Raw genomic sequence first — 57,671 nt, 5'->3', positions numbered from 1 at the left:
CGAGACCCAGATGAATGAGCGCAGCGAACATCACCGTGGAGACTGCCGCTGTCGCGCCCATCGACAGCATGAACAGATTTCCACTTAGGGTCACTAGCGCCATCCCGATAGCGCCAATGCCGACCGCGGCCACCGAGTACATCAGGGACTGCAAGTTTCCGAACTCGGTGAAGTGCGGAACAATAGCCGCAGCGACTACGATAAGAGCAAGGGTTGCGATACGAATCGACGCAGCGTGAATACTCGTCGTGCCAAACAATGCTGCGGCCCAACGTCGTAGCGCAGTCGTTGATACCTGCGCGGTAGGCTCGAGAGCTGTCTTATGCATTACCCACCTCCACAGTCTGGTTTCGGAAAGAGACATGGCCATGAGATGCATCGCCGTCGCCTGCCACGATGTCGTGCAGGAGCGTGTCGCCGTTTATCTCGAACCGCGGCTTATGGCGGACCATCCGGCCTCTGAAGACCGTCATAACCGTATCCGCGAGCTCCAGGATTTCTTCGAGGTCCGTCGAGTAGAAGACAATCGCTAGCCCTTCATCCGCCATCTTGCGCAGCGTCGCGTAGATTTCGCTGCGGGCGCCAATATCGACGCCCCGGGTCGGTTCGTTCAGCAGCAACAGACGAGGAGCCAGTGCCACTGCTTTCGCGAGGGAGACCTTCTGCTGATTGCCGCCGCTAAGCGTGGAAACTTCGTGCGGAAGACGCTTCGGGTCGATAGTGAACATCGAGGCCAGGCGTCGCGCCTCTTCCTGTTCACCGGCGCGTCGCATAATTCCCGCTCGGGTGAACTTCGCCATGACAGACGCGGTGATATTGATGGCAATCGGCGCATCCAGGAAAACGCCTTTGTCAGCGCGGTCTTCCGCCACGTACGCGATACCGGCTCGCAGCGAGTTCCGAATGCTGTCGAGCTTGACGGTTTGACCGTCCATTTTCACAGCACTGGAAATATCACCGCGAAGGCCAGCAAGGGCCTCGACAACGACTTCCGCTCCAGAACCCAACTGGCCGACCACGGCGAGGATTTCGCCCGGCGCGACGTCGACTGAGAGTTCCTTGACCTTGTCCGCGACCGTCAGGTTGGAAATCGAAAGACGCGGCGCCACGTTGGCGCGGTTCTCCGGCGGCATGACCTTGTTATGCACCAGTTCGCGACCAATCATTGCCTTAACTACCTCCGCGGTAGTCATATCCACGGTGCGCTGCGTGAGCACATGCTGTCCATTGCGGAAGACCGTTACTCGGTCCGTGAGCGCAAACACTTCGTCGAGTCGATGGCTGACGAAAATCATCGCGGTTCCTTGGTCACGCAGTTTGCGCGCAACTTCAAAGACTCGGACAATCTCCGCATCCGACAAGGTCGCGGTAGGTTCGTCCAGGAGCAGGACCTTCGCTTGACGCGACATGCCCCGAGCGATTTCGACGAGCTGGCATTCAGCGAGGCTGAGCCGCGAGGCGGGTGCATCGAGCTTGATATGCGACAGTCCGACCGAATCCAGATGCTCACGGACAGAGTCCCGGTATTGGCTGCGACGGTAGATTTCGCTCTGGTCCGCGCCACCGAGAAGGATGTTGTCGAGCACCGACAGCGTCGGGACGATAGCAAGCTCCTGGTGAACGATGGAGATAAGTCTCGGGTCGGTACAATGCCCGAGTTTCAGTTGATGTCCGTCGACGGTAATTTCACCGTCGTCCGGCTGCACCAGACCACCGAGAATTTTGATAAACGTGCTTTTGCCTGCACCGTTCTCGCCACACAGCGCGTGAATCTCACCAGGTGCCAACTCGAGGCTGACACCGGTGAGCGCCTTCACGCCACCATAGTGTTTGGTTAAATTGCGAGCGCAGAGCAGACTCTGAGTGGCGAGCGTCTCGCCGCCTGTTTTAGCGTCTTGCAGCATTGTCTTCCTCCATACGCGGACACTCTTCGGTTATCCGCTGCCTCACGGGTTGATGCCCGTCACCGTCACCTGACTCATCCGCGTGATTGCTCACGCATGGGCGACGCATACATTTCGAATAACGAAGCCTGGCATCGAGGCTGAGGCGGATGCTTGCCACGGTTCGCGACGAACCGCGGGGCGCTGCCGCATCAGTGATGCCGCTGTAGGTCCACGAAGAGAGGAATTCGCAAAGAATCGCTGCGTACGCAGGAATGCATGTCGTCTCCAGCAGAAACTCGCTTCAGCGGCTTCGTTATCGTTGAGACAGAGGTTATTCGTTCGCCAGGAAAAGAAAAATGCGCGGCCGCGAAATGATATTTCCAGTCACCGGAAATATCGGCGTCTGGCTGCAGTCGTAAAAAAACGCGCGGAAGTCAGGACGGATGCCTGCCAAACCGCGCGCTAACCTTGGAGCCTGCTGGTCTGTTACAGATAGACTCGCTGTGCCTCGGCCGAAGACCGGATGGCGGCGTCGACAATCCGTTGAATTTCCCACGCTTCCCGGAAGTCCGGGAAAGTAGGCGTCCCATGTTCGATTGCCGCGATGAACTCCGCCATCTCAATGGTCTTCAAATCGTTGAAACCCAGTTGGTGCCCGTCAGCTACTGTGAAGTTTTCGTAGGGAGGATGAGCCGGTCCGGCTTCAATTCGAGTGAATCCCGATGTCCGAGGGTCGCCGCCGGCCTTGAAATACTTGAGCTCATTGAAGCGCTCCTGGGAAAAGCACAGCGCGCCCTTTGTTCCATAAATCTCGAACTCAAGCTGCATCTTGCGGCCGGTTGCGGTCCAGTTTGCTTCGATTGAGCCAGAACACCCGCGGTCGAAGGTCACCATCAATCTTGCAATGTCATCGACCTTGACCTCCCGGCGCTCGGGCGAACCAGGCGACACAGGACGCGTCTTATTGACGGTCTCGAGTTGTGCGTTCACATGGGTAATCGGACCAAGAAGGAATCGCGCCATTCCGACGATGTGGTTGCCGATTTCAGCCAGCGCGCCAGCCCCGTTTTGAGGGTCGACTCGCCAGTTGTAGGGAATCTCGGGGTCGGCCATGTAGTCTTCCGCATGGATGCCGCGAAAGCTTGTGATTTCACCCAGTTCGCCAGACGCAATCATCTCTCGCGCCAGTTTGAGAATGGGATTCTTGATGTAGTTGTAGCCCACTTGCGTCACGACGTTTGTGGACTCCGCCGCCTTCATCATCTCGCAAGCGTCTGATGCGGACGGTGCAATAGGCTTCTCGCAATGCACATGCTTCCCTGCTGCGATTGCCGCTAATGCCATCTCTCGGTGCAAACTGCACGGCGTCGTGATTGAGACGACTTCAATATCATGGTCGTCAAGCAGCGACCGCCAGTCACCTGTCGCATGCTCGAAGCCAAATTGCTCTGCCGCCTGCCTCGCACCGGCCTCGCTAACATCGGCAACGGCCACCATTCGCGGCATCAACGAGTTAGGGAAAGCATTCGGCACCGCGCGATACGCAAGCGCGTGTGCTTTACCCATGAAGCCAGTTCCAATCACCGCAACGCCAATCTCTCGCCTCATTCTTGTCTCCGGTTCAAAGCGAAAGCGACCCCGCAGGGTCGCAGTCCCATCCGGCCGGCTACACAGTGACTGTGTAGCCGGCGCGCGACTTACTTCTTCTGGGAATAGCAGACGTTGAGGCTGGCTTTGGTAGCCGCCGGGTTCGGCAGGTACTGCACGGCTTGCGGAGCCTTTCCGGAGGCGAGTTCCTTCGCGGCCTTCGCGGCGTAAGCGCCATCGTCGAAGGGAGATTGCTCGACGGTGGCATAAGCCTTCCCAGCCGAGATAGCCTCAACCGCGCCTGAGTCGCACCCGTGTCCGACAATGACGAGCTTCGAGGGGTCGAGTCCGAGTCGCTGAGCGGCAGTCACAACGCCGCGAAGTTGCGAGTCGTTCTCGGTATAGACACCCTTCACGTCCTTGAACTGCGTGAAGAGTGCCGATGCAGCGGCCTCCGCCTTCACGGCATCCCAATCGGCCGGCTGCGAGCCAACTACTTCGATGCCCGGTGCGCTCTTCTTAAGGCCGTCGACGAAGCCCTGATAGCGCTGGACTTGGGGTGGCGTGCCCATCGGCCCATTGATGACGATAACCTTACCCTTATCGCCGTACCCCTTTTCCTTGAAGCCTTGAATCATCGTCTTCGCCGCGACTTCGCCGTTGCTGATGTCATTCGGGCCGGTGAAGACCTTCCAGTACCGCGAGTATTTCTGGTCCGGCATCGAGTTGGAGATGACGAGTGGGATTTTCGCCTGGTCAATCTTGCGAATCGACGGAACCATAGCGCTCGAATCCACCGGCACAAGGACGATGACATCAGGCTTCTGCGCGAGCGTCTGGTCGACCTGCGTTGCCTGCTCGTTCGGGTCGTAGTTGGTGACCTTCACGTCGAGCTTGATGCCTTGTGCCGCAGCTTCCTTTTCGAAGCCTTTGACGTAGAGCGCCCAATATTCAACGCTCTGCGTCGGCATAAGCAGCGCGACGCGCGGCTGGTCTGCGGCTTGGGCACCACTGACGAAAGCGCTGGAGATAGCGCTGAGAGCGAGGCAGGAAATAACGGATTTGTGGATGTTCATGCTGTGTCTCCTGGAGGCCCCTGAGATGATTGAGCCGGGTTGTGGTGTTCTCGAGGAGGCACAGTAAGGCTTGAGATGGGAAAGAAAAATGCGACAGAACGAAATGTTATTTCCACTCACCGGAAAAGTTGGGGCTTCTGGACTGCGATAGACATCCGGTCTTCGAACAATGAAGCTGCGCGTCGCTTTGGCTGACTTCGACACGTTCGCCGACCCGCTCCAAACGGTATTGTAGATTTTTACTCTACGGTAAGGCGATTTCAGGGCTGTTTATTCGCTGTCGTTTCTACGTAATAGTTTGGGACATGGTCTTCATGCGACACCCGCGTCGGGCTGGTCGCCGCTTCCTTAACGAGGGTTTTCATGTCCAAATCTAAAGTCGAACTTGTTGCTGCTTATTTCACTCTGTCGGGTGACGTTTTCCCGTTTGGCCCGACCGAAATCAGCCCCTTCAGCTTCGAGGACCGCGTTGAAGCGGCAGCAAAGGCAGGCTGGGATGGTATCGGCCTGATTCATTCGGACATCTACGCTACGGCCGACAAGATTGGCTTCCCGGAGATGCGCCGAATCCTCGAAGCCAACGGCATGAAGCACGTTGAGTTCGAGTTCCTGGTCGACTGGTATCAAACCGGTGAGCGCCGCCGTACGTCCGACAGCATGCGGTACTACTACCTCAAAGCTGCGGAAGAACTCCGCGCGCGCATCGTGAAAGTCGGCCCGGGCATCGGCGAAGAAACCGCAGACATCCCCCTCATGGTCGAAGAATTCGGCAAGCTGGCAGATGACGCTGAGAAGCGCGGTACGCAAGTCATGCTGGAAATCATGCCCTTCAGCAACGTGCGAACAATCGAAACCGGCAAAGCTATTGTCGAAGGCGCGAACAAGGCCAACGCGGGTCTGCTGCTCGACATCTGGCACCTGAGCCGTGGCAATGTCGACTTCAAGGAAATTGCCACGATTAAGCCGGAATTCATCAAGGGCATCGAACTCGACGACGCGGACCGCTATGCAATCGAGCCGCTGTGGATGGACACCTGCCACAAACGCCGCCTGCCGGGCGAAGGCGTACTCGACGTGCAGGGGTTTATCAAGGCAGTCCAGGCTACAGGCTTCAAAGGTCCGTGGGGTGTTGAAATCCTGTCTGAAGTTGAGCGCAAGCTGCCGCTGGATGAGATGGCGACGCGCGCGTATAACGCGACAATTCGTCAGTTCGAGATTTAACCGACCATAGGATGTCAATAGTGAACGGCTCCGAACATGCAATCGCGGCCGTTTTTTGCGGCTTCACTGCATCGCATTTTCGACGAGATGCCGTACACAGACTCCTTCGTTCGCTAGTCATGCTCTGTGAAGGGCACATAAAGGACACGCCAAATGCTGTCTCTCTACGTACGTTTCAAGCTTTTTCCCTCGACCAAACCGCTATTTGTGCCGCACCTTGCCGAGCTAATGAAGACGATGGCCACGGAACCGACTTTCGTTAGCGCGGTGCTCAGCGAAGACACGGACGCACCAGACGATTTGGTTCTGTTCGAAGTATGGAACGGCACCCCAGAGGAATGGCTCAGCGACCAACCCCAAAAGCCGTATCGGGCCGTCTATGACGACGCCACGAAAGGCTTCGTTGCCGACAAGGAAGTTCGCTTTCTTTTCCCCATAGTCCTTCAAAACTAGCGAAGGCCGAAGTGCGGCCAATGCCAAAAGTAGCGGTCGAGCATGTTGTGTCGCCGAGCCAATCCAACTCGAGAGTGCCTCGGACGAGTTGATGTTCTAGACCGATGGGAGGCAAAAAGTGGTCGCCGCATGTATCGAATTCGGAGGCTGGAATCATCGCGACAAGACAACGACGCCAATCCAGCTGTCGGCCCTCCTCACCATGCCGGCCAATCCCGGCTAGCTTGGGCAATGGACAGCCTCGCTGCAGCGGCCGAAGCGGGCATACTCGACGGGGACCGATACGTAGAGCAACTTTTTGCAAGCAAAGAGGATGTGCGAGCCTTCCGTCTAATTCTGCGTGACGCCGGTGCCGACAAGTGACTGAACGACCGCCATTTCACTGCCTTGAAGAAATTGGGCTGCGCAGAATCGGACGCAGTCACCTACGCCAGCATCGCGAGCTTCTTCGACCCTGCCGAGTAACGACTTAAAAGGGCGGTCGCGCGGCGCAGACGAGCCCGGGCAACGATACTACTCGACCGCGATTATGACGCTGGATGCCTTGACGACGGCGCTCGCGGGCGTGCCAACAGCCAGCATGCTGCCGCAAACCCGAAGACGCCCGGTCTACTTCCGGAAATGTCCAATTCCAGCCTCCTCCGGCCTCTTGGGTACCGCACAAGTGGTCGTCCATGACGTGATGCGTTGGGTGTCGTCGCGGCGCCGGCGCGAACTGAAGTACGTCCAATGTTTTGGTTCTGAGTTCGACGTCCTCTTCTCTGCCATGACGGCGACTGAGGAGCGACGAGAACCATAAGCAGTGTGCAATGCGCATCGTCACACAGTGCCGTGGCGCATGACGGTTACCGCGCCTCTGACGAAAGCAGTCGGTGTCCGACCGACTGCAATTCGTGAGCACAGCACGCGAGCATCTGGGTCAGGTGAGGCAGACGGCCAGAAAAATAGCTCTTTCGGACGGACTGCCGCGACCGGTTTCGATGCTGACGACGCACGTGGGTCTGCTCACGCACCAGCACCGCCGGTTGGGTCCGGACGGAGTGGCGTTGGTAGGAGCGGCGACGGTCCCCACATCTCAACCTTGAAATTGGTCGCGAAGGTCCGTAATTCCTGCTCCAGCGCGCGCCATGGCCCGTCTGCGAACGTCGCCCAGTCGATTGTAGACCTCCAGCAGGTGGTCGTTCGAATCTGCGGGGCGCCGAGCATATTCCGGTTCGCGCGAAGTTCGACCAGACCTGGCTGCTGCACAATCGTTTCCGCCGCCTTCCTGGCCCATTCGGCGTAAGACTCCAGATTCACGCCTGGCTGCAGGTCGTACGTATTCGTCACCTCTATCATGGACGTCTCCTCACCGATGGAGTTGGGTTCCGGCAGGCACATGTCCACTGCCAGTTCGCCGGTATGGCAATGCGCCGCGTGTCTGATACTGCCTTCGTTCGCCCCAGCGGGTCAAGCAGCGTTTCCATGACAAAACATCGAACTTGCTCTCGGAGACAGCCGGAAATGTGACACTTGGCTTCTCGTCGATTGATACGGACACTGAAGCTGCAGTTGCGTAGGAGTGAGCCTTCATGCAGTTGCCCGTTAGCCGCACACGTCGGCGCTCGTGCAATCGAGTCCCCTTCTTATCGTTGCGTGAACCAGCTTACCCTGTGCGCAACCGGGACGGACTCCAACTCTTGGCTCCCGCAGTCCCGCGCGATAACAATGGCGCCAAGCGGCGGCGCATTGTCTCGATTGAGGCGGCGAGGCGCTGAGAACGTCGCCCCCACGCTTTGCAAGAGAACTCGGTCATTGCCTTTCTCTCCTGGAACAATTGCTTTAATGCGCAGCAGTCGCTCCCCAAGCGCACCGGCTATCGGTGCTATAGGCTGCCCGAAAGAGAGCGCTCCAGCGCGGTTCTAGTTAATGAGTGACATCGCGCCGCGGAATCCTGCGCATCCGACGTGCGCCAACATTTCGTCAGTGCTGGCCGGCGTTAAGCAGAATCCAAATCTGCCTCGCAGGCGGCCCGGCAAGAATTCGCGCAAACACCGCGCGGCACTGAACGCAGGTGTAGTGCTCTTCGACTCGCGCGTCTTTCACCGCGCCGGCACCGTTAAGCGTGAGGTCCTGGTGCGGAAGCTCTTCCGCCGGCTTACCGTACAGGTCAGCGCATGGCGCGCAGGGTTGAATCCAAAGGTCCATTCGTCAGTTGCAGATGATTGCGAAGGGTTACGCAGCTAGCCGGTGCTCGTAGTACGGCCGGTCTCTGTCATCAAGTATCGCGTATTGCGTCGCCAAGTCCGACGCATTTGGATTGAGCCAGGCGTCTATGGGTCCCGCTGAATCCGGTGCTCGCACGATGGTTTGCGCCGAGCTTTCGCGGGACACAGACTGGATTGCTGGCAATGGGTGGCGCACTGGGCACAGGAACTGGCGGTGCTGTCATGCCGTGGCGAAGCAGAGCTGCCAAGCGGAGTCCGTTCTCGACGTCGCAGTAATGCGGGCACAAGACGAAGCGCTGTGGAGGCTCGATGACGCCGAATCACTGCTCCTGCGAAGGGTTCTGAAGTTGCAAGATGACCAGCTAGGCGGAGTTTCAACCCGGGTGTTTTTGCAGGCTCAAGCCAAGCTCGCCGCGCTTCTGCGAAGAACGAAACCAGAGTCACCAATCAAGCGAGAAATGACGCAACGTGCCCGGCACAACGGTTGACTGGCCATTCAAAGGTATGAGGTCACCGCGTTGTAGGTCGCTGCGGGGGCGTCATAGAAGACACCGTCGCGCGGGACATGGCATCACGGCAGCGATGCACCGACCTGCTGGACGTTCTTGAAGAGGGTGACCGACTGGGCCATGTGGCGTTGTGAAAAAGGCAGCCTTGGAGAGACCAAAGCTGCCTGCATCAGGTCACAGAATCGCCATCGATTCCGTCATGTTTTGCCGCATGTAGTCAAGGAATCGCTTCTGGAAGAGCATCGTATGCTCGTGCGCGAGCCTCTCCGCGGCATCACCGTCCTTGCGCGCAATGGCATCAATCATCTCGGCGTGGTCGCGTCCCAGTGGCGTCGCCGTTGGCGACGTTACCGTAAAGTCAAAGTGAAGATGCATGAGCCGCTGTCCTTCGCCCAGAAGCCGCTCGTAATATCCGACAAAGTAGGGATTATTTGCAGCATGCGCGATTGCTATGTGCAGACCCTTGTTCGTTTCGGACATCGCGCTAAAGTCGCCACTCTCTACCGCCTGCATGTAAACGTCATCCGCTTTGCGGATGCGCGCGAGGTCAGCTTCCGTTCGATGCAATGCTGCCAGGCGGGTAACTGCACGCTGAATGAGGTCCAGTGCCGACACATACTTCGGAAATTCTTCGATTTCGAACGGCGTAACAAGGGTCGTTCGATTCGGCAGAATCGTCACCAAACCTTCGCTTATCAACCGCGCAAGCGCATCGCGTACAGGCGAGCGTGAAAGGCCGAACTGCGCAGCGAGCGAAACTTCGTCGAGCGGAGCGCCTGGCTTGAGTTGCAGCGTCAGAATCTGCTTTCGCAACTCTTCATAAATGTAGCGTCCGCCGTGCCGGCGCGCATTGACCTCTGTCTCCGCCGTACCTTTGCTCATCGTCTCACCGCCTTCGTAATGGGCCCGGAAAGACGGGCGCGCATTCAAGTTTATCATCGCGCGCACTCCTTCTCAGGGCGTCGGGAAACCCGGGCCCCACGTATCGCTTAGCATAAACCCAGCGGCCAGCGGGTCATCGGGGTCCACCCCAAGTTGTTGAATCCCGTAGACCCATGCTCGCCCCTGAACGCGCGGCAACACTGCGGGTCTTCCGCCGACCTCGGTCTTCCCCAGCAATTCGACGTTGAACTCCCCCCCGATGGTCGAACGTGACTTCAGTCGACTGCCGACACTCACAAGACCTCGGGCGGCCAACGTCGCGAGATTAGCCGAACTTCCAGTTCCGCACGGCGACCTGTCGACGCGACCTGGGGGCAATGTAGTGCAAGTCTGATACAAATCGTCGTTGATGCGGTTGCGGAACATCACATACGCCACTTCGTTAATTTGCGGAAACAGCGGATGTTGAACTTGAACCTGCGCGTTGATTAGCCCCTTCAGCTTGACCCCAATTTCCGCGAGCTGACGCGCGTTTTCTGGAGCGATTTCAAGGCCTATCTGGTCAACGTCGACGAGAGCGTAGTAGACGCCACCGAATGCGACGTCCGCCCTGATGTTCCCAAAATCGGGGGTTTGAACGTTCATGTCCAACTGCTCGACGAACGCCGGAACCATATCAAGAGACACGCCAACACAGCGACCTTCCTTGCAGGTCGCGTGAGCCGTCACGAGCCCCGCAGGCGTGTCCAGCCTGACAAGGGTTTCGGGCTCACTCATCCGCACCATTCCCAGTTCAAGCAAAGCTGTCACCACGCAGATGGCGTTGCTGCCGGACATCGGATGAGCCTTGTCAGCTTGCAGGACGACGAACCCGGCATCCGCGTCGGCACGTGTCGGCGGCAACAGCAGATTGACCGACATCTGCAAGCAACCTCGTGGTTCAAGAGTAACCAGCCTGCGAAGGCTATCGTCGACCTCGTTGATGTAGTTCATCTTGTCGAGCATGGTCTCACCGGGAATGTCAAGGACCCCTCCGGTGATGACCTTGCCGATTTCGCCTTCACAATGAACATCAACCAGCTGTAGCGTTCTATTCCAGCGCATGACCCACCTACCTTACTTGATGTACCACGCCCAAGGTTTGTCGCTGTCGTATCGGGTAATCTGCTTCGTCTCGAGATAGTTGTTGAGACCCCATTCCCCGAGTTCGCGCCCGATGCCGCTCTGCTTGTAACCGCCCCAAGGTGCTTCGGTGAAAGTGGGCTGCGAACAGTTAATCCAGACGATACCAGCCCGTAGAGCCCGCGCGACGCGGTCGCACCGTGCAAGGTCCTTTGACATGACTGCGGCGGCAAGACCGAAGCGCGAATCGTTTGCGGAGCGGAGTGCTTCAGCTTCGTCATCAAATGGCCGGATGCACACGACGGGGCCGAAAATCTCTTCCTGCCAAATCCAGCTGCTTTCGGGAACGTCTGCAAACACGACGGGTTCCATGAAGTAGCCTGTCTTGAGACGCGCAGGGCGGTCGCCGCCCGTCACAAGACGTGCACCTTCGTCCTTCCCACGCGCGACTGCTTCCTGAACCTTCTGGTACTGTCCACTGCTAACGATTGGGCCCAGCAGGACGCCGTCCTCCAGACCGTTGCCGATACGGATTTTGCGGGCTTCGTCCTTGAGTCGCTCAAGTAGACGCTCATAGATGCCGCGTTGAACCAGAACCCGGGACGTCGCCGAACACACCTGCCCCTGATTCCAGAAAATACCGAACATAATCCACTCAACGGCTGCCTCGATGTCGCTGTCATCAAAGACAATGAACGGTGATTTTCCGCCTAGCTCGAGACTGACGTTTTTGATGTCGCGCGCCGCAGTCTGCATGATGCGGCTGCCCGTTGGGACGCTTCCGGTGAACGCCAGTTTATCGATGCCCGGATGCTCGCTCAGCGGGGCGCCAGCGTCGTTGCCGAAACCAGTAACGATGTTCAGTACGCCAGCAGGCAGTTCCGCTGCAGCGGCAATCTCGCCAAGTTCAATTGCTGTCAGGGGCGTCAACTCCGAGGGTTTCAGAACCATCGTGCAACCCGCAGCAAGCGCTGGCGCGACCTTCCATGCCGCCATCAACATCGGGAAGTTCCACGGGATAATCGCGCCGGCCACACCGATTGGCTCTTTCCTTGCGATGGAACTGAAGCGGTCGTCCGGCAACGTGACGGGATGCTCTGTCTTCTCGTCGAGTTGCTCTGCAAGCCCGGCATAGAATTCGAAGCAACCTGCTGCGTCGCCCAAGTCCCATAGTGCTTCGGGCAAAGGCTTGCCATTGTCGCGCACTTCAAGTTCAGCCAATTCAGGGAGTCGAGCGCGGATGCCACTCGCGATTCTGCGCAATGCCGCACCCCGTTCGGCACCACTCATTCGTGGCCACGGGCCGTTGTCGAAGGCGTCCCGCGCTGCTTTTACCGCAAGGTCCACATCTTCAGCAGTCGCCGCCGCGACTTTCGCGATTACCGTTTCGGTGAATGGGTCGACAGTATCGAAGGTCCCACCCTTGACCGGAGATACCCAACGGCCATTGATAAAAAGCTGGTCATACGATTTCATGAGCGTCCTCTTTCAGGCAAAGCGGTAAGCGCTAAAGGGCGCCAGATTCTGTTTCGTTGCGCGGCCAGCCACCATGTCGCCAATCAACTTTCCGGTGGTCGCACCAAGCGTGAGACCGAGCTGCCCGTGACCGAAAGCCATAAAGACATTCTGCAGCCTGTGTGAGCGGTCGATGACCGGCTTGGTGTCTGGCAAGAACGGCCGATAGCCAACGCCAAATTCGATGCCGTCGGTCCGAAGCTCAGGCAGAATCCGTTTGGCCTTTTCCAGGATGATTTCTGCGCGCTTGAAGTTGGGCTTCGCATCGCGCCCCGCAAATTCGATGGTGCCGCCTATCTGCAATCCGCGCGTCATGGGCGTGAAGCAGAAGCCGCCATCGGCATAAATGATTGAATGCCGGATTTCCACTCCCGGATTACGCAGCAGCGCCTGATAGCCCGCGACGCCTTCGAGCGGCACATTCACACCCAGTTGGCCGAAGAACCTCCGCGACCCCGTGCCCGCGGCGACGACTACGTGACAGGCCGCAATTCGCTCACCGTTCTCCAAAGTGACTCCGGTTGCGCGGCCGGACGATTCATCAATACGCGCGGCAGTCGAACGTACCCGACGGCCGCCTCTGGAGACGAAGCTCCCGGTCAAGGCCGCGATGAAGCCTTCGGTGTCGCTTATGAAGCGCCAGTCAGGAAACAGCAGACCGTGAGAGAAACGTCCGGCCAGTGCAGGCTCCAGGTCGGCAATCTCCGTGGCGTTGAGCCTCTGATACGAGAAGCCAAGTGACTGGCGCAGCTCGAGATGTGCCTTGTCGCGCTCTATTGCGTTCGGATTGTCGAATAGCTCGAGCACGGGCCGTTGGCCAAGGAGTGCTTTGTCTTCGCATATCTCGAGCAACGGCGCGTAGTCTGTGTACACGTCATGCGTGAGTGTCGCCATCGATTGCGCAATGTCGACAATCTTTGAATGGCGCGCCGATGCCATGAAGCGGAGGAACCACGGCAAAATCCCCGGCAACGCTCCAGGGCGCAACGCCAATGGACCCTTCTGGTCCATGAGCCAACCCGGAACTTTCATGAGGATGCCCGGCTTCGACAGCGGAATGACTTCGCTCACCGCCATCTGTCCACAACTCCATTTTGCCGTGCTGTTTCCCGGTGCCTCAGGGTCTACGAGCGTGACCTCGTAGCCGCCGCGTTGCAGATACAACGCGCAACAGACGCCCACAATGCCGCCGCCGATTACCACAGCTGCTTCGTGCGGAGCTGATTGAGGCGCCCCGGAAATTTGTTCACGAGGAACCGCGTTCACTTTACGAACTCCTGCAAACTGAATCCCTGTGCATATGGCTGTGAGTCATCAACGTAATGTTCACCGCGCCCTGTAATCCACGCACGCCCCTCAACGCTCGGGTACACAGCTTCCAGCCCGCTTTCAAGCCTGGTCGTCGCCTCGACGCGACCAATGAAACGACTGCAGATAAGGCTTTCATGCGTGAACGACTCGCCCTCGGCCAGAAGGCCGCGAGCGTATCGTTGCGCAACACGGGCAGAGCTTCCCGTTCCGCAGGGTGAACGGTCGATGAGGCTTTCACCAGCGATGACAACCGAGCGTCCGTCCGCGTCTTCAGCGACAGGCCGCCCAGTCCACATGCAATGCCTCACGCCGCGGATTTGAGGGTAGTCCGGGTGAATTACGTCAATCGCTTCGTTGACAAGCCGCTGCATGTCCCGTCCCCACTCAAGCAGGACCTCTGGAGCAAAGTGTTCGCAGCCCGGATAGTTCTCCTGGACTTCGACAATGGGATAGAAGTTTCCGCCGTAGGCGATGTCGACCGAGAGCTTGCCAAGTTGAGGCAACGTGATTTCGACGTCACGATGCAGAAGGAAGCTTGGGACATTTGTAAAGCGAACTGAGGCGACACGCTCGCCATCCATTTCGTAGCGTGCGGTCACCTGACCAGCCGGCACATCCACAACTACCGTGCCAGGTTGCTTCGGCACAATTAGACCCGCCTCAAGAGCGAACGAAATTGAGCCAATCGTCGCGTGGCCGCACATGGGCAGGCATCCCGACGTCTCGATGAAGAGCAGGCTGAAATCCGCGTTCGCGCTCAGCGGCAGGTAGAAAATCGTCCCGGACATGTGAGAATGACCACGCGGTTCCAGCATCAGCGCGCGTCGAACCCCGTCGTAATGCTCAACGAAATACTTGCGTCGGTCATTCATTGTCGCCCCCTGGAGCTCGGGGCCGCCTTTGATGACCATACGGACGGGCATACCCTCAGTATGACCTTCGATGCAAGTAAAGCTATGTCTGGACATTTTCTTTGTCTCTATGCGGTTCCACCGCCCCGGCAAGGGCGGTGGGTTACGTAATCAACCCTGCGTTGCTTCGAAGACCTTGCGGAATTCCGCCTTCTCTTCGTCGGTCAGCGGCTTCAGCGGCATGCGTGCATTGCCAACCTTGAATCCAGCCAGCTCGCAACCGTACTTCACCTTCTGCACGAACTTGCCTGCTTCCATAGTCGCCATTACCGGGAAGAGCGAGCGCATCACGGCCTGAGCGCCGAAAATGTCGCCGGCGGCGAACTTGTTGTAGATATCGACCGTTTGCTTGGCGAAGCAGTTAGCCGGTCCACAAATCCAGCTTGTTGCGCCCCAGAGCAAGAAGTCAAGCGCCTGGTCGTCCGAACCGCAGGACAGTTGGTAGTCGTCCTTGTACTTCGACCCAATCTCGATGGCGCGCAGCAGATTGCCGCTGCTTTCCTTGATGCCGATAACTCGCGGATTGTTACGGAAGGCCTCGAGCACCTCATAGCCGACTTCAACGTTCGTGCGGACGGGATAGTTGTAAACAATGAGGTTGATATCCGGTGCAGCTTCGAGGATAGCCTCATAGTGGCCGATGAGTTCTTCCTGTGACGGCAGCGCATAGTACGGCGGGGCGATGAGCAGGTTGGTGTAGCCCGCGTCGCGCGTTTGTCTGACCTGCTCGATGACTTCACGCGTGGACGAACCATTCGCGCCCGCAATCAGGATTCCGCGGTCACCGACGACTTCACGTACGGTTTTCAGAATCGCACGGCGCTCCTCATTGTTCAGCGCATAGTATTCACCCGTCGAGCCCAACGGTACGAAGCCCTTGACGCCTGCTTTCAGTTGATATTCGATGATGGAAGCCAGCGTGTCGTGGTCGACGGCCCCTTTGGTGTCGAACGGCGTAACGAGAGCGGGCAAAATTCCCTTCATTTCCATGTGTGTTCTCCAAACTAACGGGTGACTGGGTGGGTTAATAGGCATAGCGCCTCAACATCCGCGTCTCGACCACGCCGACCAGACGCGTCAGCGGGAACGCGACGAGGAAGTAAATCATCGCGACGGTAGTCAGGAACTCGACCGGACGTGCCGTGCTGTTCGAGATGTTCTGGCCAACAAACATCAGGTCCGCGACACCAACCGACGAGATGAGCGCACTCTCCTTGAACAGGCTGACGATGTTCGACAACAATGGAGGAACTGCGCGCAGCAATGCCTGCGGGAAAATCACGTAAAGAATCTTGGCCTGCGGCGAAAGGCTCAACGCGGTGCACGCGTCGTGCTGCTCGGCCGAAATGGATTTCAATGCCCCGCGGAAGGTTTCGCTGGTGATAGCCGCCATGTACAGCGTCAGTGAAATAACCACCGACAGGTAAGGTGGAATCGGAATCCGGAAGACAACCGGAAAGCAGAAGTAGACCCAGAATAGCTGGATAAGCAACGGTGTTCCGCGGAAGAATTCGACGTAGAGCGTCGTCGTCGCTTTCAACCACCGCGACGGGGACATCCGCAGCAGGCTCAGAACAAATCCCGCAAGGCTTCCGATGACGGCGCAACTGCTCGTAAATGCAACCGTAAGTCCCAAGCCTTTGAGCAAGACCAGCCAATAGGGCAATACAGCCGAAAAATCGAGATGCATGGTCTTCTCCTCAACGCTGAACAGCCAGGTCCTGACGACGCTCGATTACATGCACGAGTTTCGCAATCGGTAGCGAGAGCGCGAAGTAAATGAGCGCGACCACCGTATATGTTTCGAGAGGACGATACGCTTCAGTCGCGAGGCTCTTTCCGACATACATCAGGTCCGCCACCGCGACGATGGCAACGAGCGCACTTTGTTGCAGGCTTCCGATGCCGTTGGTCATCAGGACCGGCATCGCGGTACGAAGCGCCTGAGGGAGCACGACGTAGACGGTGCGCTGCCACGGCTTTAAGCCAAGAGCCACGCAGGCGTCGAGGTGTTCCTTCGGGACCGCCTGGACGCCAGCCCGATAAGCTTCGGCGTTAAATGCTGTCAGATTCAAGCCGAGTGCCATGACGCCCATCACGATGGGGTCGATAAATACATCAACCATCATCGGAATGCAGTAGAAAAACCAGACGATTTGCAGCAGAGCGGGCGTACAACGGAAAAACTCGATGAACAGCTGCGCCGGCCACCGAACGACGACCCAACGGCTCATGGCCAGAAGGCAAAGCAGAAAACCAAGCACAAGGCCCGTGACGTTGGAGGCCACTGCAAGCTCAATAGTGACCTTCAGGCCTGAAAGCAGTGCCCCGAAGCTTCCTTCGAGGAAGCTGAAGTCGAAGTGGTAGTTCATGGTCAGCCTCAATCGAGATGCAGAACTTTCTCGAGAAACTCGCGGGTGCGGGCTTCCTTCGGGCACTTGAACATTTCCGCGGGTGCGCCCTGTTCGACGATTTTTCCGCTGGCGCAGAAGACAACTCGGGTCGCAATATCGCGCGCGAAATGCATGTCGTGGGTCACGATAATCATCGCCATCTTCTGTTCGGCCAGCTTCAGCATCACGTTCTGCACTTCGATGACCATCTCAGGGTCAAGCGCCGAAGTGACTTCGTCGAACAGCATCAGCTTCGGCTCGAGCATGAGGGCACGCGCAATGGCAACCCGTTGCTTCTGACCACCGGAAAGCTGGCTGGGATATGCGTGTAGCTTGCTCTCGAGACCAAGGCGCGCGAGGTACACGCGCGCCCGTTCCGTCGCCTCTGCTTTTGAAATACCGCCGACCTTGACCGGAGCAAGAATCAGATTGCCCAGCACGGAAAGGTGGGGGAAAAGCGTGTAGTGCTGGAACACCATGCCAATCTGCTTTTGCAACTTGGTGTCGATGCGTTTCGACCGGGCCGAATCCGCGCCGTGGATGTACGGCCTTCCCTGGAATCCAATCTGTCCGCCCTGAATCCCTTCCAGGCCCATCATGACGCGCAGAAGCGAGCTCTTGCCGCTGCCGCTAGGACCGATGATGACGAGCCGGTCGTCGGCGCGCATATCCAGACTCATGTGGTCCATGACCACCAGATTTTCGCCGTAGGACTTATAGACGTCCCGGAACTGCACAAAGTCGCCGGTAGTCGAGGACGAGAAGTCAAAAACTGCCGGCGAAGTGTGGGGTTGGGCAATCATGGTTTGGGGTGACAACATGAAATCTCTCCAGCGGGGCGCGCCCTCAGGCACGTGATGTGTGAATCGAATCTGGCTTTCCTCGATTGGGCCGAACCGCATCCGGAATCAGCCAGGACATCTTTGCTATCGAGAGCCAGCCTGGTTACGAGCCCTCCATCGTTGCTGCCGCCGGCTCGACAACACACAATTTTGTGTGCTCCACTGTGTGCAGCGATGTATGCATGGTAGACGACCGAAAACCAGCGCGTCAACGGCTGATTTGCCATTTCGGGGAAATCACCAAGGATTCGGAGGCGCGCCGCTTTTCAGGCGCTGGATAGGGCTGCGGAACGGAACAGGAGGGTTTCTGGGCGACAAGAAGCTTCCAGCCCGAGCTTCCTGCCGCGAGCCAATGCAGTGGCGGGCTAGAACTTGTGACGAATAGCGGCACGCAGGACAAATTGATTCGACGTAGACGAGACGGCGTCGGCGCCTGGCACGTATGCGACATCAAGGACGGTCCCTGTCTTGTCGCCGCTTGCGTGCTGGTAGCCACCCTGCACGTAGACATCGGTTCGTTTGGACAGGTTGTAGTCAGCCATCAACCCCGCCGACTGGAAGATGGGATGAAGTTTCCCGCTGGTCGCATTGAAGCTCGTTCGCGTGTACGTGTAGGCCGCACCAACGTAGAACGCAGGCGTGAACTGGTACTTGCCGTTCACTTCAAAGTTGTTGAATCGAAGTGATGAGAGCGTTGCTCCGCCAACCGGCGTTATTGCGCCTACATATCCCGAACTGAGTGGTTGGTCGACATTGGTGTTCGTGTAGGCAAAGCCCAAGGTCGCGCTGCCGAATGTGTAGTTGATTCCGGCGCCGAACACTCTGAGCCGTTTCGCAACGAAGTTTTCATCCCCACCGTTGTTGATTGCACCGCCGGCCGTGGCTGACGGGTTGTTGGCCTGAAGGTAGGCCGCCGCTACGAGCAACCCACCTGTCGCGTATTGCGCGCCGACGCTGTACTGCCGGTTGTTTGCGAAATTGGTGTCGTTGCTGAAACTGTATGTGCCGCCGAACTGAAGACCGGCAAAGCTCGGGCTGGTGTACTTGACCGTGTTGTTGACGCGGAAAGTGTTGTCCGTGTTGTCGTTATCGTATGGGTGCGAGAAAAGATAGCCGCCCCAGTTCCCATTCGCCGTGGTCTGGGCGAGATAGTCGACCAGCGAGTCATACTGCCGCCCCAGCGTCACCGTACCGAACTGGTCGTTGGCGAGGCCTACGTACGCCTGGCGTCCAAAGCCAAGGCCACCTTGCGCCAGCTTTCCATTGTTCACGTCGAAGCCGCTTTCAATCTGGAAAACAGCCTTGAGGCCGCCGCCCAGGTCCTCTGTACCTTTCAGGCCCCAGCGGCTGCCTTGCGCATAGCCGCTCTGAAGTTCATAGACTTTGCTGCCCTTCACATTGTTGGTGTAGTCAAACCCTTCGTCGATGAGACCATAGAGCGTGACCGTGCTTTGCGCGAACGCTGGAACGCTGGCCGCTGCAATGACTGCAACCAAAATTGACTTCTTCATTAGTTATCCAAACCTTATTGTCGATTGAAACGATTGCTTTATCTATTTCTGATTGTGTTACAGCAAGGACGCGTCCCGGCATGAGCCAGCGCGAACGCGTCCGGAAGCAAACGAAGGCGCGAGGGTGACGAAGCCTTCGCAGCGCGTCGTATTACTTGTTAGTGACAAGCATGGCCTGGACCGAGGTCTTGATGAGCCGGTTGACTGCCCCGGATTTCACTTGCTCGTTCACATACTTGTTGAGCACGGCGATATCGGCTGCAGACGTCTCTTTTCTGACGCCGAACGCGACTTCCTGCTGCGCGAGGGGTGGATTGGGCTGGATGGCGACTGCCCAATCCAGGTGCGCTTCTGTGAGCAACATGTTGGTGATATTGGCGTCAGCGAGGAGGTCGGCGCGCTTGGACATGAGAGCCAAACGCGTTTCATCGTTACCGGGTAAACGCATAATTTGAGCCTGCTTGATAACGCCGGAAATCGCCTTGTCTTGCGCGGTCCCTGACATGACGGCGATGGTCACGCCCGTTTTGTCGATTTCGTCGATGGTATGCGCGCCCTTCGGAATCTTGGGATTGTTCTTGTTGTAGACCAGCGAGACGTTGTAGTCAGTGGCCGGCGCCGAGAAGGAAATCGCCTTTTCACGTTCCGGGGTGTCGTTAAGTGCGAGCGACAGGTCCCATTTGTCGGACTGAAGGCCGGCGACGATATTGTCCCAGGTGGTATCGACGAATTCGACCTTCACCTTCAGCACGTTCTGTCCAAACTCACGGCAGAGCTCTGAGAAGAAGCCGCTGTATTCACCCGTCTTCGGGTCACGCATCACGTACGGGGGTGCTACCGCTGCCCCACAACGGAGAACTCCAGCCTTTTTCACATTTTGCCAGGCGCTGGTGTCATCAGCGCGGGACGGCGCGCTGATGACACAGCTCGCGGCAGCCAAACATACAAGAGCCTGACGGGTAAAGCGAGACAGCCGAACCATGATGACCTCTTAAATAAGGGTAATCCCGTAGACAAAAACATACTTCCGCCACACAAGTCTGTGTGTTTAATTGTGTGCAGCGTTGTATGCATAGTAGGAAGACAAAATTCAAGCTGTCAACTAGGCGATTGCCCTAGCGCCGAAACAGGCACGCTGCATGGGTTGAAAGTCGAGCGGCCAACGCGTCCTGTCGCAGGCAGGACCTGATGAAGGCACATGCTGGACGAGTTGAAGGCGCTCCCGAGATATCGGGTTTCGTAACATCGGATGCGTACCCGCGAGCTGCCGGTAGCTTCTATTTACTTCGCTGGCGACCAGACCTCGAATTCGCGCATGCATTGAACGCACCTATGTGCCTTCGCAAGCCGGTCAGCCATCCAATGCCCGAGATTGCGGCGTTTGTCGTCGACATGAAATCTGCGTTTGTCGAGCCGGAAATCGATGAAGCCATTCGGCGCGACCGAGCCGGGGAGCCGACGTTCTTTGCGTGCGAAAATGGCGGCTCCGTGGGTACCGCTAGTCCGGTGGGAACGGATGTCTGGCGTGTTGACGGCGCCGTGCGCGACCGCCACTACTGTGACGGTTGCGACGGGTCGTGCGTCGGAGGGGATGTTCCTGCAGCGACAGATTCAATCGCATCGGCAAGGAGAAACGATAGTGAAACTGGTTGGATGCGGGTTGCTTTTACTGGCGTGTACTTCGTCCGCGTTTGCAGGTGCGCACTACATTGAAATCTGGAATCCGCCCGAAGCTCGCGGTGGATTGCATCAGGGAGCAGGCGCGCCGAAGTCGCTTACGCACAAGCGGCGTGTGCCCCATCTGGTAAAAACACAGGCGCATCGCACGCCGACCACTGCCACGAAGCTGGCCGTGAAACAGGGAGCTGTCGGCGCAGGTCCGCGACGCGTTACTCCGGACGTGTCGGAAATTCCCCGTCTGATAACGCCCGAGGGGAACGTGCTGCGCGTTGACGCGCAAGACTCGGATGTTGAGGTCGTGCGCTGATGGAATCGGGAAGCTACAAGGGATACCGCATCTTCGGTCACGCGATTCTTCAGCAAGAGGACATCCTTTCGCCTGAGCGATACGCAGGCAGCGGGACCATCACCCGCGACACAAAGATGGTTGAAGCCTCCGGGGTACTCGGTGTTTTTGACACCGAGGAAGAAGCGCAGCTTGCGGGGTTGGGCTGGGCGCGTGCCTGGGTCGACACCCACGGATAGTGCCTTGCGGCCGTCAATCCATGGCGATTCATGCGAGTCGCACCTTTCCGCGCTAACACATTGACGAGAGCTCTTTCTAGCTTCCGGTCGCCTTCGGCACCGTAGCCCTTTCATTGAGCTATACCGTGGTCTAACGACACCGACCACATTCGACGAACATGATTGATTTCACGGACGAACAGATAGCTGCCAGAGAGCTCCGCAACGCCGCTTACCATGAAGCAGGTCACAAGATGCTTTATGAGCGCTTCGGCGGCGCTGGCGACGCGGTCGTGTGGAAAAATGAGAGTGGGAATCCGGAGGAAACAGCGTGGCGCGGCCAGTTCCGTCCCCGCACCTGCCCTGAGGTGATGCGCAAGACGGCGTTGAACCATGGGTTTGCCGCTCCCGAGCTACCTGCGAACTGGAAGATACTCGTCGGCATGGCTGGCCTGTTGGCCGAGGACATCCTGAGCGGCGAGACGGATGATGCCGGCGCTATGGCTGATACCCTTTTCTTCAGAATTTCCAACGGAGACGCCTCGGCCTCCGACCTCGCGCAAATGAGCATCACGGACATCGATAACTGCGGACTGAGCTATGAGGTGGTCGAGGAAGCCGTGCGGCTTCTGCGCGAAGGATGGCCGGTCGTGCAGCAAGAGGCCGAGTATTTAATTCAGTCCGCCGCAGACTAGCCCCGGCTCGCTACGAAATGATGAGGGACCTTCGCGGGCGGCCAGTGAGCCCCCTGCCAATGCCGAAGGAGCGAGCGACCGTCGGACATCACGAGCGCGATGCGAGAACACTGACTAGCTGTTCAGTCTGCATTGAATCCATACTCCCCAATGAGCGGGTGCAATTCTGTTGCGCTGGAGATTGAAGCCAGTCACCAGAATGAAGTTGTGGCGGCGCTCTCCATCCATTCAGGTGTCCGGTGTTCGTGGCTGCTCGGCCAACAAAGCTGGCGATTCGCGGTGCAGATTGGCCTGTCGCCGCGCCAGGTCGTTAATCACTTGATGGCACCGATGGTCGGTCATCTTCTTCCACGCCCGAGTTTTATCGAGCGTGCGAAAAAACACCTGACGCACAATTTGGTCTTGCCATCGAAGGCACACACGTCGATGCACGGCGACTTGACTGCCATGGTCAGGCGGCCGCTTGTGAAGGTTGCACTTCAACGGTGACATGCGACGCCCTCTGAGCCGACGCCAGTCTCCCGTCGTTGCTACCTTGCAGGATGGTATGCGGGCAGGACAGCTGCATTCTGAGCCATCTTAAACGAGAGATATCTGAAATGCAGTTCCATGCCTTTCTCGATATCGCCTCGATGCCTACACTGGCTTCCATACCCGCTGCGTGACGCGCAGGCAAGACAGCCAAGCCCCACCGCGAGTTGACAGTGGCATATGCCCCAACTGGGATACGTCCAGATACGTAACCGCTTTACACTTCGGAGACAGCATGAAAAGCATCGACCTCAAGGGACTGGTTCCCGCTCCCGTTACCCCATTCACCCGCGATGGCGCTGTGGACCATGCGGCCATCCAGCGACTGGGGTCGTGGCTCGGGAGCATCGAAGGCGTCAAAGGCTTGACCGTTCTGGGTCACGCTGGCGAGGGTACGTTCATGACGCCGGACGAACAGCAGAAGGTCATCGAGAGCTTCGTCAAGTCGGTCGGCAACAAGATTCCGGTCATCGCCGGCATCACCCTGGAGGGGACACAGGTCGCAGCCCTGGAAGCGAAGCGCGCAGTCGAGGCCGGCGCGTCGGCGGGCTTGGTGTATCCGTCGCATGGTTGGCTGCGCTTTGGCTATCAGAAGGGCGCACCGCAAGACCGTTATCGCGCCATCCACGAAGAAAGCGGCTTGCCGCTGATTCTGTTCCAGTACCCGGACGTGACGAAGGCGACGTACAACCTCGAAACCCAGCTTGAGATTGCTGCTCAGCCGGGAGTGTTCGCGATGAAGAACGGCGTGCGTAACATGCGTCGCTGGGACACGGAAATCCCCGTCATCCGCCGCGAACGTCCGGAACTGCAAATCCTGACTTGCCACGACGAATATCTGCTGCACACGATGTTCGACGTCGACGGCGCGCTGGTCGGCTACGGTGGCCTCGCACCGGAACTGCTCATCGACCTCATCAAGGCCGGCAAGGCGAAGGACTACAAGGCGGCGCGCGCCATCCACGACCGTCTGCTGCCCGTCACGCGCTCGGTGTACCACCGCGGCTCGCACATGGAAGGTACGGTCGCGCTCAAGCACGGTCTGGTCGCACGCGGCATTCTCGAGCACGCAACGGTTCGCTCGCCGCTGCTGCCGCTGCAGGAAGGTGCTGATGTCGAAATCGCGCAGGCACTGCGCTCGGCTGGTCTCGTCGACTAACTGGCGATTTCGAGTCATCACGTGCGAAAGTACATGAGCGGCTAGTAGTAGGGGCTGAGTCCAAGGAGGGCTCAGCCCGCCGGGCGAGGAGGAACGTTCGCCCGTTCTCTCATATGACAGCATTTGAACAACACTCATATGAAGGGGCCGGTCGCGACGGACACTACCCGACTGTAGCACCGAGGGAGCCGTGACAAACAATATATAAGTGGGCCGGAGTAGAGCCTGCGGTCGATGGATTGGATGGAGACAAAATGGGCAAGATACTGGCGGGCGCCGTGGTCGGCTCTGACCATATGGCAAGTCATAAGTCTGAACCTGTAGCACGCGCTGCACATCTGCTTTTCCGCATCGAGAACGTTCCATTTAGCCGGTGGCACACCAAGGCCCGAATCATTATGGGTAGTGCCACATTCTTCGATGCGTTCGACGCACTCTCGCTCGCCTTCGCCTTGCCGGTGTTGGTCGGGCTGTGGCACCTCTCGCCGATGCAAATTGGCGTGCTTATCGCTGCCGGGTATCTGGGGCAGTTTGTCGGAGCGCTGACTTTTGGCTGGATAGCTGAGCGCTTCGGCCGAGTGCTCAGTGCGACCACGACTGTTGGAATCATGTCGGTCATGGGTATTGCATGTGCGTTCACGGGGAATTTGCAGCTCCTCTTTCTCGCACGCTTCCTTCAGGGTATCGGCGTTGGCGGCGAGGTACCTGTCGCGGCCGCCTATATCAGCGAACTGAGCCAAGCGCATGGCCGGGGGCGTTTCTTCCTTCTCTACGAACTGATTTTTCCCTTGGGGCTGCTCGGCGCGGCGCAGGTCGGGGCGTTCGTCGTCCCGCGTTTCGGCTGGGAATGCATGTTCCTCGTCGGCGCGATTCCCGGCCTCCTCGTCACGCTATTCATCGCTCGTTTGCCAGAGTCACCTCGCTGGCTTATCTCGAAGGGGCGATACGATGAAGCGGAGAGTGTCATCGAGAAGATTGAGGCTAGCACGACGCGTCGCAACCTGGATGTCGAGGGAAACTGGGTTGAGGTAGAACGGCGGCTCTCTAAGATTCGCGATGCAAGCCAGACGAGAAAAAGGGCATCGTGGAGGGAGTTGTTCTCGGACGTGTACCGAGGTCGCACGTTGATTGTGTGGGTGTTGTGGGCCAGTTCTTACTTCGTGGCTAATGGCATCAACAATTGGCTGCCGAGTCTGTACCGCACCGTGTATCACCTGCCTCTGCAAGAATCTCTGCACATGGCGTCACTGTCGAATGTTCTGAGTGCATGCGCAGTGTTGCTCTGTGCTTTCCTGGTTGACCGAACTGGCCGTCGCCGGTGGGCGATGGCCACCTTCCTGGTCAGCGGGGTGCTGCTTCTGATACTCGGTGCGGTCGCGAAGGGCGGTCCCTGGTCGGTCATGTTGCTGGGCTCATCGGCCTACGCGGTGATGGGCACCACGACGGTTATGCTCTACCTGTACACGCCTGAAATCTATCCGACCCGGATGCGTGCAATTGGCACTGGACTCGCAACGTCCTGGCTGAGGGTTGCTTCTGCTGCGGCGCCTGCCCTCGTCGGAGTCGTTCTGTCGGGTCACGGGATTTCCGCAGTGTTCCTGATGTTCGCCGCTACGACCATTGTTGGGCTCCTGGCGTCTCGGGCAATGATTGAGACGACCGACCGCTCGCTCGAAGAAATCTCGCCCTGACGGCAGCTTACGGTGTCTTGGGCACCGAAGGGAATTTGCCTCGCAACAGCAGTTCTTGAGTCATCGCCGCGCGTTGTTGGGACGCGCGGCGATGTTCTTTTGGGGCTCGACGAACTTGGGTGGTTAGATGAGACCTGTGTGTTGCAAGTGCGGCGGAAGTCGGAGGCGACAAAAGCAAAACCACCGGCACGAATCTCGCAATTCGCACCGGCACTGAGAAGGGCTATCGGATGGTGTTTTAGAAGGTGTGTCTCATGCCTACGCCGTACGTGCTTCCGGAGGGCTTCCCGCTCAGCTTGTCGTAGGAATAGACGGCGTAGACGTCGGTCCGCTTCGACAGGTAATAGTCGTAGCCGACCGATGCCGTGTTCCGAATCGAGTCCTGGTTTTTCGGTGCCGAGCGCCTCGTCATCGCCCACTCGACGAGCACGGCGGAGGTTAGCGTAGCGGGAATCGAGAGGCCAAGCTCGTAGGTATGGGAGCCGACCTCCGTCGTCGTCGTATTGGTCGTTTGCAGGGCGGCGTAGAACTTGGCAAAGTTGGCGTTGTACGTGGCGCCAGCGAGGTAGAGATACTGCTGGACGTTCGGCATGTTGACCGCCATGCGCACTCGTTGTGTGGACAGGGCAATCTGAAGCGGGCCATTCTCGTAATTGAGGTTCAGGCCGAGGTCATCCTTCCCCTGGTGGCCAGTTGTTCCGCTGACGCCGTATTGCACAGTCCCGGTGAGACCCATATACGTTGCGCTCTCGTAGCTCGCGACGTTGGCCCAGACGGTGTCGCCCACAACCGTGTTGTTGTACGCGGTGGTGTACGACTGGACGACAAGAGGCGAGAACACGACGGAAGAACCGAACGGGTTCAGCAAAATCTGATTGAGGTAGGTGCGCGTCGTCTGCTCGCCGAACCGGAAGATGCCGTACGGGGTCGTGAAGCCCACGTAGGCATTGCGCGAGAATAACCCGTCTGTGGAGTTTCTTCCCATCTGGCCGGTGTTCGGGCGGAAGAAGCTTTCCAGAACAAAGATAGCCGCATATCCGCCGCCGAGGTCTTCTTTGCCGCGTAGCCCCCAGAACGACGTAGTCAGGCCGCCGCCGCCGAGTATGACGCTACCTTGAGGTGCGCCGCTCACCTTTGACTGTGCGACGTGCGTGCCTACCAGACCGTAAAGCTGAATCGGAGCAGAAAGGTCCGCTGAGGATGGCTGGGCATGCACAACCCCCGTCCAAATGGAAATCGATGCAATTGCGAGGCAACGCGAAGCCAATCTGCGGCCAACGCGTAAGCTCCGGTCGGTTCTCATTTGTAGTGTCTCCTTTAAGTATTTGTATGGCACAGCATTGCCCGCCGGGAGCGTTGGTAACGCTCTCGGGACGGGGGATTCGGTTCGGTATTCGCGGCCTGAAGGTCGAGCCGACCTACGGTGCTGGCGCGTGCGGACTCAAAGTCGGCGCGCGCACCTGGCGTTCGAATTGATGGTGGTGTTGCCTACCGCGTATCTCGTTTCGACGGATGTCCGCATACGGCTGTCTCCTGTTCTGGCCAGTCATGCGAGTAACGCTGGAGCCAGCAATCTCGTCATCTTTTCAAGCAGTCTATTCAATGAAAATTCATGCCGATAGGCGCATCAGTGTGATTTCAGATATGCTTCAAGAGAGATGGGTGGAGACAGCGATGGAACGGGAAGCCTTCAAGTTATTCATCGAGGTGGCGGAGCTGGGAAGCATCAGTCGAGTTGCCGCGCTCCGGCAAACTGTCCAGTCCAATGTCAGCAGACAGATTGCCGAGTTTGAGCGCGAATGCGGAGGCCGTCTGTTCGAGCGGACTGGGCGCGGTGTGAAGCTGACCGGGTTCGGAGAGCGGATTATCCCAAGAGTCCGTGCCTGGATTGCGGACACCGACCAGTTGTTCAACGAAATACGCACTTCGTCGGGCGCACCATTTGGTGAAGTACGAATCGGCATCTTGCCGTCGACTGCTCATCCGCTGATGACCACGCTATGCGAGCGCGTCAACTCGGCTTATCCGGACATTCGCCTCAACGTTCGCGAGAGTCAGTTGGGTGAGGTTGAGACGTGGCTGGACAGCGGACGCGTGGACCTCGCTATCCTTTTCCATGCAGAGCGCTCCATGACGACCGAGCGGCTCGCGACGCTCGCGACAATCGAAACCTATCTTGTAGGCGCGCCGGACTCGCCTGTGCTTCAGCGGGAAACCGTCGAATTCCGGCGTCTTGAGGGGTTGCCACTGATATTGCCGGGACGTCCCAACCGCCTGCGAAATCTGATGGATGACGAGGCTCGTCGGGCCGGTATCGAGCTTCGGACTGTACTGGAAGCAGACTCGCTTGCTGTCCAGCGAGAGCTTGCGGCCAGTGGTCGAGGATATGCTGTGCTCGGGCCGTGGGCCATCGCCCCCGATGTACGCGCCGGCCGCCTGCGTGCCGCAAGAATCATCAAGCCCAACATCACTCGCTTCGTGACGCTTGCCAGTTCAACCCAAGGGGCAATGACGCCTGCAATCCGGATTGTGATTGCGACGTTGAAGGAAATCGCTTCAGAACTCTCCGAGTCCAGGGTGTACGACGGCCTCGCGACCTAGCGTGTCGAACGGCATGAGCGCACTGCGCCGGCACCAACTGCAGGAGCCAAGCAGACTTCTTCTAACCGCCGGGCGGCCACGAGCCCCAAAAAATAGGGCGTTCGGTATAGCAGTCGCTGCGCGCACCCACTCCGTGGCGTTGCGAGCGTGCAGTCCGTTTAGGACTTGATGGTAGTAGTAGACTCGAATGGCATCGACTGCTCGAAGGAGTGGTCTTGGTTCGAGCAAAATCCAACTCAATTCGCGAGCCGGCGGGGACGTTGGCCGATTCGCAGGCCTGCGCGCTGATTGCCATGATGTCGGTCACGCTGCTCTCTACGCCAGTCTTAAGCGGTTCCGGGAGATGCATGGCCCGGCATCTGGCCAGGAGTTCGCAGCTTATGTGGCCTTCTATCCGTCTTGCAACATAGGGTATCTGCGGGACGACGACATCTCGGCCAAGCCGGTGCGGATATTCCACGGAAGTGCAGACGATTACGTTCCGGTCGCACCGTGCCGGGAATATGTCGCTCGTCTGCAGGCGAACGGCAAGAATATAAACCTGACCGAATACCCCGGGGCATATCACGTCTTTGATGGCAAGGCGTTTGCGACGCCGCTGAAGCTGGCGCAAGCGCAGACGATAAGGAACTGCAAATTACAGGAAGCGGTACACGGAGAAATCCTGAATGCGGCGACGAACAAACCCTTTACCTATCAGGATTCATGTGTCGAGCTTGGTCCGACCATAGCCTATAACCCGGAGGCATCGGCGAAGGCGCGGGCGGCGGTCAAGGAACTCATGACCGCGAACGGTGCCAAGCCGAATTGATATTGCACCGTGCTCGCCGCGCGGCGTTCGAGCCGGTGTCAAGCTTCACCCACTTGGTCACGACCGGCGGTGGCCCGTGGTTCACTCCGGGCTTGCGCAGTCCTTCTCCGTGCAACGGTTCGGACATTGCGCGCGACCGGCACCGTGTTCCTCCTGTCCGCGCTCTGCGCAGCCTGCACGAACCCACCGCCGTGCGCCAGGCTTTACGTGCGGGAACATGTCGGCACGGCGCAGCACCACGACGTCACCGACAGGGTCGAGTTGTTCGGGGTGGGTTTTACGGCCAAGAAGTGTGTGGTTGTCCGCGTTGGCCATCGCCCGGGCGACACACAGGACGCCGTCTTCACGGTCCCGGGCACGCCGCCGGCGGACCCGTACGGCTTCGTCGATTTGTACTACAACCCACCGTGGTTCTACCGAGTCGGAGACCAGTCCACGGTCGACCGGACCATCCGCGTGCGCGCGACCGATGTGGCCGGCCGGACCGTGTATTCGGACGCGCTCACCGCCCAGAGTTTCGCGTGCGATGCGCCGCCGCCGGACGCCGCGCAGCGACTGAAGCGTCCAGGAAACTGAGAGCCGAAATCCCGGCCTTACCCTTGCTTCCGTCGCCTATAGTGATTGCCATGGGTGTGACGGATACGCGGGTTGATGACAGGAGGTGCGCAATGGAAACAACCTCACCGAGGGCGAAAGTGGGTCGTGTTGTTCGTGGTGGTGCCAGCTACATGTCTCAGCAGGGCTCCGTGCATGCGCCCGGTATCAGCAAGGAGACGGTGGGGTCCGAGGTCCTCTACATGGGCATGGTGTCCGTGCCGCCCGGAGGCAGAACCAGCGCTCACATTCACGAACACCATGACACCGCGCATTACATGCTAAGCGGCGACGAAATCGAGTTCTACACGGGCGAGGAACTGGAAGACCGGCAGGTGGTGCGCCCCGGTGATTACATCTTCACCCCGGCGGGCGTGGTCCATGTCGCCGTCAACCGCAGCCCGACCCCCGCCGTCTTCGTCGTCGCCCGCAATGAGCCGACGGCGCGGGAATGCGTGGTCATGCGTCCGGAACTCGACGCCAGGGTGCCGTGAGCGGGGTGTGATGCGGGCGAGGGAAGTTGGATTTCTAGATGTCGGTCTCGCGTCCTTCGCTGATGTCACGGGTAGCGGTCCAGTAGGGTTCGCGGTTGTAATAGTGATGGACCGTGGTGCCCCACTTTTCGTCCGCCATCGAAGGCCAGTGGTCCTTGTCGAACCCGGGCTCATCCTTGAGTCTCTGGGCCGGGATGTCCACGACGAAACACCGGTCGATTGCATCCAGTGTCAGCGCGCTCCACGGGATGGCGTGCAGCGTATCACCGATGCCGAGGAATCCCCCGGTCGAGAGGACGGCATAGGCAATCCGTCCGCTTCGCACGTCCAGCATGATGTCGGCTATCTTGCCCACGTGTTCGCCGTCGGATGACATGACCTTGTCGCCATTGAGCGTGGTCGCTGCCATCACCTCCGGTCCGGGCCCCGAGCCGACGGTGCTGCCAACGATTTTCGCGCCGCTAACGGACGGGTGCATTCGCGGGTCGGGCGTAGTCATCATTTGCTCCTGAGGTTGAAACACTGAGACGAGCAACTCCTGTGCCTGACCCCTTACAAACCTTTCTTCCATGATAACGGCTCTATCACAGAAGAATTTTTAGGATAACTGCTCCTCTGTTTGCTTCGCCTGCGTCACGTCCATCGCGGCCCCGATGAACTGCTTATTGTTCGGCTAGTCGGTGGTTGCATGTGCAACCACACGGGGGTGCTTGATGGGGATGCGTCCGAGCTCAGGATAACTTCACGACGGAACGTGGGCAGCTCGACCGGCAACAACTGCAGGTCGCCAGCACACATGCGCTCGAACGCCTGCCAAGCGGTTGCCCCTGTTCGGCCGACAGTAGACGGTCCGCTGTTTGATGTAATGGCCCGCCGTACCCATTACTAGAAAGCACGGGTATGCGGCGGGCCCATGCATCAACAGTTCTATCGCACTTGCAACTGCCAATTGAGTCTTCCTGACGTTCTCCTGAGGAAGTCAAGTATCTCTGCCTTCGGGGTCGAAAATATCGGAGGTCCCGTTAGCATGGACTTCTCCGGAACCGTAACATCGTGCGCAGAGCTGCCACCGCTCTCCATCGCATTTTGGGCACGTGATGATGTTGGACGTGCGAGACATGTCTGAAACAGTCTCGATTTCGGTTATCTGCACCTTTCCCGTCCCGCCACATTTTTCGCACTTGATTTTTCCTTGGCCACCACATTGCTCACAGGTAGTCATCGCCTCCCCTCCTGGTAGTTAGGTGTACATGACCATACTACTCCGGGCGCCTGAGAACACCAGATGCTGGCCTCTACGAACTCGCGGAGTTCCCTGCCTGGCGACGAGAACAAGCTGACGGGACAGGTCAATCTCGTCCGGTGCTCGGTCGGTCACATCACACAAGGCGGGTCCCTGACGCTAACCAGCGGCATTCTCTCCCTGCATCCGGTCACAGGAAGTGCCGCAGTGGGCATCGTGAATGCAGAGGTCGAGGCGTTCGTGCGGTCCGCCGCTCTCGAATTGCACGGCAAGGCACGCGTTAACGTCGTCAGCCCAGGCTGGGTTTCAGAAACACTTGCCGCGACGGGGCAGGCCTATTCGGCAGATACTCCCGCCGCGGTGGTGGCCCAAGCGTATCGTTGACTTTTGGTGCCCGCTCCGAAATTGAATACGTCTCACGTTGGAAAAAGCGGCCGCAGTTGCCCGTACAGAGCTCGGAACGACGCTAACCGTTCCAAGAGTATTGAATGCCGCTCGTCGTCAGGAAAGAATTCCTGCGACACCGACGGGGCACGGACAACGACCGAAAAATCGCCGTCAGCCGCTAACCAGCCGAGACGCGCGGCTCCGAGCGCAGCGATGCATTGTGAATCGGGCGGCCGGCTTATCCGTACTCCAAACGCGTCAGCCATCAACTGCGTCCAGAACGCACTGCGTGCACCACCACCGATAAGACTAAGCGAGGTTTCGCGGGTGCCATCCGCACGCAGGGCATCGAGTCCGTCCGACAAAGCAAACGTGACACCCTCAAGAACGGAATAGGTAAGTGTGGCGCGGTCGGTCGAATCAGCAAGTCCAAAAAACACGCCTTGGGCGTACGGGTCATTGTGGGGGGTTCGTTCACCGGAGAGATACGGCAAGAACAATGGAGCTTTGGCCCGACGGTTCGCACTGACACTCTCGACCTCACCTAGCAGACATGCTTCGTCGGCCGAAGTGAGTTTGCATAGCCAACGAACGCAGCTAGCCGCAGACAGCACGACGCTCGTTCGGTGCCACCGGTTCGGAATCGCGTGGCAGAGCGCGTGTACTCCTAGATGCGGGCTCGGCCGAAACTGCCCGGTGACAACGGACAGCACTCCCGAGGTGCCGAGAGACAGAAAACCATCCCCCGATTCCGACGCGCCCACGCCCAGCGCGCTCGTCGCCGTGTCGCCCCCGCCAGCCGCAACAATCACATTTGCGGGCAGGCCAAGCTCGCTAGCAATACTGCGACGCACGGCGCCGACCGCTCGGTTCCCTTCTTTCATCGGTGGCACCTGCATGCGCGTCATGTCACAGGCTTGCAAAAGCTCGTCGGACCATTCGCGACGCCCGACATCCAGCCAAAGGGTTCCCGACGCATCGGACGGGTCCGTCAGCTTTATACCGGTCAATCGCAGACGTAGATAGTCCTTCGGCAGCAGGACGCACGCCAGCTTTCGGAAGTGCTCCGGCTCGTGTCGTGCGACCCACAATAATTTCGGTGCCGTGAGCCCTGGCATTGCGCAATTGCCTGCGATTTCATGCAGCCTCGGTGCGCGGGTCGTGAGTTCAGCGCATTCGCTGACGCTGCGCATGTCGTTCCACAATATCGCCGGGCGCAGCGGCCGGTCATTGGCATCAAGGAGAACGGCACCATGCATTTGACCAGAGAGACCAATGGCCTGTATGCGTCCAAACGCGTCGGGATAGTTCTTGCGCAGCGTCGCTAGTGCAATCAGCGTAGCTCGCCACCAATCCTCTGGGTCCTGTTCTGACCATCGGTGCCTCGGCCTCGATATTTCCAGCGGATGACGAGCGGTCCCGACGACATGTCCATCGCTGGCCAGCAGGAGGAGCTTCAGTTCGGTCGTGCCGAGGTCAATGCCGAGAAACATTACTTGAACTCAAGATACGTCTTGCCTATATCGCCTAGAGGTCGAAGTTGGTTGGCATCAAGACCACGTCGCGGATGGTCATACCACGTTGCCGCGTCAGCATGAACATGATGACCTCCGCGACCTCGCCGGCCTCAAGCAGGCTCCCCGATTCTTTGGCCTCCTTCAGTTTTTCCTCCGGCCAGTCGGCAAGCAGTGCACTAGCGACCGGGCCGGGCGACACGGAGCCTACGCGTATTCCATGTTTGAAAACCTGGCGCCGCACCGTCTGAACAAAGCAGTTAATCGCCCATTTGGACGACGCATAGACCGGCTCCCACGGCGTCGGAAAGTGAGCAGCCAGCGAACTGGTCACGATGATATCGCCGGTCCGTCGGGCTATCATGTTAGGCAAAACGTCGTGAACGTTTTTCATCACCACATTGACGTTGAGATTCAGCATCCGGTCAATCGCTGCCGTATCCGCGTCCACCAGGTCGCCGCCGACATACGTGCCTGCGTTGGCATGCAGAATGTCGATTTGTCCCGCGATTTCCAGCACGCGTGGCACGAGCGTTGAGCAAGCCGCCGGGTCGAGCAAATCCACGACAAGCGGAATCGCCGCGTCGCCGTGCTCCCTGCAGATTGCCGTCAATGCGACGTCATCGCGGTCGACCAGCACCACGCGGGCACCCGCCGCCAACATCGCCTTGGTGCTGGCCAGCCCAATGCCTGACGCAGCGCCGGTTACAACAGCGACCTTGCCCTGCAGTTCTCCTTCCATTTTCCTGTTCCTCCTGATTGGCGGTCATCCCCGACTTGACGCAGTAGCAATCTACCCAGACAGCTTATCGCCCCCTCAGCTCGCACCGCAGGCGACTTCGATTTTTTGGTCAGCACTGAATTTGGTCAATTGCTCTTAAATCGAGCAAATATTCGATTGCGACGGTAGCTCTGTCAAGGCGATTTGGGGGAGGACAAACCCTATAGCTTGCGAGGTAGACCCAATGAGGCGCCGAGAGAGGCCATGCCGCGCGTCGGTTCCCCCGGCACTTGACGAACGGCTTCCCACAAGGGAAGTTGAAGGGTTGCATGCACGCGAATTTCGTAGAATGCCGCGTGCTGTATCCGTAACTTAACGAGACCCTGGCGGTCAGCCTAGAATTGATTGCCTCCACATCGACAACGGGCGGCGCAATGCCGATACCGTCGAAGCCGATTATTGCCGCGACTGTGATGGCGAATGCGTCGGATAGGGCGTTGGTTGCAAAGAGTGGCTGAAACGAACGGCCGGCAAGGAGATATTGTGAAAGGAATTGGATTGGCCGTATCGATGATGACGCTCGCGTCGACCGCATTTGCGGCTGGGGTCTATACCGAGGTTTGGAATCCGCCAGAGGCACGTGCGACCGCCCCACACAGGGCCAGTCCTGCGCACAAGCTCGCAGTTCATCGACATGCCGTTCCGCATGCCGTGAAAGTTAACGCCCGACGCGCGCCGACGTCTGCACCCAAGCTCATGGCGAAGCAAAGCAACCTGCAAAAGCCCGTGCCGCCAGAAGAGCCGGACATGTCGGAGATTCCGCGGCAAATAACGCCCGAGGGCAACGTGCTTCGGGTTGATTCTCGTGGCATAGCGGCCGAGGTCAGTCGTTGATGGAATCGCAAAGCTATCAGGGGTACAACCTGTGGGGCCACGCTATCTTGCAGCAAGCGGATATCCTCCAACCAGAACGGTACGCGGCAAGCGGCACTATCACCCGACACAACAAGCTCGTTGAGGCATCCGGCATCCTTGGCTGTTTTGATACCGAAGAGCAAGCTCAGCATGCCGGACTTGACTGGGCACGAGCGTGGGTCGATAGCCATGGATGAGATAACGCCTCGGCGCCCACTATGATGCACCCACTACCATGCCATCTGGAGCGCCCCCCCTCTCTTTGCAACTCATCAAGGTCTTTTGCGAGGCATCTGCACGATGCTCCCGCCCGCATCAAAAAGAGCCCCATCCATTGAATGGCTTTGAATGTCTGGAAGAACTCTTCGGTGATACGAATGAGTAAAGACATATCTAGCGAACGAGTTTATAGCGCTGTTCGGCGGCCATTTTAGAAACGTAACTCTCTCGCTATAAGCAAGCGCGAGACCACTATTCAGCAAGTAGGTATTCGCGCGCCATGGTGCGGGCGCGATGGAGCCGGCTTTTTGTCGCTGGTACCGTTGCGCCCATACGCTCCGCGATTTCGGCGATGGTCAGTTCTTCGAAGTCCCTTAACAGGAGCACGTCGCGATAGTCCACAGGCAACGATTCCAACGCATCGACCAGTTCCCAGATGAACGGCCCAAAGCCGTCCTCTTAACTGAACCGGAGACGAACATGCACACCCGCTGCCAGTTCCTTTAGCAGCTCCTGCGTGCGCCTCACGGCCTGTGTGCGCTCATACGGTGTGGTCATGTGCAGCCTCCAGCACTTTGATGGCAACAGCGACAATGTCATCCGTCATTCGAACGGGAATGGGGCCGAGGTCGATTCGTGGTTGTGTGCTACGCACTCGCGCATTTGCGGCTCCGTCCGCAACGGCAATATCAATACGCCATGTTGTCAGCACGTGAGGGCCGGAAGTGGTCTGCTGCACCGCTAATATCGTTATGTCGTCAGACACGGGAAACGGTCCCCGAACATACCTTGAGCGCAGCGCTGCAATGCACTGCTCCCATGCCGACCCCTCGAACTGGATGGCCCGCCCCTCACAGACCGGCACGGGACGGGGGGTTTGCTGCTGCCAAAACGTGTCCAACTTTGTTGCATATACGCGCACGCGCGTGTCCACGAGGGGTTCGGGTATTTCGTAGCTTTTGACGGTCATGGGTCTGCAACAAGTATGACCTCGCCGACTTCGTCTGCCTCGCTTGCATCAGCCCACGGCGGCAGCCATAGCACAACGGAGTCGAGGTCAGCTTCTTGAAGGCGGTGCAAAATGTCGCGGACTCTCACTGTTTGTTCCCATTTCGCTGGTATTCGCCGCTTCGCTCATAAATGACAATCCGCGTTCCGAGAGAGATTCGCCGCGTAATGCGACGACGCCCGGTATCCACCACTGCAAGCATTGGTACCTGAGTCGTTTTTCCTGCGTTGTAGTCGCGAGCCAGCTTGCCATGAGCGATATTGATTTCTAGCTTCCGGAAAACTTCCGCTGCTATCTCCTCGAACGTGGCGGCCGGCGCAAGCTCGTGTGTGAATTTGTTAAGCCGCGTTTTGACGTAAATCCCCACGCCGACTCGCACCAATCGTTTCGTCTTGACCAGATTGGACAAGACGCGGCTCAACTGCGCCGGACTGCCCAAGCCTGCCAGTTCGGAGCGAAGAATTACTACGCCCTTCCGCCGGGCAATTGAGCGCACAACACGGATTTCAAGTTTCATCGTGACTTGTCCGAGGTCAACCGGGGTATCGTTGGGCACTATCGTTACGGCCACGCGACCCTCTCGAGCAACGGACATCGATGCGTATCCCGGCGTCACGGCTCATCCCCGTGCATGCGAGCGAGTTTTGCTCGCAGCTCAGCTAGTACCACTGGAGCACTTATGCCCAGCACTTCGTGCGTGCGGACGAGTTTGTCTCCGCACCAGGAGGGCCAGTCGAGATAATCGTCGTCGAGTGCTATCCAATCGACGGGCTGTCGGCGTAGTACATCGGCCCATATTTGCATGCCGCGCAGTGTCTGCCGAAATGACTCTGGGTCCATGGAGCGGTGATACGTCGCCCCCACCACCCTTGCTCGCAGTTCAGGCGGCAGCTTGCGCGCAACTCTCGCAACGCCCTTATACACGCGTACCCATGATGTACTCAGCACAATCTTGACGTCGGGGTATGGCAGCAGCACGCGCTCCAGCAGTTCAGCGTGCTCAAAGAGTTCATGACCGGGTGGCGAGGCTATGTAAGGCCCTTTGTTTAGTCGCACCCAGACGTCTTCCGGATGAAGAACCCCATCAAAATCCAGGTACAACACCAGACCGCCGGTGTGACGAGGCGCACGTATGTCGAAAGTCGGTCCCGGAATTCCTGTCAACATTTGTACGCACCTGCTTTCTGCTGAATACACGCCAGTTCGCGCAGCGCCCTGCGTGCAAGTCGTCGGCGTTTGCGGAGATACGCTTCGGCTGTTACACGAAGCACGTACCGACGGCCGTGAACACGAAGAATTGGCCGCAGGACGTACGTACGCATCAGCCTGTGAACAACGTAGCTGGGACTTACATTGAGTAGCTGTGCAACCTCGGCGACTGATAACAAATCTCGCTTACCAGGTGGTAGGTGAGAGCAGCATCCGCAACTATCAAAGGACATGCATCGCTCTCCCATGTATCCGGCTGGCAATCCTGCACACGCTCTCGACGCTGAGTGCGGGCAGAGAGGGACCAGCGCGAACAGCCCTCCGTTGGCGGATGGAGCGCACACCTCTGTCTTTCATCGGCACCCTGCGAGCCATTCGTCGCCCTCACACTTCAATGACCAGTTGCGGTTCCCTTGCACAGGGGGACAACTATCTCGCGAGCCCCTAAGCAGCCGTGTCAATCACGCAGGCATCACGGAACTCTGGATTCTCGAACTCGAGTTGCTGTACGCTCATCACGGAATATCGGTTGCGAGCATAGCCACGCGGGTTCGCAACGACACGGCAATTGCCTACCCAATAGTCGAAGCTGTCATGCACGTGACCGTGAAACCAGTAGTCGGCCTGCTGAACCAGTTCGGTTAGGTCGCTTACGAAGGCCGTGTTCGTAATACCCTCGGCATATCTCGGGTGGACCGAAAGAGGATGCGGCCCGTGATGCGTGACGACCACCGTCTTGCCGTCGTAAGGGCGGCAGAGTTCCTCCTTTAACCAGGCACGGGAGAGTCGATGGTCTCGCAGCGCGTCTTCGGGCAGAAACCGCTCTCCGCTACGGGTCCGAATGACGCGGTGGTCGTGAAGGCAGCGTTGAGCGTTATCCAGTGCCTGAAGTTGCAGATGGTTGCCATGCAAACAATAGTCTGTCCACAGAGTACAACCCAGGAAACGCACCCCTCCGAAATCGACCACATCGCGTTCGAGAAAGCGTACAGACGTATTTCGAGCCTTATTCCTGATTTCCTCCTGCATTTCTTCCCAGCACTCGTGATATCCCTCGTGGTTTCCGGCTACATACAGGACGGGAACGGGCCAGTCTTTAAACAGGTTTATCGCGGAGCTGGCACGGTCGATGTCGCCCGCCAAAACGAGTACGTCGGCCTGGTGCGCGGGCTTAATCAACCGCTCCCCTGGGAACTGGCGTTCGAGAAACTCTAGATGAAGGTCGGAAGCGAGTTGAATACGCAAGGCTGCTCTCCCCGAGAGAATTAGCTGCGAAGCCGCGTGAGCACTGAAACCGCTCGAGCGTTAATGCGCGCGGCCAGATAAAAGGCATCGCCCACGGATGGCGCTGGAAGAAAGGGAGATGCGTCGGCTGTCCACTGAGCTAGTTTCTCGACCGCCGATTGCTCGGCTTCTGAGACATCCAATGCAGAAAGGCCAGCCTGAATCACCTTTACGTTCGGGTGCACCAGACCGTTCAACTTCAGACCGCGGGATTCAGCTATTTCGCATAGGCAAAAATATATGCACTCAAAGGCACACTTCATGCGCGTATGCATCGAGATTCGGCTGTCGTGCGCAGCACGGAGAAAGTCAGCGCTCATTGCCATGCGCGGCCGGTCGCGCTCAATCCGCGGACGCCGCCCGCGAATCAGACGCCCCAGCATCAGGCCGACGCACGCGCATCCCGCTGGTATCAAGAGCAGTAGCGCGAGATGTTTAACGTCATACCTACTCATCCGCTACCTCCCGGGGGAATTGGTGCACGTCCGTTGGCGGAAAACCACGCATGCAGCGTTTCAAGAATATGAAGCGTTGCCGACCCTGTCTCACCGGACATTCGTAAGGAGTGCGGGACCATCTCGACCTGGACGCCGCGCAAGTCATCGCCACGCGCTAGCCATGACCGGATGCCAGTGCCATCGCGCTCATCCATCGCCAACCAGTTAACCTAACATTCAATATACTTCGACAGGAATCCTAATCTGTAATCTTGAAATGCTTTCGTGCTGCGTAACGTCCAGTCAGGCAATAATTGTGGAAAAGTTAGCGCCGCCTGCAATTTCCCGAAGTCGAGAAAGCGTCAGCAAGCGCTTCTGGTCCTCAGGAAACCCGTCCACAGGGGTCAGGCGCACAATGAACGGCCATTCGGTGTCACGTGGAAAGGACTTTCTCAGTTTTGAACATTCGATATCAAAATCCCCCACGCTTACCTTGAGCCGCACATCTATGACGTTCGAAAGTCTCTCGAAGCGCAGTGCCTGCACCGGTGGAGGCACCACACATGCCTCTATTCCGTGTCGTTCCAGATAGCGCAAAATGTTGTAGGTTCGTTGTGTCCATCTGCCCAGCGCCCAGACAGCTCGATTGGGAAGTTCGCTAAGCCACTCAATGTGCCGTGCCATCTTTGCGACCAGTCCGTAGTAGTCGAACCGGATTTCTTTCGGCTCCTTCGAGGGATATCCGAGAGGAGCGTCGTACTCTTTTCGAGCAGCCATGATTACGGACTCAATGTTGTTTTCGGGCGGATAAAGCTCCCGCTCCAGGTCATAAGCCACCTCAGCCGCCTGCTTGAAGAGTTCCACCTCCGAGTGGATGGTTCTGCAAACACACATCCTCAGCGTTGTGCTTCGTGCCATGGTGTGCGGCACTATTGCGTCGATGTCCTTTGCTACTCTTTGCATCTCGGCAATGAGAGGCTCAACGATGAGTTTCAGCGGAGATATCAAGCCCCGCTCGATACTTAGGATAGGACTCGAAATCGGCACACGGGTTGGCGCAGCCTTTGCGCCACGTCGCCCCTTAGTAGCGGAACGCTCCAGTCTTCTTACGTTGAAGAGTTCATCAAAGTCCATAGTTGCCTCGGTGGTAGCGAAGCCGCCAAACACTCTCACACCGTCGACAACTGTCTCTCGGGTGGTTCTGGCGTGTCCGTAAAGCCACAGGTCGGCGGCATAACGATGACCTCTGAGCATAGAACGGACCTGGCTCATATCTTCCGCACGGGGGATTCGCTGACGTCCGTTTGGCATCGGCTCGAAATGTGTAACCACGACCGTTGGCCCCGCAAAATCTGTCGCCAGCTCGCTTGAAAGCCATGCCAACGCGCGCCGGTTCTCAACCAGGGAGACGACTGGATGCAGGCCGTGGTCGCCGGTCCGAACTTCTTCGTCAGGTCTGGTCCACCCATTTGCAAGGCAAAGCGCAGACGCATATTCAGCGTTGGAGGCGTCAGCCCACCACTTCGCCGAGCGTATCTCCCGGAATTCGTCGCGAGTTTTCGACGGCCAGTCGTGGATACCCACGCCTGAGACCTCTGGCGACGTCCAGAATGTCGCACCAAGAAACCGGACTCCAGCTAAAACGAGAGAGCGTCGGTCCAGGACATGGACCGTGGTATCCCGAGCGGCTTCACTGCCGACCTTGGCAACATCCAAGACATCCCGGCCGCAGTACTCTTCCACCCCCGGAACGTAAATGACCGGCTTGCCAATTTTAGAAAGCCGCTCGATGCCGGCTTCGATGTCGCCCAGACCGCCCGCCACGACGAGTACGTCGCAGTCGACGGAGTCCAGCGCGTGCAGGCGTTCGTCGGAACTGCCACCAGCAAGGAGTTGTATTCGCGGAAAAGGAGTCTCGCGGAATAGCGCCCAAAGGCCGGTCGTCGCTTCATCTACACCCAAGAGTCACCTCATGATTGTTACACCGCGAAACCATTGCAGCTCCGCGCCAACACTTTCGATGACTACAAGTTTAGGGGTTAACGAATGCAATGTAAACGCCTACACGTTATGTGACTACACGTTTTACGGCGACACGTTACATGCTGTAGACGTTTACCGTGTAGTCGTCAAAATCGCACCACTATCAGTTTTACGGTGGGAAGATGACACTGCAGGAGCGCTTCGCGCGCAACCTAAAACGCTGTCGGGAGGAGCTAGGCTGGTCTCAGGAGCAGCTTGGAAGCATGGTCGGCTCTGACCGGACGGGCATCAGCCGCCTGGAACGAAAAGCCGGGAAGATTACCCTGCAGCGCGCCGAAGCACTTGCGACTGCGATGGAAATGGACGTACGCATTTTGCTTGAGACGCCAGTAACCGCTTCCTTGCACCGTCGGCCTCCGGGCGACCAGACGTCGACAGCGCAAATCGGAGCGAAAGTTCTCGAACTCCGTACCGCTGAAGGCGTTTCACAAAAGACGCTTGCCGCACGCGTCGGCATTGACCGCAATCTCATCTCGCGCCTGGAAGCACCCGGCGAGAATCAATTGGCGCCAATCGAACTGTCCACTCTGGAAAAACTCGCGACTGCGCTTCGCGTCAAGCCGACGGACCTGTTGTAGCAAGCTGCGCGGCTTCAGTCTCGACAAGCCACTGCAGAACGACGTCTTGTCGCCAACGAAAAAGCTCTTGGTCGTAAAGCTCGGCGCGAGATGGAAGCAGCCAGGGGCGGTGTCTTGCTCGCATGGTGATTGTGCGGACTGACAGGCCGAGAAGTCCGGCGAGTTCGGAAGGGTCGAGATACGTGTAAGTTTGCGCGTGAATGGCTTTCATGCGCTTTGTAGCGCAACCGTTTTAGTCACAGCTGTATCACTAAGACCGAAAAACTTCCGGTCCGATTACCTCGCCGCTATCGCTCCATGCAAACTGGTCTTCGTCGTTGTGACTTCTGCTACATTTGGAGCGCCGAAATACCACGTCGGGCTGTGAACGCAAATAAGACTCGCCGTCGTGCTATAACAAGCATACGTTAGGGGACCGCCGTGCACATCGTAGCGCTTTGGGTCTACAACTTTCGAGGAATCCGCGAGCTCTCGTGGTGCCCTAACCAAGGTGTCAACTGTTTGATTGGCCCGGGCGATAGCTGCAAAACGACTATTCTCGACGCTATCGACCTCCTGCTCGCAGAAAGGCAAAACGTCACGTTCGACGACTTGGACTTCTACGATGCCAATCCAGCGAACAGCATCAGAATTGTTGCGGTCATCGCCCAACTTCCTCGCGACTATTTGCGCGATGACCGGTACGGCATGCTGCTCGCCGGCTGGAGCGCCGTAAAGCTCGAGTGGAAATCGGAGCCAGCGGAGAACGCGGGCTTCGCACCTGCCCTCATCCTGCAACTTGACGTCGACGATACGCTCGAGCCCGTATGGTCAATCTATGTTGGCAGCACCCCTGAAGACAAGTCCAAGCGAGTTCGCTTCGCTGACCGCAAAGAGATGGCTCCAGCACGCCTCGGAGCCTACGCGGACCGGCATCTCTCATGGGGCCGCCTGCGCAGTTGAACGACCTGTTGCGCTCCGCGCGTGACGCGTTCGCCGCCCAAAGTGCGGTGACCTTCAGTGAAATCATTGACGCCGTCTCGCCTGATATCAAAGGCTTGGGCGTTCAGGTGCGTGACAAGCTGACGGCGAATCTCGACCACACGAGCTTTTCGATGAACGCAAGCGGGGTTGCCTTGCATGACGGCAACGTGCCGTTTCGGTGCATGGGAACTGGCTCCGCACGTCTCGCAGTTGCAGCCCTCCAGAGCGCCGAGTCCGCACACCGCCACTTCCTGCTCGTCGATGAGATTGAGTACGGACTTGAGCCCCACCGAATCTCTCTGTTGGTGAGCCACCTGCGCACGCGAGTCGAAGCTAGTGGCCAAGTGTTTCTGACGACACACTCACCCAGTGTGCTACGCGAGGTGAGGTTCGGTGAGGTCTTCGTCTGTCGCAGGGATGCCACGGGAAGGGTTGAGGTCAAGGCTTCCGCAGCAACCGCCACCGCCCCCCTCGAAGCAAAGCGCTACGTTCGCGACCTGGGCGAAGCGTTGCTCACGAGGTCGGTGCTTGTCTGCGAGGGCCAGACAGAAGTCGCGCTTCTCAAGGGATACGCCGAAGGCACACATAGGCAGTTCCAGATGTTCGGCGCGACCGTCATTGATGGCGGGGGAGCCTCGGCACCAGCCGTCGCAATCCATTTCGCGTCTCTTGGTTATCGCACGGCCCTGCTAACCGACAGTGATGCCCCAATCCCACCTGGATTCGTTGCGTCGCTCAACCACAAGAATATTCCCCACTTCGAGTGGGGCGACGGACGTTGCACCGAAGAAGAACTTTTTATGGGAGCACCGCAGGACTTGCGTCCAAAACTACTGGAGTTGATTGCCGGCGAAATCGGGGAGCCGCGCGCGCTGGGAGAACTGTCCAGCGTGGTACGTCAGAAGCTTGAAACGCTGCAACAGGCATATGCGTACCTATCGGACAAGAATTGGCTTCGTCAGATAGGTAGGTTCGCACACAAGTCGAAGTGGATTAAGAAAGACTACGACCTGTGCTTCCGTATCGGCTCGAATCTAGCGACGCCCACGGTAGCTGCGGGAGCGCCTGCCCATTTGCCATGGCAACTCGACCAGATTTTCGGTTGGCTTTGCAGCAATGCTTGAACTGACCGTCCAGCAGATGCTCCGCTCTCGCGCTGGTGCGATTGAGGCGCCAGCGGGTACCGGCAAAACGGAGCAGATTGCCCTCGTCGCCGGCAATGGGCCGGGGAGGTGGCTCATTCTCACCCACACGGTCGCGGGCGTCGATGCCATTCGGCGTCGGTTGGTGAAACACAAGATACATCCGGACAAAGCCCAAGTCGAAACGCTGTCCGCATGGGCGCATCGATGGGCGCGAGCCTTTCCCAGAGGGTCGGGCTTGGCTGCGGACTGGTCGGCGTCGTCGCGGGAATGGGATGTTGTCATGGTCGCTGCGACGGCGTTGATTGACAGCTGCGCAGTGCAAAGCATACTCAGCGCGTCGTATAACGGCGTACTTGTGGACGAGTACCAAGACTGCACCGTCGCACACCATGGACTTGTGCGCGCGCTTTCGCGCCATTTGCCCTGCTACGTTTTCGGCGACCCCCTGCAGGCAATTTTTGGCTTTCGTCCGGGCATGCTGGCTAACTGGCATACAGACACCTTGACTGCATTCCCTCAGGCCGGCGTACTGAACACCCCTCAAAGATGGATTCGTGCCGGCAATTCTGCCCTTGGTGCGTGGCTAATCGGTCAGCGAGCGAACTTTCAGACCGGTATTTTCGATTTTCGCGGCGCACCGAGCTGCCTAGAATGGCAACCACGCGCCCCTAAACTCGCCGCCCAACAGCTCGCCGGCTCTTGCTCGATTCGGCCTCCGGACGGAGAGGCGCTAGCGATTATTCATTCGAGCGTCGATGAAGTGCGACGCGCAGACCTGGCCAAAGCCATCGGTGCGACTACAATTGAACCCATCGGGGGAAAAACCGAGCGCAGTTTTTACGAGAGCCTCAGAACTCAAAGCGGCATTGACCGAGTGAAGGCGGTGCTAGACCTCGTGGGGACAGCCTACGTCGGGGTTGAGTCTTCGAGCAAAAGGAAGCGCGTCGAATCATTGCTGGCAAATCCAACGCGCATCAAGAACCCTCCCACCGCCGCCGAACTCGCTTTGACCGGGGTGGCCGCAAACGGTTCGCTCGCAAGTGTCTTGGATGCAATTAGATGCATTGAGAACGAGACCGGTGTAACGACTGTGCGCCCAGAACTGGTCTACTGCATCAAGTCGGCACTGCAACTGTGCGCAGAGAATCCGTCTCTGCAACTCGATGATGCAGCGTTTCAGGTTGCAAACGCACGTCGTGAGAAAGGGCGAAACATACGCAATCGCTCAGTTGGCAGCACGCTATTGGTGAAAGGTCTTGAATTTGACCATGTCGTCATCACACCGGACGCGTGCGAGAACCGCCATCATTGGTATGTTGCTCTGACGCGAGGAACGAAGTCGGTTCGAGTGTTGGCGCCAAGCGTGAGCTTCAGCGTTTAACGATGCACACAGACGGTTCGACCAAGGTCATCTCGGACGTCAATGATACGCAGCCATGCTTCGACGACGTCCTGACGCCAGCGCAAAAGCTCCCTGTCAAGGAGCAGCGTCCGTGGCGGAAGCCGCCAAGGCGGCGTCTTGCTCGTAAGCTCACTGTTCGTGCGCTTTCGCCGAGAGGCTCTGCGAGTTCGAGTCAAGATATTGAGGCGGGGATTGTTTCAGTGAATTAGGTCGACAGAATTTCGGAAAGAATCATCCGTGATGGCGACCGTTTTTACTATTCAGAAAATTCTTAGTTTCCAGTAGTTTGGCGCGTCCGTCTTGCCGACTAGTTGGATGCAGTGTTTCTGAGACCTGTATGCCAAGAATTTTCACCGGATTGGATACATATGGCCGGCGGCCGAGTGGGAGACTCTCAACGGCAAGCCCACTAAGTTACGAATGGTGTACTCGGCGGGGTAAGGTCAGAGCGCGACACCGAAGTGTTGGGTTAGTGGAGCGACCTCCCCGCGAGAAGCGCGTCCTGAGCGTAACGAGCTGTCGATTCGTTCGTTGAAGGGAGAGAAGCTCTCTCCCCTGACCATCAACGCGGAATCGCGAGCAACTCAGCCCTGGGACCGCGGCTTGTCGCCCTTTTCCTTGTTACTTACAATGCTCATCGCTTTCATCCGTTGACCTTTCGTCGCCCGACGTAGCGGCCGACCATCGGGGTAGAAGCCCTCCATCGCCATATCAAATCTTATTAGCAGCTCAGCATTCGAAGTTGCCATGACGTCCAGCTTGTCCCGGAGTTCCGAATTCGCATTGCGCAAACGCGCGATTTCCTGTTTAAGAGTCTCCTTCTTAACCTCGGGGTCACCGGTCACAGCGAGGAGGATTGCACTTCGGGTCTCCGGAAACGGACAGTCGTCGTGGCCGATGAGCCTTCGCGAGTGCCCCGACTCGAGCGCAACGGTGGCGATGTTAATTCGAAGCTTACCGTCCGCCAGCCGGCCTTGAAGGTCTTCGTTCGTCGGCTCTCCCGCCTGCAAGCGTCGGAGAGCTACTATGAAATCCTTGGCGGTCTCGTTCCCGCCATCCAGTTCATCGTTCAATTTCCGCTCCATCGAACCATTTAATCACCTGTGCGGCCTGCTGTGCTCTCGCAAGATGGACGTGGTACTCATGTTCTCGCCCTTCCCCCTTAGCGGCTTCATGAGCCTTCGTGTATTGCTCAAGGCGCCGTTCCCAGAATTGTCTGTTGGAGCGGTCCGCTGCGAAGGCTCCACATCCGGCGCACATCCCGGGACTACGTACTGCATAATCGGGTGTCACATTCTCCCAGTTGGCGGTCCCGGTCTCCTGCCTGCATCTAGACTCAGATGGTTTGGCGGCGATGAGACACTTGCCATGGTCATTAAAGAAGATGCGGAGGTCATGAGAAATTACAACATGACGAATTCGCCCGTCGAGCTCGGCTGGGCTTTTGGCGTTCGTAAAGTCTTCTGAGCCAAAATACTGTTTGATGACCGGCGCCATGCGTCCGACAATCTTCTTGCCCTTCACGGCCTCCGTGAAGAACGCGATGGTGTCAGATATCGCGACGCTATCGACATCGTTTCTCATCCGGGCCTCTTGAGGATAGTAGGCCCGTTCGGTAGTCGCGACGTTCAGGTGCTTGAAGTGGTCCTTTACTGCAGGAAGTAGCGACGCACGACTCTCGAGCATGAATGCAGCGAATGTTTTGCGACCTTGGCGGGGCGTGACAATCGCTCCCTTCGATTCCCGGTATCTGATGAGATTCTCACCTCGGACACTTTCATCAGGAAGTGCCGACAAGTCGACCTCGTTTCTCATGAAGAACTTGAATGAATCATTCAGTGACCAGGTGGTCATGCTCACGACATATTCAGGTTTCGTCGGCAAACCGAATCCATACCGAAAGCCCACAAGCATTTCCGAGCGGTTTCCAAGCGCTCTCCAAGGCTCGAATACACGCTGCAACACGCTCAGACATTGCACGGTTAGAGGCAGCGACTTAGCTCCCGCAGGCCTGCAGCCAATGAGCCAGTCGTTCGCTTGCGGCTGGTCGAGCCCCTTGCTCAGCAGAGACCTCAAGTAAAATAACTCAAGTAGTCCAGATGTTGAACGCTTCATCAAAACGCACGACGGTAAGCCCGTTTCCTCGTCCATTCCCGCTTCTATTGCACACACTTCGCTTGGACGAATGCCTACCAAATATTGCAGAATAGTCATTGCCGCGTCTCGCAATCGGAATAGGTTGTAACGCATCGCAGTCGCGATTGATGGAGCGACTCCCTGGCCCTCGGAGGAGCTGTTAGGCGGAGTGTCGATTCTTTCCTCCAATGGGCCGCGCCACGGTAGACCGGTAGCAGGGTCCTTACTAAACTCGTAGCTGGCCAGCTCGCGCCGTGCGAGCAAGCGGGCACGCTCAAGCTGCACTCCGCGCGCAAGATGACGGTCAACTGCAGAAAGAAATATCTCTTGCACGGCCATCACGTCGAAGGCCCGGTGCTCCACCCAAGCGATTGCCGACCCTAGCAGTGGAAGTGCAACCTCATCCGGGAGGGGCGGTGTACTGTTGAACGTACGGGCTGTAACGGTCTTCAAAACTTTGCGAGCTTTGTCGCCGTTAAAAGGCACATCTTTGAGTACCCCAAACCCGCGTTCTTCGAGCCGATGATTTTGTGCATAAATCAAGTAAAAGAGCGTCACCCGAGCAATTACTTGATGGTAGGTTGCGCTGTCATCTGCCTTGTCGCACGCAAGCTCTTCTTCTGCTTCCTCGGCTTCGTTGACATCGTCGTCACTGGCCGTCGGCATGTCAGCAACATCAGTTAATGCCGTCCCGCCTGTCGCAGAGTCGCCGTCGTCATGCAACGCTAGCTCCGACTCATAGGCTTCCGCATCCGACGCGTTCCATTCATCTAACTCGTCGCATTCTCTTGTCTCAGTGTCGGCATCAAAATATGCACTCCCATGTGAAATTAGAAAAGGGAGCTCGTCTAGATAGCTGCGCAACGTCTCCGGTGTGAGGTCACCAAACGAGGTCAGGTCGTTGAAAACCATCCATCGAAAGAGACTCCGAAAAGCAGGGGAATACATCACCACGCTTGCGGGCTTAAGCGTTCGCCCGTACCATCCGCCGTTCTTCGTCATTCCCCAAATGACCTCGCGAAACGATTCCAGCAGCTCGAAATGCTGTGGGTCGGTAGACCAACTATTGTCTGGCAGCTCAAAGCGCCAACAGATGGTGTAAAAGGGATAGCCCGGATTCACGCTGTCTAGAAACCATGAGATGTCGGGCCACATTGACCGCGACGAAATTACAACGTGCTCTCGCGAGACGCCGTTGTGCGGCAAGTCTGGAATATTGATATGGCTGAGGTTCATTCAAGGGCTCCAATCGGCTCGAGTTCAAGGCGCGTCGCCGCGTCCTGCACGCTTTTATTCGTGAACAGCGGAATCCACCCGCTTTGCAACGTCTCAAGCGACTCTTGGAAGGCAGACTCCCATCGCTGCGGTGTTACGTAAAACCTTGCTGCCTTAATCTCATCAACGAGTTGGAAAAGGCGCGCCAGTGCATAGGCGGACATTAAGTCTACAAAGGCTAACGGACACGAGGGACATGCACCGAATCCTCGGCAGAGTCGGCCAGGCTGCTCACTAGGTAACGGCGAGTCGAACGGGTCGAAGCAGTTCCAGCCGGGCGTGGCCGCGAGGTTATCTGTGCATTCGGAAGCGCCTCGCATGTCAGGACGGCCACTGCGTTGTGCCCAGCGCTCTTGCGTAATCATGACTTGGACCAGCTTCTCTTCTCTCCGCCGTCTCGCTGCCGCACCTTCGTAGTGGCGTTCAACCGTTGCGGCGCTCTTTTGCCCCCCGGCTGCTTGGATGGCACGGATATCGTCGTCCCTGATGGCGCGTACGATATCCAGTCCTGTCGTACGCACTACGCCAAGAACGATAGGAGATAGGTTATGTTTCTCTGCAAAATTCCTGGCGGCCGCATTCCACGCCGAATCCGAACTTTTTCCATCATATTTGGCAGAAAAAAAGCCACGAACCTCCTGATGATGCGACACAAAAAGGAACGAGTGCCCGTTGTGTTCCCCCGCGAGTGGTCGGATAGACGCCGTCCAGCGAGCCATGACCTCATGGAGCCGATTAGGCGAAAGTGGGTCATCTTCTTGAAGCGCGAAACTGCGCCGGTAGGTGTACGGCCCTCTGCCTTTCTCGATATCAAAGACTACGCGAGGGGTGCCTAGAACGTCGACAATTTGCCTCGCGCCTTCTTGAAGAGCGAAAAGAGGAGAACTATTTGAAAATGTGCGTATTGCATGCATCAACGCAAACACGAAGGCGTCGTAGGCGCTGGGATAAAACGCTCGCGAAATCGTTCTCTTGCCGTACGTGTGATAAACGGCAGCAGCCAGTTGTCTGTCGCGGGCTGCTAACTCTTCTTGGAGAGGAACCACGAAGGAGTTCCCGTACTGGGAACGCAGCCAGCACAAGACGGCGCGGACATCCCGGAACTTCGTTCGGTCCGAGCATGTTTCGTCTGGCAGAACGATAAGGCCCGAGTCCAGGAAGTCCCAGATTGGCTGCATCGTTGAGACTATCTCAGTAATCTCGCTCCTACAAGCATTTACGAGCTGTTGCCAGCTTATATCGTCGAGCCGTTCCTTCGCGTTACTGAATTGAGCCGAATCTGGAAACGAATGATTTGGAGGAGCCCTCTCGCCCCGTGGAAGCAGGCCCTTCGTGCCGGCCCGTTCCAGCCCTTCGAATAAACCCTGCAGCGCAGACAAGTACCTGCGCCCCGTATTTGGAGACCAATTCTTTGGATTGGACTTAATCCAATCCACGAACTCCGTTACGAGGTCAGAGTCGAACTGTTGAATTGTGACGCCAGTGCGACCTGTCTCCTTAAGAAAAGCAATAATGCCGTTCTTCAGTTGGCCGACGAAAGCCCTGTATCCTAGCTTAGACGCGTGTCCCGGGTCGTTTGACCAGCGTACGTAACCAGAAATAAAATATGGTTCGAGCGCCAAGGTCTTGACCTCATGCGCCAACTTATTTAGAGAGGCTTGAAAGAGTTCCAGATTATCTGGATTCCCGGTAAAACTTGCGAAAGAATCTTCCAAAACAACTTCCGCACTTCCATCGGCCAGCACCTTTCTTTGCTGATTGGAAAGCTGAGCGTACAGTAGCGACTCCGTTTTATATGGCATTTAGATACTCTTCATAGGCGTCAGAAACAGAGGCTTCAAATTCTGGAGCGCCTCGGAGATATATGTCTAGTGTCGTTGACAGAAATTTGTGGCCTAAACATGCTGAGATATCAAGCCACGGTTCTGTTATGCCATTTGCTTTGAGGGTGTAATACGTCCACACAGCAAATGTATGGCGCAGGTCGTGGAAAACGAACAGCGGAACACTTTTCAGTCGGTCTTTTTTTACGATACCTGAGGGGCCCCACGAAATATCTTGGATGGTTTCCAATGAATACAGACCGCTGCGAATGCAGGCCGCTGAAAAGGCGCGCTCCAATGAGCGGACAGACACGACCTTTCCTCCGAAACGCGGGATACTTGCAGGGTTGAGGAGCAAATAATCTGAGTCGACTCCGCCTGTCTCCGTGACGATATGTGCGCGCTCGCCTTGCGCATAAGCTTTCAGGTCGAGCAGCAACTCACCGGGAAACTTGGCTGTTCTCTGGACGCCACCTTTCCCTAAAATTTTAATTGGATACCGCTTCAGTGGATTGATGGGCCCACTCCAAAGGTTTCTGAACTTTGAGAGCTTCAATTCACGAACCTCAGAAATCCTCAATCCAGCAGAAATTGCGATATTGCAAGCCAACCAATCTCGAGAACTCTTCGGAGATTCTGTAGTCCACTTTGCCGGCTCTGAGCCAAGCTCTTTGAATAGGCTACTTGCCTGCTTTTTTTGTAACACAGAAACGGGGCGATTTTCTTCCGCGCTCTTCTTGAAGCGCTTCTTTTTTTCTACCGCGATTTTCAGAAGTCCGTTTTCCGGCGTGTCAGCCACAACAAGCTTTTTCTGTCTTCCCCACGCATAGAAAGATTCGAGCGCTGTCTTGCGGCGATTTTTTGTCTCCGCCGCGTACGCTTTCCCGGTCTGCGGGGATACCATATTTAATATTTCGAAGTAACTATCGAGATTGAAAGGAGTTACTTGGGTCCAAGTCAACCCAAACTCTTCCAGATACATCAACCATTGCTTAATGTCGAAGCAATAAGCAAGAGCAGTGTTTAGTACAAAGCCGGAACTACGCGCTTTCAAAAACGTGTCGTATAGAAAGAGAAGAATTGGCTCGCAGATGGTCCCGGTACGCTCATCGACGACAATAGGGAAGCCATCTGGAAGAATTCTGCTTGCCAGTGATTCAATTGGCGAAGGCATTTCAGTGGGGCATTTCGCGCGACGAATAACCCACTCTGCCAGCTCTTCGTCAAGGTGGTCAAAGGCCGAAACTAAATTGCTCATTGGACAGTTCCCGATTATTTACGGCGCATTATGAACAGCGGACTACGCATGTCAATTCGCAGACCTAGTGATTCACCCGGAATCCATAGTGATTCACCGGGGTTTTTCTCGCGGCGTCGCCTAATCGTTGTTTTTTGTCTTCGCGAGGTATTTAGCGATTCAGCACGACGCAGCGCTATTCGGACCACCTGAGTGCGCACTGAAGCAGAACGCCAGGCTGCGCTTATGCTTCTCAGCGCATGCGGAATAGAAGGAAAGGACCGGTCTACAACAGGGATAGGGGCGCCGCCTAGCGGCGGCGAACACCAAAGAAAATAGACCCCAACAAGACCGTCAGGTCTGGGGGTGTCCCCACAATATTCATGCTTGATGTGTCGCGCACACTTGAACGCTCCTGACCGTCTCACACGGTCAGTGAACACTTCTAATGTCGCATAACGTGTTCGCAACCGCGATACGGATTCAGCGACACGCCAAACGGAATGTCCGGCGACGCATTGCGGGTGAGAATGGTTTTGGCCTGCTCTTCGAATACCTGCGTGCGCAAGACCTTCGGCCCGCCGTCATCCTCGCTGGACGCCAGCCAGCCGTCGTCGACCGCTTCGCGCTGGTCGACTTCATAGCGACCCTGCAGGTTCGTCACCGCGCCACGCCCTTTGCGAGGCGCTGGCGGAGCGATCGGAAATTCTGTGTCGGGACGGTTCACGGCTCGGGCTGGCGGAAAACAACAACGGAGAAAAATGGCACAGAACACCTGTATAAATATACAGTGTTTACGCCTTTTGTCGAGCCCGTCGTCCCCTCCCGTGCCGCTCAATCACCAACCGCGATGGTCAGCGTTTCCTTGATCTCTTCCATCACGACATAGCTCTTCGACTGCACCGCGCCGGGCAGCTGTAACAGGATGTCGCCGAGCAGCTTCCGGTAGTCGGCCATTTCGCCGATGCGCGCCTTGATCAGGTAGTCGAAATCGCCCGAAACGAGGTGGCACTCCAGCACCTCGGGGATCTTCTGCACCTCGCGGCGGAACTGGTCGAACATGTTGCCGCTTTTGTGATCGAGGGAGATTTCGACGAACACCAGCAGCGCCGCGCCCAGTTCCGCCGGATTCACGCGCGCGTGATAGCCGGTGATCACGCCGTCACGCTCCATCCGCTTAACCCGCTCGATGCACGGCGTGACCGACAGCCCGACCTGCTCGGCGAGGTCTTTCATGGCCATGCGACCCTCCTCCTGCAGCAGCCGCAGGATCTTGTGATCGAGCTTGTCGAGGGCGCGAACCGGATGACGCTGTGTACGCATGATGTTTTTGCTGAAAATCTTGAAAATATAATAACAAAACCTACCAGACTGTTAATAGTATAGCGGTTAAGACTGGGCGAACCGCGTTACACCTCGTTAATCGAACGAATTCCAACGAATCGACGAGCGCACCGCCCTCCAAACCTTTCCGGAGCAACTATGCGAGTCGTCGTTTTGGGCAGTGGCGTGGTCGGGGTAACGAGCGCCTATTATCTGGCGCGTGCCGGTCACGAAGTGACCGTGATCGATCGCGAGGCGGGCCCGGCGCTCGAAACCAGTTTTGCCAATGCCGGCCAGATTTCGCCGGGCTATGCGTCGCCCTGGGCAGCGCCTGGCGTGCCGCTGAAGGCGGTCAAGTGGATGTTCCAGAAGCATGCGCCGCTCGCGATCCGCCTCGACGGCACGCAATTCCAGCTGCAATGGATGTGGCAGATGCTGCAGAACTGCACGGCATCGCGCTATGCGGTGAACAAGGGCCGCATGGTCCGCCTCGCCGAATACAGCCGCGATTGTCTGCAAGCGCTGCGCGCCGAAACCGGCATCCAGTACGAAGGCCGCACCGGCGGCACGCTGCAGGTGTTCCGCACCCAGCAACAATTCGACGGCGCCGCGAAAGACATCGCGGTGCTGAAAGACGCCAACGTGCCGTACGAACTGCTGTCGGCCGCCGAACTGGCGCAGGCCGAACCGGCGCTCGCCGCAGTCTCGCACAAACTGACGGGCGGCCTGCGTCTGCCGGGCGACGAAACCGGCGACTGCCAGATGTTCACCACGCGCCTCGCCGCGCTGGCCGAGCAACTGGGCGTCAAATTCCGCTACAACACGCCGATCGACGCACTCGCGATGGCGGGCGAGCGCATCGCCGGCGTGCAGTGCGGCGGCGAACTGGTGCGCGCGGATTCGTTCGTTGTCGCGCTCGGCTCGTATTCGACCCAATTCATGTCCGGCCTCGTGAAGATTCCGGTCTATCCGCTCAAGGGCTATTCGATCACCGCGCCGATCGTCAACGCAGCGGCGGCGCCGGTGTCGACCGTGCTCGACGAAACCTACAAGATCGCGATTACGCGCTTCGACGACCGGATTCGAGTCGGCGGCATGGCGGAGATCGTCGGCTTCGACAAGTCGTTGCGCCAGGCGCGCCGCGAAACGCTGGAGTTGTGCGTGAACGACCTGTTCCCGGGCGGCGGCGATACGTCGAAGGCGACCTTCTGGACCGGCCTGCGTCCGATGACGCCGGACGGCACGCCAATCGTCGGCCGTACGCCCGTGTCGAACCTGTTCCTGAATACGGGCCACGGCACGCTCGGCTGGACGATGTCGTGCGGCTCGGGTCAGTTGCTGGCCGACGTGATGTCGGGCAAGCAGCCGGCGATCAAGGCGGACGACCTGTCGGTGCATCGCTATCTCGGCGAAAGCGCCGAAGCGCATCGTCCGGCTTATGCCTGAGCTTTAACGCTTCGCGAGCGGTTGAGCCGGTTTGCGCAAGTTCGTTATTGCACAGAGACCGGCCTGACAAAAAGCAAACGGCGCCCGAAAGGGCGCCGTTTGCTTTTTACACACGAGCTTTCGCTACATCGCGCGGGACAAGTAACGCATCAGAACTGATCTTCCGACAACGCGAGCACGCCCTCGCCGCCCTTCGCGCTAACGATCGACGCTTCCAGCGCCGACGCTTGCGGCAACACATGCTCGGCGAAAAACTGCGCGGTCGCGATCTTGGCGCCATAGAACGACGGATCTTCGTCGCGCTTCCCAGCAGCCACGAGCAACGCACGCGCCATCTGCCAGCCGCCCAGCACGATGCCCGCAAGCTTCAGATACGGCACGCTGCCGGCGAACACCGCATTCGGGTCGCTCTTCGTGTTGGCAACAACGAAATCGACCGCCGCGCTCAGCGAGCGATGCCCTTGCGCCAGATACTTCTTCATCGATTCGAACGCGGGGGCTTGCTGTGCGCCGAGCGCTCCGAGGGTTTCAGCCACGCCGGCCAGCAGCGACTTCGCCACCGCGCCGCCGTCGCGCACTGTCTTGCGACCGATCAGATCGTTCGCCTGGATCGCGGTCGTGCCTTCGTAGATCGGCAGGATGCGCGCGTCGCGATAGTATTGCGCGGCGCCGGTCTCTTCGATGAAGCCCATGCCGCCGTGCACTTGCACGCCGAGGCTGGTCACGTCGATCGACAACTCCGTGCTCCAGCCCTTCACGATCGGCACGAGGAATTCGTAGATCGCCTGATGCCCGGCACGCGTCGCTTCATCAGGATGACGATGCGCGATGTCGCAATGCGCAGCGGCAACATAGGCGAGCGCGCGCGACGCTTCGGTCAGCGAACGCATGGTCGACAGCATACGGCGCACGTCCGGGTGCTGAATGATCGCCACCGACTGTTTCGCGGAGCCATCCACGGGGCGGCTCTGCACGCGGTCTTTCGCGTACGCGACGGCCTTCTGATACGCGCGATCCGACACGGCGACGCCCTGCATGCCCACGGCAAAACGCGCCGCGTTCATCATGATGAACATGTATTCGAGGCCGCGATTCTCTTCGCCGATCAGATGACCGATTGCGCCGCCGTGGTCGCCGAATTGCAGCACCGCGGTCGGACTCGCCTTGATGCCGAGCTTATGTTCGATCGACACGCAATGCACGTCGTTGCGCTCGCCGAGCGAACCGCCTTCGTTGACGAGAAACTTCGGCACGATGAAAAGCGAAATGCCCTTCACGCCTTCCGGCGCGCTCGGCGTACGGGCCAACACGAGATGGGCGATGTTCTTCGCCATATCGTGCTCGCCCCACGTGATGAAAATCTTCGTGCCGAACAGCTTGAACGAGCCGTCGCCTTGCGGCTCGGCGCGCGTGCGCACCAGCGCGAGATCGGAACCGGCCTGCGGCTCGGTCAGGTTCATCGTGCCGGTCCACTCGCCGGAAATCAGCTTCGGCACGTAGGTTTGCTTTTGCGCTTCGGTGCCTGCGGTGAGCAGCGCTTCGATCGCGCCGTCGGTCAGGAGCGGACACAGCGCGAACGACAGGTTCGACGCGTTGAGCATTTCGACGCACGGCGTGGCGATCAGCTTCGGCAATCCCTGGCCTTCGTAGTCGACCGGGTGTTGCACGCCTTGCCAGCCGCCTTCCGCGAACTGGCGAAAAGCTTCCTTGAAACCCGGCGTCGCGGTAACCACGCCGTCCTTCCAACTGCTCGGATTGCGATCGCCTTCGACGTTCAGCGGCGCCAGCACTTCGCCACACAGTTTCGCCGACTCTTCGAGCACGGCTTGCGCCGTGTCGAGGTTCGCGTCTTCGAAGCCCGGCAAGCTGGCGATGTCGTCGAGACCGGCCAGTTCTTTCATCACGAACAGCATGTCTTTGATAGGCGCCGTGTAGCTCATGTCAGTTCTCCTCCTGCCTTTGATATAAAAAGGGCGCTGGACTTGGATAGGTCCCGCGCCCTTCGTTTGCTGCCAGACGCCTTTTTACGGGGCGTCGCGGTGGTTAGCCGAGCTCGTTGACGAGCTCCGGCACGATCGTGAACAGATCGCCCACCAGACCATAATCGGCGACGCTGAAAATCGGCGCTTCCGGGTCCTTGTTGATCGCCACGATCACCTTCGAGTCCTTCATGCCGGCCAGATGCTGGATCGCCCCCGAGATGCCGACCGCGACGTACAGTTGCGGCGCGACGATCTTGCCGGTCTGGCCGACCTGATAGTCGTTCGGCACGAAGCCCGCATCGACCGCCGCGCGCGATGCGCCGAGCGCCGCGTTCAGCTTGTCGGCGAGCGGCTCCAGCACCTTCGTGTAGTTCTCGCCATTGCCCAGACCGCGGCCACCCGAGACGATGATCTTCGCCGACGTCAGCTCCGGACGGTCCAGCTTCGTCACTTCACGGCTGACGAACTGCGAGATGCCGCTGTCTGCTGCCGCTTCGATCTTTTCGACCGTTGCGCTGCCGCCTTCTGCTGCGACCGCATCGAAACCGGTGGTGCGCACCGTGATCACCTTGATCGGGTCAGCGGACTGCACCGTGGCGATCGCGTTGCCTGCGTAGATCGGGCGTTCGAACGTGTCGGCCGAATCCACTGCCGTGATGTCGCTGATCTGCGCGACGTCGAGCTTTGCCGCGATACGCGGCGCGATGTTCTTGCCGTAGGCGGTCGCCGGCGCGAGGATGTGCGTGTAGTTCTCCGCCGGGTCTTGCACAAGCGTCAGCACCGTCGCTTCGACGTTCTCCGCGAGGCCCGCTGCGAGTTGCGGCGCATCGGCCAGCAACACCTTGCTGACGCCTGCGATCTTTGCTGCCGCATCAGCCGCAGCCTGCGCGTTGTGACCCGCCACCAGCACGTGAATGTCGCCGCCGATCTTCTGCGCCGCTGCAATCGTGTTCAGCGTCGCGGCCTTGATCGACGCGTTGTCGTGTTCCGCAATTACCAGATTCGTCATTTCGTCCGTCTCCTTACAGCACCTTGGCTTCGGTCTTCAGCTTTTCGACCAGCGTCTTCACGTCCGGCACCATCACACCGGCGGAGCGCTTCGGCGGCTCAGCGACCTTCAGCGTCTTCAGGCGCGGTGCCACGTCAACACCCAGGTCTTCCGGCTTGATGACTTCCAGCGGCTTCTTCTTCGCC

Annotated in this window: 49 protein-coding genes and 6 pseudogenes (1 of these 55 running past the window's edge); 18 read left to right on the top strand and 37 right to left on the bottom strand. The window is 58.0% G+C overall.

Translation table 11 applies throughout. The annotated features are described in order from the left end of the window. The 4 genes from DLM46_RS33135 to DLM46_RS33120 all read right to left on the bottom strand — a co-directional run. Positions 1-328, bottom strand: the start of a protein-coding gene (locus DLM46_RS33135) for an ABC transporter permease (RefSeq protein WP_115108044.1). 683 nt of this gene lie to the left of the window's left edge; only the first 328 of its 1,011 coding nucleotides appear in the window; the start codon lies at positions 326-328; its stop codon lies beyond the left edge, outside the window. After that, positions 321-1,904, bottom strand: coding sequence for a sugar ABC transporter ATP-binding protein (locus DLM46_RS33130; RefSeq protein WP_115108041.1), 1,584 nt, complete (start codon positions 1,902-1,904; stop codon positions 321-323). Before DLM46_RS33130 ends, DLM46_RS33135 begins: the two co-directional genes overlap by 8 nt. Before the next feature lie 468 nt (positions 1,905-2,372). Further along, positions 2,373-3,494, bottom strand: a complete 1,122-nt coding sequence (locus DLM46_RS33125) for a Gfo/Idh/MocA family protein (RefSeq protein ID WP_115108039.1) — start codon at positions 3,492-3,494, stop codon at positions 2,373-2,375. A gap of 89 nt (positions 3,495-3,583) precedes the next feature. Beyond that, a complete protein-coding gene (locus DLM46_RS33120) occupies positions 3,584-4,549 on the bottom strand; it encodes a sugar ABC transporter substrate-binding protein (protein ID WP_115108037.1) in 966 nt (321 codons plus the stop codon). 363 nt (positions 4,550-4,912) lie between these two features. On the opposite strand from DLM46_RS33120, the gene DLM46_RS33115 reads away from it, so the two are divergent. Together DLM46_RS33115 and DLM46_RS33110 are read left to right on the top strand one after the other, a co-directional pair. Beyond that, positions 4,913-5,770, top strand: coding sequence for a sugar phosphate isomerase/epimerase family protein (locus DLM46_RS33115; RefSeq protein ID WP_115108035.1), 858 nt, complete (start codon positions 4,913-4,915; stop codon positions 5,768-5,770). A 153-nt stretch (positions 5,771-5,923) separates the two neighbouring features. Further along, on the top strand, positions 5,924-6,223 hold the full coding sequence (locus tag DLM46_RS33110) for an antibiotic biosynthesis monooxygenase (RefSeq protein WP_115108032.1): 300 nt from the start codon (positions 5,924-5,926) through the stop codon (positions 6,221-6,223). A 1,005-nt stretch (positions 6,224-7,228) separates the two neighbouring features. On the opposite strand, the gene DLM46_RS33105 is transcribed toward DLM46_RS33110, so the two are convergent. The 13 genes and pseudogenes from DLM46_RS33105 to DLM46_RS33040 all read right to left on the bottom strand — a co-directional run bounded on the left by DLM46_RS33105 (position 7,229) and on the right by DLM46_RS33040 (position 20,408). After that, complete coding sequence (locus tag DLM46_RS33105) at positions 7,229-7,561, bottom strand: hypothetical protein (protein ID WP_133300418.1); 333 nt, start codon at positions 7,559-7,561, stop codon at positions 7,229-7,231. A gap of 876 nt (positions 7,562-8,437) precedes the next feature. Then, positions 8,438-8,539: pseudogene (locus DLM46_RS41375) on the bottom strand (SOS response-associated peptidase family protein); the annotation flags it as partial. 574 nt (positions 8,540-9,113) lie between these two features. Next, complete coding sequence (locus DLM46_RS33090) at positions 9,114-9,821, bottom strand: GntR family transcriptional regulator (protein ID WP_208866372.1); 708 nt, start codon at positions 9,819-9,821, stop codon at positions 9,114-9,116. A 72-nt stretch (positions 9,822-9,893) separates the two neighbouring features. Beyond that, entirely contained in the window at positions 9,894-10,925 is a 1,032-nt protein-coding gene (locus DLM46_RS33085) for a proline racemase family protein (RefSeq protein WP_115108023.1), read from the bottom strand. 12 nt (positions 10,926-10,937) lie between these two features. Then, positions 10,938-12,419, bottom strand: a complete 1,482-nt coding sequence (locus DLM46_RS33080) for an aldehyde dehydrogenase family protein (RefSeq protein WP_115108021.1) — start codon at positions 12,417-12,419, stop codon at positions 10,938-10,940. 12 nt (positions 12,420-12,431) lie between these two features. Next, on the bottom strand, positions 12,432-13,724 hold the full coding sequence (locus DLM46_RS33075) for an NAD(P)/FAD-dependent oxidoreductase (protein ID WP_208866371.1): 1,293 nt from the start codon (positions 13,722-13,724) through the stop codon (positions 12,432-12,434). Further along, positions 13,721-14,737: a 4-hydroxyproline epimerase gene (locus DLM46_RS33070; protein ID WP_115108019.1), complete on the bottom strand. Its 1,017-nt coding sequence runs from the start codon at positions 14,735-14,737 to the stop codon at positions 13,721-13,723. The genes DLM46_RS33075 and DLM46_RS33070 overlap by 4 nt, the downstream gene beginning before the upstream one ends. A gap of 54 nt (positions 14,738-14,791) precedes the next feature. After that, positions 14,792-15,670 carry a 4-hydroxy-tetrahydrodipicolinate synthase gene (gene dapA / locus DLM46_RS33065; protein WP_115108018.1) on the bottom strand — a complete coding sequence of 293 codons (879 nt, stop codon included), beginning with the start codon at positions 15,668-15,670 and terminating at the stop codon, positions 14,792-14,794. Positions 15,671-15,704: 34 nt separating this feature from the next. Next, on the bottom strand, positions 15,705-16,370 hold the full coding sequence (locus tag DLM46_RS33060; RefSeq protein ID WP_115108016.1) for an amino acid ABC transporter permease: 666 nt from the start codon (positions 16,368-16,370) through the stop codon (positions 15,705-15,707). A 10-nt stretch (positions 16,371-16,380) separates the two neighbouring features. Then, a complete protein-coding gene (locus DLM46_RS33055; RefSeq protein WP_115108014.1) occupies positions 16,381-17,052 on the bottom strand; it encodes an amino acid ABC transporter permease in 672 nt (223 codons plus the stop codon). Positions 17,053-17,060: 8 nt separating this feature from the next. Next, positions 17,061-17,894 (bottom strand): amino acid ABC transporter ATP-binding protein, encoded by an 834-nt coding sequence (locus DLM46_RS33050; protein WP_115108011.1) that lies wholly within the window; start codon positions 17,892-17,894, stop codon positions 17,061-17,063. Between the two features lie 386 nt (positions 17,895-18,280). Continuing rightward, entirely contained in the window at positions 18,281-19,426 is a 1,146-nt protein-coding gene (locus DLM46_RS33045; protein WP_115108009.1) for a porin, read from the bottom strand. Between the two features lie 151 nt (positions 19,427-19,577). Beyond that, complete coding sequence (locus tag DLM46_RS33040; RefSeq protein WP_115108006.1) at positions 19,578-20,408, bottom strand: substrate-binding periplasmic protein; 831 nt, start codon at positions 20,406-20,408, stop codon at positions 19,578-19,580. A gap of 609 nt (positions 20,409-21,017) precedes the next feature. Here DLM46_RS33040 and DLM46_RS33030 point away from each other — a divergent pair. The 3 genes from DLM46_RS33030 (at position 21,018) to DLM46_RS33020 (ending at position 22,305) form a co-directional block, all read left to right on the top strand. Continuing rightward, positions 21,018-21,413: a hypothetical protein gene (locus DLM46_RS33030; protein WP_244306455.1), complete on the top strand. Its 396-nt coding sequence runs from the start codon at positions 21,018-21,020 to the stop codon at positions 21,411-21,413. Then, positions 21,413-21,631 (top strand): hypothetical protein, encoded by a 219-nt coding sequence (locus DLM46_RS33025; RefSeq protein ID WP_115108001.1) that lies wholly within the window; start codon positions 21,413-21,415, stop codon positions 21,629-21,631. Before DLM46_RS33030 ends, DLM46_RS33025 begins: the two co-directional genes overlap by 1 nt. A 158-nt stretch (positions 21,632-21,789) precedes the next feature. Next, positions 21,790-22,305 carry a hypothetical protein gene (locus DLM46_RS33020; RefSeq protein WP_115107999.1) on the top strand — a complete coding sequence of 172 codons (516 nt, stop codon included), beginning with the start codon at positions 21,790-21,792 and terminating at the stop codon, positions 22,303-22,305. A gap of 228 nt (positions 22,306-22,533) precedes the next feature. Here DLM46_RS33020 and DLM46_RS33015 read toward each other — a convergent pair. After that, a pseudogene (locus tag DLM46_RS33015) lies at positions 22,534-22,754 on the bottom strand (DUF1289 domain-containing protein). A gap of 317 nt (positions 22,755-23,071) precedes the next feature. Between DLM46_RS33015 and DLM46_RS33010 the strand changes: the two are divergent. Continuing rightward, the gene (locus DLM46_RS33010) at positions 23,072-23,995 is read left to right on the top strand and encodes a dihydrodipicolinate synthase family protein (RefSeq protein ID WP_115107996.1); all 924 of its coding nucleotides are present in this window, start codon (positions 23,072-23,074) and stop codon (positions 23,993-23,995) included. A gap of 296 nt (positions 23,996-24,291) precedes the next feature. After that, positions 24,292-25,686 (top strand): MFS transporter, encoded by a 1,395-nt coding sequence (locus tag DLM46_RS33005; protein WP_244306457.1) that lies wholly within the window; start codon positions 24,292-24,294, stop codon positions 25,684-25,686. Positions 25,687-25,924: 238 nt separating this feature from the next. Here DLM46_RS33005 and DLM46_RS33000 read toward each other — a convergent pair whose 3' ends face one another. After that, the gene (locus tag DLM46_RS33000) at positions 25,925-26,989 is read right to left on the bottom strand and encodes a porin (RefSeq protein ID WP_115108086.1); all 1,065 of its coding nucleotides are present in this window, start codon (positions 26,987-26,989) and stop codon (positions 25,925-25,927) included. Between the two features lie 299 nt (positions 26,990-27,288). Between DLM46_RS33000 and DLM46_RS32995 the strand changes: the two genes are divergently transcribed. From DLM46_RS32995 to DLM46_RS32980, 4 genes are all read left to right on the top strand, one after another. Continuing rightward, the gene (locus DLM46_RS32995) at positions 27,289-28,287 is read left to right on the top strand and encodes a LysR family transcriptional regulator (RefSeq protein WP_244306454.1); all 999 of its coding nucleotides are present in this window, start codon (positions 27,289-27,291) and stop codon (positions 28,285-28,287) included. A gap of 187 nt (positions 28,288-28,474) precedes the next feature. Beyond that, entirely contained in the window at positions 28,475-29,098 is a 624-nt protein-coding gene (locus DLM46_RS32990; protein WP_115107992.1) for a dienelactone hydrolase family protein, read from the top strand. A 126-nt stretch (positions 29,099-29,224) separates the two neighbouring features. Then, on the top strand, positions 29,225-29,674 hold the full coding sequence (locus DLM46_RS32985) for a hypothetical protein (protein WP_115107990.1): 450 nt from the start codon (positions 29,225-29,227) through the stop codon (positions 29,672-29,674). Between the two features lie 92 nt (positions 29,675-29,766). Beyond that, positions 29,767-30,186, top strand: coding sequence for a cupin domain-containing protein (locus DLM46_RS32980; protein ID WP_115108084.1), 420 nt, complete (start codon positions 29,767-29,769; stop codon positions 30,184-30,186). Positions 30,187-30,220: 34 nt separating this feature from the next. Here the strand turns inward: DLM46_RS32980 and DLM46_RS32975 are convergent, their stop codons facing one another. Next, positions 30,221-30,685 (bottom strand): PRC-barrel domain-containing protein, encoded by a 465-nt coding sequence (locus DLM46_RS32975; protein ID WP_208866374.1) that lies wholly within the window; start codon positions 30,683-30,685, stop codon positions 30,221-30,223. Between the two features lie 831 nt (positions 30,686-31,516). On the opposite strand from DLM46_RS32975, the pseudogene DLM46_RS32965 reads away from it, so the two are divergent. Then, positions 31,517-31,813: pseudogene (locus DLM46_RS32965) on the top strand (SDR family oxidoreductase); the annotation flags it as partial. 32 nt (positions 31,814-31,845) lie between these two features. Here DLM46_RS32965 and xylB read toward each other — a convergent pair. Beyond that, positions 31,846-33,309: a xylulokinase gene (gene xylB / locus DLM46_RS32960; RefSeq protein WP_115107985.1), complete on the bottom strand. Its 1,464-nt coding sequence runs from the start codon at positions 33,307-33,309 to the stop codon at positions 31,846-31,848. Between the two features lie 34 nt (positions 33,310-33,343). Next, complete coding sequence (locus DLM46_RS32955; protein ID WP_115107982.1) at positions 33,344-34,072, bottom strand: SDR family oxidoreductase; 729 nt, start codon at positions 34,070-34,072, stop codon at positions 33,344-33,346. Between the two features lie 872 nt (positions 34,073-34,944). Between DLM46_RS32955 and DLM46_RS40660 the strand changes: the two genes are divergently transcribed. Next, complete coding sequence (locus DLM46_RS40660) at positions 34,945-35,163, top strand: hypothetical protein (protein ID WP_115107978.1); 219 nt, start codon at positions 34,945-34,947, stop codon at positions 35,161-35,163. Positions 35,164-35,437: 274 nt separating this feature from the next. Here the strand turns inward: DLM46_RS40660 and DLM46_RS32940 are convergent. The 6 genes and pseudogenes from DLM46_RS32940 to DLM46_RS32905 form a co-directional block, all read right to left on the bottom strand. Continuing rightward, a pseudogene (locus DLM46_RS32940) lies at positions 35,438-35,617 on the bottom strand (RNA polymerase sigma factor); the annotation flags it as partial. A gap of 662 nt (positions 35,618-36,279) precedes the next feature. Next, entirely contained in the window at positions 36,280-36,711 is a 432-nt protein-coding gene (locus tag DLM46_RS32930) for a DUF6088 family protein (protein ID WP_115108080.1), read from the bottom strand. 95 nt (positions 36,712-36,806) lie between these two features. Then, positions 36,807-37,361 (bottom strand): HAD domain-containing protein, encoded by a 555-nt coding sequence (locus DLM46_RS32925; RefSeq protein ID WP_115107971.1) that lies wholly within the window; start codon positions 37,359-37,361, stop codon positions 36,807-36,809. Further along, positions 37,355-37,636: a helix-turn-helix domain-containing protein gene (locus DLM46_RS41370; RefSeq protein WP_165848106.1), complete on the bottom strand. Its 282-nt coding sequence runs from the start codon at positions 37,634-37,636 to the stop codon at positions 37,355-37,357. Before DLM46_RS41370 ends, DLM46_RS32925 begins: the two co-directional genes overlap by 7 nt. A gap of 211 nt (positions 37,637-37,847) precedes the next feature. After that, on the bottom strand, positions 37,848-38,648 hold the full coding sequence (locus DLM46_RS32915; protein WP_115107965.1) for a metallophosphoesterase: 801 nt from the start codon (positions 38,646-38,648) through the stop codon (positions 37,848-37,850). A 779-nt stretch (positions 38,649-39,427) separates the two neighbouring features. Further along, positions 39,428-41,086, bottom strand: coding sequence for a metallophosphoesterase family protein (locus DLM46_RS32905; protein ID WP_115107961.1), 1,659 nt, complete (start codon positions 41,084-41,086; stop codon positions 39,428-39,430). A 203-nt stretch (positions 41,087-41,289) separates the two neighbouring features. On the opposite strand from DLM46_RS32905, the gene DLM46_RS32900 reads away from it, so the two are divergent. The 4 genes from DLM46_RS32900 (at position 41,290) to DLM46_RS32885 (ending at position 45,234) form a co-directional block, all read left to right on the top strand. Further along, positions 41,290-41,745: a helix-turn-helix domain-containing protein gene (locus tag DLM46_RS32900; protein ID WP_115107958.1), complete on the top strand. Its 456-nt coding sequence runs from the start codon at positions 41,290-41,292 to the stop codon at positions 41,743-41,745. 420 nt (positions 41,746-42,165) lie between these two features. Further along, positions 42,166-42,687, top strand: coding sequence for an ATP-dependent nuclease (locus tag DLM46_RS32895; RefSeq protein WP_133300417.1), 522 nt, complete (start codon positions 42,166-42,168; stop codon positions 42,685-42,687). Further along, positions 42,684-43,832, top strand: a complete 1,149-nt coding sequence (locus tag DLM46_RS32890) for an ATP-dependent nuclease (RefSeq protein ID WP_208866369.1) — start codon at positions 42,684-42,686, stop codon at positions 43,830-43,832. Before DLM46_RS32895 ends, DLM46_RS32890 begins: the two co-directional genes overlap by 4 nt. After that, positions 43,825-45,234: a UvrD-helicase domain-containing protein gene (locus DLM46_RS32885; protein ID WP_115107951.1), complete on the top strand. Its 1,410-nt coding sequence runs from the start codon at positions 43,825-43,827 to the stop codon at positions 45,232-45,234. The genes DLM46_RS32890 and DLM46_RS32885 overlap by 8 nt, the downstream gene beginning before the upstream one ends. Before the next feature lie 605 nt (positions 45,235-45,839). Here DLM46_RS32885 and DLM46_RS32880 read toward each other — a convergent pair. From DLM46_RS32880 to DLM46_RS32855, 6 genes and pseudogenes are all read right to left on the bottom strand, one after another. Then, complete coding sequence (locus tag DLM46_RS32880) at positions 45,840-46,328, bottom strand: hypothetical protein (RefSeq protein ID WP_133300416.1); 489 nt, start codon at positions 46,326-46,328, stop codon at positions 45,840-45,842. Then, positions 46,318-48,627, bottom strand: coding sequence for a site-specific integrase (locus DLM46_RS32875; RefSeq protein ID WP_133300415.1), 2,310 nt, complete (start codon positions 48,625-48,627; stop codon positions 46,318-46,320). The genes DLM46_RS32880 and DLM46_RS32875 overlap by 11 nt, the downstream gene beginning before the upstream one ends. Next, positions 48,624-50,468, bottom strand: coding sequence for a hypothetical protein (locus tag DLM46_RS32870; protein WP_115107944.1), 1,845 nt, complete (start codon positions 50,466-50,468; stop codon positions 48,624-48,626). The genes DLM46_RS32875 and DLM46_RS32870 overlap by 4 nt, the downstream gene beginning before the upstream one ends. Then, positions 50,458-51,747 carry a tyrosine-type recombinase/integrase gene (locus DLM46_RS32865; RefSeq protein WP_115107942.1) on the bottom strand — a complete coding sequence of 430 codons (1,290 nt, stop codon included), beginning with the start codon at positions 51,745-51,747 and terminating at the stop codon, positions 50,458-50,460. The genes DLM46_RS32870 and DLM46_RS32865 overlap by 11 nt, the downstream gene beginning before the upstream one ends. 439 nt (positions 51,748-52,186) lie before the next feature. Next, a pseudogene (locus tag DLM46_RS32860) lies at positions 52,187-52,453 on the bottom strand (PA0069 family radical SAM protein); the annotation flags it as partial. A 107-nt stretch (positions 52,454-52,560) separates the two neighbouring features. After that, entirely contained in the window at positions 52,561-53,049 is a 489-nt protein-coding gene (locus tag DLM46_RS32855) for an Lrp/AsnC ligand binding domain-containing protein (protein WP_115107939.1), read from the bottom strand. A 159-nt stretch (positions 53,050-53,208) separates the two neighbouring features. On the opposite strand from DLM46_RS32855, the gene DLM46_RS32850 reads away from it, so the two are divergent. Then, on the top strand, positions 53,209-54,495 hold the full coding sequence (locus DLM46_RS32850) for a D-amino acid dehydrogenase (RefSeq protein ID WP_115107937.1): 1,287 nt from the start codon (positions 53,209-53,211) through the stop codon (positions 54,493-54,495). 149 nt (positions 54,496-54,644) lie between these two features. On the opposite strand, the gene DLM46_RS32845 is transcribed toward DLM46_RS32850, so the two are convergent. The 3 genes and pseudogenes from DLM46_RS32845 to DLM46_RS32835 form a co-directional block, all read right to left on the bottom strand. Next, entirely contained in the window at positions 54,645-56,435 is a 1,791-nt protein-coding gene (locus DLM46_RS32845) for an acyl-CoA dehydrogenase (RefSeq protein ID WP_115107934.1), read from the bottom strand. Positions 56,436-56,538: 103 nt separating this feature from the next. Next, complete coding sequence (locus DLM46_RS32840) at positions 56,539-57,486, bottom strand: electron transfer flavoprotein subunit alpha/FixB family protein (protein WP_115107933.1); 948 nt, start codon at positions 57,484-57,486, stop codon at positions 56,539-56,541. Between the two features lie 13 nt (positions 57,487-57,499). Then, positions 57,500-57,671 (bottom strand): annotated as a pseudogene (locus DLM46_RS32835) (electron transfer flavoprotein subunit beta/FixA family protein); the annotation flags it as partial.

Source organism: Paraburkholderia lacunae (genome assembly GCF_003353175.1).
In the GTDB taxonomy this organism is placed as follows: Bacteria; Pseudomonadota; Gammaproteobacteria; order Burkholderiales; family Burkholderiaceae; genus Paraburkholderia; species Paraburkholderia lacunae.
This window is presented reverse-complemented; position numbering and strand designations above follow the sequence as displayed.

What these genes read in the sequence shown, in the direction of transcription:
- DLM46_RS32900 (WP_115107958.1), top strand. Translation starts at nt 41,290, where the DNA reads ATGACACTGCAGGAGCGCTTCGCGCGCAACCTAAAACGCTGTCGGGAG.
- DLM46_RS33115 (WP_115108035.1), top strand. Translation starts at nt 4,913, where the DNA reads ATGTCCAAATCTAAAGTCGAACTTGTTGCTGCTTATTTCACTCTGTCG.
- DLM46_RS32855 (WP_115107939.1), bottom strand. Translation starts at nt 53,049, where the DNA reads ATGCGTACACAGCGTCATCCGGTTCGCGCCCTCGACAAGCTCGATCAC.
- DLM46_RS40660 (WP_115107978.1), top strand. Translation starts at nt 34,945, where the DNA reads ATGGAATCGCAAAGCTATCAGGGGTACAACCTGTGGGGCCACGCTATC.
- DLM46_RS32995 (WP_244306454.1), top strand. Translation starts at nt 27,289, where the DNA reads ATGAAAATTCATGCCGATAGGCGCATCAGTGTGATTTCAGATATGCTT.
- DLM46_RS33105 (WP_133300418.1), bottom strand. Translation starts at nt 7,561, where the DNA reads ATGATAGAGGTGACGAATACGTACGACCTGCAGCCAGGCGTGAATCTG.
- DLM46_RS33030 (WP_244306455.1), top strand. Translation starts at nt 21,018, where the DNA reads ATGTTCCTGCAGCGACAGATTCAATCGCATCGGCAAGGAGAAACGATA.
- DLM46_RS33020 (WP_115107999.1), top strand. Translation starts at nt 21,790, where the DNA reads ATGATTGATTTCACGGACGAACAGATAGCTGCCAGAGAGCTCCGCAAC.
- DLM46_RS33010 (WP_115107996.1), top strand. Translation starts at nt 23,072, where the DNA reads ATGAAAAGCATCGACCTCAAGGGACTGGTTCCCGCTCCCGTTACCCCA.
- DLM46_RS33120 (WP_115108037.1), bottom strand. Translation starts at nt 4,549, where the DNA reads ATGAACATCCACAAATCCGTTATTTCCTGCCTCGCTCTCAGCGCTATC.
- DLM46_RS32990 (WP_115107992.1), top strand. Translation starts at nt 28,475, where the DNA reads ATGGCATCGACTGCTCGAAGGAGTGGTCTTGGTTCGAGCAAAATCCAA.
- DLM46_RS32885 (WP_115107951.1), top strand. Translation starts at nt 43,825, where the DNA reads ATGCTTGAACTGACCGTCCAGCAGATGCTCCGCTCTCGCGCTGGTGCG.
- DLM46_RS33000 (WP_115108086.1), bottom strand. Translation starts at nt 26,989, where the DNA reads ATGAGAACCGACCGGAGCTTACGCGTTGGCCGCAGATTGGCTTCGCGT.
- DLM46_RS32870 (WP_115107944.1), bottom strand. Translation starts at nt 50,468, where the DNA reads ATGCCATATAAAACGGAGTCGCTACTGTACGCTCAGCTTTCCAATCAG.
- xylB (WP_115107985.1), bottom strand. Translation starts at nt 33,309, where the DNA reads ATGTTTCTCGGCATTGACCTCGGCACGACCGAACTGAAGCTCCTCCTG.
- DLM46_RS33070 (WP_115108019.1), bottom strand. Translation starts at nt 14,737, where the DNA reads ATGTCCAGACATAGCTTTACTTGCATCGAAGGTCATACTGAGGGTATG.
- DLM46_RS32840 (WP_115107933.1), bottom strand. Translation starts at nt 57,486, where the DNA reads ATGACGAATCTGGTAATTGCGGAACACGACAACGCGTCGATCAAGGCC.
- DLM46_RS33110 (WP_115108032.1), top strand. Translation starts at nt 5,924, where the DNA reads ATGCTGTCTCTCTACGTACGTTTCAAGCTTTTTCCCTCGACCAAACCG.
- DLM46_RS33050 (WP_115108011.1), bottom strand. Translation starts at nt 17,894, where the DNA reads ATGTTGTCACCCCAAACCATGATTGCCCAACCCCACACTTCGCCGGCA.
- DLM46_RS32930 (WP_115108080.1), bottom strand. Translation starts at nt 36,711, where the DNA reads ATGAAACTTGAAATCCGTGTTGTGCGCTCAATTGCCCGGCGGAAGGGC.
- DLM46_RS33040 (WP_115108006.1), bottom strand. Translation starts at nt 20,408, where the DNA reads ATGGTTCGGCTGTCTCGCTTTACCCGTCAGGCTCTTGTATGTTTGGCT.
- DLM46_RS33130 (WP_115108041.1), bottom strand. Translation starts at nt 1,904, where the DNA reads ATGCTGCAAGACGCTAAAACAGGCGGCGAGACGCTCGCCACTCAGAGT.
- DLM46_RS33090 (WP_208866372.1), bottom strand. Translation starts at nt 9,821, where the DNA reads ATGAGCAAAGGTACGGCGGAGACAGAGGTCAATGCGCGCCGGCACGGC.
- DLM46_RS32875 (WP_133300415.1), bottom strand. Translation starts at nt 48,627, where the DNA reads ATGAACCTCAGCCATATCAATATTCCAGACTTGCCGCACAACGGCGTC.
- DLM46_RS32865 (WP_115107942.1), bottom strand. Translation starts at nt 51,747, where the DNA reads ATGAGCAATTTAGTTTCGGCCTTTGACCACCTTGACGAAGAGCTGGCA.
- dapA (WP_115108018.1), bottom strand. Translation starts at nt 15,670, where the DNA reads ATGGAAATGAAGGGAATTTTGCCCGCTCTCGTTACGCCGTTCGACACC.
- DLM46_RS33125 (WP_115108039.1), bottom strand. Translation starts at nt 3,494, where the DNA reads ATGAGGCGAGAGATTGGCGTTGCGGTGATTGGAACTGGCTTCATGGGT.
- DLM46_RS33055 (WP_115108014.1), bottom strand. Translation starts at nt 17,052, where the DNA reads ATGAACTACCACTTCGACTTCAGCTTCCTCGAAGGAAGCTTCGGGGCA.
- DLM46_RS32850 (WP_115107937.1), top strand. Translation starts at nt 53,209, where the DNA reads ATGCGAGTCGTCGTTTTGGGCAGTGGCGTGGTCGGGGTAACGAGCGCC.
- DLM46_RS33085 (WP_115108023.1), bottom strand. Translation starts at nt 10,925, where the DNA reads ATGCGCTGGAATAGAACGCTACAGCTGGTTGATGTTCATTGTGAAGGC.
- DLM46_RS33025 (WP_115108001.1), top strand. Translation starts at nt 21,413, where the DNA reads ATGGAATCGGGAAGCTACAAGGGATACCGCATCTTCGGTCACGCGATT.
- DLM46_RS32980 (WP_115108084.1), top strand. Translation starts at nt 29,767, where the DNA reads ATGGAAACAACCTCACCGAGGGCGAAAGTGGGTCGTGTTGTTCGTGGT.
- DLM46_RS32955 (WP_115107982.1), bottom strand. Translation starts at nt 34,072, where the DNA reads ATGGAAGGAGAACTGCAGGGCAAGGTCGCTGTTGTAACCGGCGCTGCG.
- DLM46_RS33080 (WP_115108021.1), bottom strand. Translation starts at nt 12,419, where the DNA reads ATGAAATCGTATGACCAGCTTTTTATCAATGGCCGTTGGGTATCTCCG.
- DLM46_RS32975 (WP_208866374.1), bottom strand. Translation starts at nt 30,685, where the DNA reads ATGACTACGCCCGACCCGCGAATGCACCCGTCCGTTAGCGGCGCGAAA.
- DLM46_RS41370 (WP_165848106.1), bottom strand. Translation starts at nt 37,636, where the DNA reads ATGTCCTTTGATAGTTGCGGATGCTGCTCTCACCTACCACCTGGTAAG.
- DLM46_RS33045 (WP_115108009.1), bottom strand. Translation starts at nt 19,426, where the DNA reads ATGAAGAAGTCAATTTTGGTTGCAGTCATTGCAGCGGCCAGCGTTCCA.
- DLM46_RS33060 (WP_115108016.1), bottom strand. Translation starts at nt 16,370, where the DNA reads ATGCATCTCGATTTTTCGGCTGTATTGCCCTATTGGCTGGTCTTGCTC.
- DLM46_RS32845 (WP_115107934.1), bottom strand. Translation starts at nt 56,435, where the DNA reads ATGAGCTACACGGCGCCTATCAAAGACATGCTGTTCGTGATGAAAGAA.
- DLM46_RS33005 (WP_244306457.1), top strand. Translation starts at nt 24,292, where the DNA reads ATGGCAAGTCATAAGTCTGAACCTGTAGCACGCGCTGCACATCTGCTT.
- DLM46_RS32925 (WP_115107971.1), bottom strand. Translation starts at nt 37,361, where the DNA reads ATGTTGACAGGAATTCCGGGACCGACTTTCGACATACGTGCGCCTCGT.